Origin of the sequence: Megalodesulfovibrio gigas DSM 1382 = ATCC 19364 (assembly GCF_000468495.1) — a bacterium.
Lineage (GTDB): Bacteria > Desulfobacterota > Desulfovibrionia > Desulfovibrionales > Desulfovibrionaceae > Megalodesulfovibrio > Megalodesulfovibrio gigas.
In genome coordinates this window covers 147,291-204,961 of record NC_022444.1, presented here as the reverse complement: position 1 = coordinate 204,961, position 57,671 = coordinate 147,291, and the positions used below count along the sequence as shown (strand labels likewise).

Annotated in this window: 49 protein-coding genes (2 of these 49 cut by a window edge); 28 read left to right on the top strand and 21 right to left on the bottom strand. The window is 65.4% G+C overall.

The window, feature by feature from the left end:
• Positions 1-450, top strand: the 3' portion of a protein-coding gene (locus DGI_RS00875; protein WP_021758713.1) for a LamG domain-containing protein. It extends 282 nt beyond the left edge of the window; the window shows 450 of its 732 coding nt (coding positions 283-732); its start codon lies off the left edge, out of view; it ends in the stop codon at positions 448-450.
• A gap of 57 nt (positions 451-507) precedes the next feature.
• The gene (locus DGI_RS00870; RefSeq protein ID WP_144284074.1) at positions 508-720 is read left to right on the top strand and encodes a hypothetical protein; all 213 of its coding nucleotides are present in this window, start codon (positions 508-510) and stop codon (positions 718-720) included.
• Positions 721-918: 198 nt separating this feature from the next.
• Here the strand turns inward: DGI_RS00870 and DGI_RS00865 are convergent, their stop codons facing one another.
• From DGI_RS00865 to DGI_RS00855, 3 genes are read right to left on the bottom strand one after another with little or no spacing between them, the layout of a single operon-like run.
• Positions 919-1,392 carry a hypothetical protein gene (locus DGI_RS00865; RefSeq protein ID WP_144284073.1) on the bottom strand — a complete coding sequence of 158 codons (474 nt, stop codon included), beginning with the start codon at positions 1,390-1,392 and terminating at the stop codon, positions 919-921.
• A gap of 49 nt (positions 1,393-1,441) precedes the next feature.
• The gene (locus DGI_RS00860) at positions 1,442-4,579 is read right to left on the bottom strand and encodes an efflux RND transporter permease subunit (RefSeq protein WP_021758711.1); all 3,138 of its coding nucleotides are present in this window, start codon (positions 4,577-4,579) and stop codon (positions 1,442-1,444) included.
• A gap of 9 nt (positions 4,580-4,588) precedes the next feature.
• Positions 4,589-5,620 (bottom strand): efflux RND transporter periplasmic adaptor subunit, encoded by a 1,032-nt coding sequence (locus DGI_RS00855; protein WP_051286672.1) that lies wholly within the window; start codon positions 5,618-5,620, stop codon positions 4,589-4,591.
• A 627-nt stretch (positions 5,621-6,247) separates the two neighbouring features.
• Here DGI_RS00855 and DGI_RS00850 point away from each other — a divergent pair.
• A complete protein-coding gene (locus DGI_RS00850) occupies positions 6,248-7,750 on the top strand; it encodes a TolC family protein (RefSeq protein WP_158407268.1) in 1,503 nt (500 codons plus the stop codon).
• Positions 7,751-7,944: 194 nt separating this feature from the next.
• Here DGI_RS00850 and DGI_RS00845 read toward each other — a convergent pair whose 3' ends face one another.
• The 4 genes from DGI_RS00845 to DGI_RS00830 all read right to left on the bottom strand — a co-directional run bounded on the left by DGI_RS00845 (position 7,945) and on the right by DGI_RS00830 (position 13,954).
• Entirely contained in the window at positions 7,945-8,340 is a 396-nt protein-coding gene (locus DGI_RS00845; RefSeq protein ID WP_021758708.1) for a hypothetical protein, read from the bottom strand.
• Positions 8,341-8,675: 335 nt separating this feature from the next.
• Positions 8,676-10,127: a pyruvate kinase gene (gene pyk, locus DGI_RS00840; protein ID WP_021758706.1), complete on the bottom strand. Its 1,452-nt coding sequence runs from the start codon at positions 10,125-10,127 to the stop codon at positions 8,676-8,678.
• Positions 10,128-10,341: 214 nt separating this feature from the next.
• Positions 10,342-12,465, bottom strand: coding sequence for a putative bifunctional diguanylate cyclase/phosphodiesterase (locus DGI_RS00835; protein ID WP_051286307.1), 2,124 nt, complete (start codon positions 12,463-12,465; stop codon positions 10,342-10,344).
• Positions 12,466-12,724: 259 nt separating this feature from the next.
• A complete protein-coding gene (locus DGI_RS00830; RefSeq protein ID WP_027192896.1) occupies positions 12,725-13,954 on the bottom strand; it encodes an SGNH/GDSL hydrolase family protein in 1,230 nt (409 codons plus the stop codon).
• 259 nt (positions 13,955-14,213) lie between these two features.
• Here DGI_RS00830 and DGI_RS00825 point away from each other — a divergent pair, with 259 nt between their 5' ends.
• The 5 genes from DGI_RS00825 to DGI_RS16725 all read left to right on the top strand — a co-directional run bounded on the left by DGI_RS00825 (position 14,214) and on the right by DGI_RS16725 (position 21,837).
• Complete coding sequence (locus DGI_RS00825) at positions 14,214-15,662, top strand: circularly permuted type 2 ATP-grasp protein (protein ID WP_021758703.1); 1,449 nt, start codon at positions 14,214-14,216, stop codon at positions 15,660-15,662.
• Positions 15,663-15,668: 6 nt separating this feature from the next.
• Positions 15,669-16,766: an alpha-E domain-containing protein gene (locus DGI_RS00820; RefSeq protein ID WP_021758702.1), complete on the top strand. Its 1,098-nt coding sequence runs from the start codon at positions 15,669-15,671 to the stop codon at positions 16,764-16,766.
• Positions 16,767-16,769: 3 nt separating this feature from the next.
• Entirely contained in the window at positions 16,770-17,684 is a 915-nt protein-coding gene (locus tag DGI_RS00815; RefSeq protein ID WP_021758701.1) for a transglutaminase family protein, read from the top strand.
• A gap of 240 nt (positions 17,685-17,924) precedes the next feature.
• Positions 17,925-18,803: a hypothetical protein gene (locus DGI_RS00810; RefSeq protein ID WP_144284072.1), complete on the top strand. Its 879-nt coding sequence runs from the start codon at positions 17,925-17,927 to the stop codon at positions 18,801-18,803.
• 319 nt (positions 18,804-19,122) lie between these two features.
• Complete coding sequence (locus tag DGI_RS16725) at positions 19,123-21,837, top strand: ATP-binding protein (RefSeq protein WP_021758699.1); 2,715 nt, start codon at positions 19,123-19,125, stop codon at positions 21,835-21,837.
• On the opposite strand, the gene DGI_RS00800 is transcribed toward DGI_RS16725, so the two are convergent.
• From DGI_RS00800 to DGI_RS00790, 3 genes are read right to left on the bottom strand one after another with little or no spacing between them, the layout of a single operon-like run.
• Positions 21,791-25,255 (bottom strand): ATP-binding cassette domain-containing protein, encoded by a 3,465-nt coding sequence (locus DGI_RS00800; protein WP_027192894.1) that lies wholly within the window; start codon positions 25,253-25,255, stop codon positions 21,791-21,793. The genes DGI_RS16725 and DGI_RS00800 overlap by 47 nt on opposite strands.
• 21 nt (positions 25,256-25,276) lie before the next feature.
• Positions 25,277-25,762, bottom strand: coding sequence for a hypothetical protein (locus DGI_RS00795; RefSeq protein WP_021758697.1), 486 nt, complete (start codon positions 25,760-25,762; stop codon positions 25,277-25,279).
• The gene (locus DGI_RS00790; protein ID WP_021758696.1) at positions 25,759-26,598 is read right to left on the bottom strand and encodes a hypothetical protein; all 840 of its coding nucleotides are present in this window, start codon (positions 26,596-26,598) and stop codon (positions 25,759-25,761) included. The genes DGI_RS00795 and DGI_RS00790 overlap by 4 nt, the downstream gene beginning before the upstream one ends.
• Before the next feature lie 205 nt (positions 26,599-26,803).
• Between DGI_RS00790 and DGI_RS16720 the strand changes: the two genes are divergently transcribed.
• The 4 genes from DGI_RS16720 (at position 26,804) to DGI_RS00770 (ending at position 29,711) form a co-directional block, all read left to right on the top strand.
• Entirely contained in the window at positions 26,804-27,484 is a 681-nt protein-coding gene (locus DGI_RS16720) for a DUF6651 domain-containing protein (protein WP_051286305.1), read from the top strand.
• 36 nt (positions 27,485-27,520) lie between these two features.
• Positions 27,521-28,675, top strand: a complete 1,155-nt coding sequence (locus DGI_RS00780) for a P22 phage major capsid protein family protein (RefSeq protein WP_021758694.1) — start codon at positions 27,521-27,523, stop codon at positions 28,673-28,675.
• Positions 28,676-28,785: 110 nt separating this feature from the next.
• Complete coding sequence (locus DGI_RS00775; protein WP_021758693.1) at positions 28,786-29,241, top strand: hypothetical protein; 456 nt, start codon at positions 28,786-28,788, stop codon at positions 29,239-29,241.
• A gap of 11 nt (positions 29,242-29,252) precedes the next feature.
• Positions 29,253-29,711 carry a hypothetical protein gene (locus DGI_RS00770; RefSeq protein WP_021758692.1) on the top strand — a complete coding sequence of 153 codons (459 nt, stop codon included), beginning with the start codon at positions 29,253-29,255 and terminating at the stop codon, positions 29,709-29,711.
• Between the two features lie 52 nt (positions 29,712-29,763).
• Here DGI_RS00770 and DGI_RS00765 read toward each other — a convergent pair whose 3' ends face one another.
• The gene (locus DGI_RS00765) at positions 29,764-30,240 is read right to left on the bottom strand and encodes a hypothetical protein (protein WP_021758691.1); all 477 of its coding nucleotides are present in this window, start codon (positions 30,238-30,240) and stop codon (positions 29,764-29,766) included.
• Positions 30,241-30,429: 189 nt separating this feature from the next.
• Here DGI_RS00765 and DGI_RS00760 point away from each other — a divergent pair, with 189 nt between their 5' ends.
• From DGI_RS00760 to DGI_RS00700, 13 genes are all read left to right on the top strand, one after another.
• Positions 30,430-30,819, top strand: coding sequence for a hypothetical protein (locus DGI_RS00760; protein ID WP_041725530.1), 390 nt, complete (start codon positions 30,430-30,432; stop codon positions 30,817-30,819).
• Positions 30,816-32,246, top strand: a complete 1,431-nt coding sequence (locus DGI_RS00755; protein ID WP_027192892.1) for a hypothetical protein — start codon at positions 30,816-30,818, stop codon at positions 32,244-32,246. The genes DGI_RS00760 and DGI_RS00755 overlap by 4 nt, the downstream gene beginning before the upstream one ends.
• A 9-nt stretch (positions 32,247-32,255) precedes the next feature.
• A complete protein-coding gene (locus DGI_RS00750; protein WP_021758688.1) occupies positions 32,256-34,061 on the top strand; it encodes a serine/threonine-protein kinase in 1,806 nt (601 codons plus the stop codon).
• Positions 34,049-34,315, top strand: coding sequence for a hypothetical protein (locus tag DGI_RS00745; RefSeq protein WP_021758687.1), 267 nt, complete (start codon positions 34,049-34,051; stop codon positions 34,313-34,315). The genes DGI_RS00750 and DGI_RS00745 overlap by 13 nt, the downstream gene beginning before the upstream one ends.
• Positions 34,308-34,850, top strand: coding sequence for a hypothetical protein (locus DGI_RS00740; RefSeq protein ID WP_021758686.1), 543 nt, complete (start codon positions 34,308-34,310; stop codon positions 34,848-34,850). Before DGI_RS00745 ends, DGI_RS00740 begins: the two co-directional genes overlap by 8 nt.
• A complete protein-coding gene (locus DGI_RS00735) occupies positions 34,847-35,659 on the top strand; it encodes a peptidase associated/transthyretin-like domain-containing protein (RefSeq protein WP_021758685.1) in 813 nt (270 codons plus the stop codon). Before DGI_RS00740 ends, DGI_RS00735 begins: the two co-directional genes overlap by 4 nt.
• 35 nt (positions 35,660-35,694) lie before the next feature.
• Complete coding sequence (locus tag DGI_RS00730; protein WP_034607045.1) at positions 35,695-38,013, top strand: hypothetical protein; 2,319 nt, start codon at positions 35,695-35,697, stop codon at positions 38,011-38,013.
• The gene (locus DGI_RS00725; protein WP_021758683.1) at positions 38,010-38,642 is read left to right on the top strand and encodes a hypothetical protein; all 633 of its coding nucleotides are present in this window, start codon (positions 38,010-38,012) and stop codon (positions 38,640-38,642) included. The genes DGI_RS00730 and DGI_RS00725 overlap by 4 nt, the downstream gene beginning before the upstream one ends.
• Positions 38,643-38,850: 208 nt before the next feature.
• On the top strand, positions 38,851-40,767 hold the full coding sequence (locus DGI_RS00720) for a hypothetical protein (RefSeq protein WP_021758681.1): 1,917 nt from the start codon (positions 38,851-38,853) through the stop codon (positions 40,765-40,767).
• Between the two features lie 112 nt (positions 40,768-40,879).
• Positions 40,880-41,437 carry a hypothetical protein gene (locus DGI_RS00715; RefSeq protein ID WP_021758679.1) on the top strand — a complete coding sequence of 186 codons (558 nt, stop codon included), beginning with the start codon at positions 40,880-40,882 and terminating at the stop codon, positions 41,435-41,437.
• Positions 41,438-41,543: 106 nt separating this feature from the next.
• Positions 41,544-42,362, top strand: a complete 819-nt coding sequence (locus DGI_RS00710; RefSeq protein WP_021758677.1) for a hypothetical protein — start codon at positions 41,544-41,546, stop codon at positions 42,360-42,362.
• Positions 42,359-44,095 (top strand): hypothetical protein, encoded by a 1,737-nt coding sequence (locus DGI_RS00705; RefSeq protein ID WP_021758675.1) that lies wholly within the window; start codon positions 42,359-42,361, stop codon positions 44,093-44,095. The genes DGI_RS00710 and DGI_RS00705 overlap by 4 nt, the downstream gene beginning before the upstream one ends.
• A 24-nt stretch (positions 44,096-44,119) precedes the next feature.
• A complete protein-coding gene (locus DGI_RS00700) occupies positions 44,120-44,494 on the top strand; it encodes a hypothetical protein (RefSeq protein WP_021758673.1) in 375 nt (124 codons plus the stop codon).
• A gap of 200 nt (positions 44,495-44,694) precedes the next feature.
• Here the strand turns inward: DGI_RS00700 and DGI_RS19120 are convergent, their stop codons facing one another.
• The gene (locus DGI_RS19120) at positions 44,695-45,120 is read right to left on the bottom strand and encodes a hypothetical protein (protein WP_235619910.1); all 426 of its coding nucleotides are present in this window, start codon (positions 45,118-45,120) and stop codon (positions 44,695-44,697) included.
• 84 nt (positions 45,121-45,204) lie between these two features.
• On the opposite strand from DGI_RS19120, the gene DGI_RS19115 reads away from it, so the two are divergent.
• The 3 genes from DGI_RS19115 (at position 45,205) to DGI_RS00685 (ending at position 47,737) form a co-directional block, all read left to right on the top strand.
• Positions 45,205-45,852: a hypothetical protein gene (locus tag DGI_RS19115; RefSeq protein WP_235619909.1), complete on the top strand. Its 648-nt coding sequence runs from the start codon at positions 45,205-45,207 to the stop codon at positions 45,850-45,852.
• Positions 45,849-46,187 carry a hypothetical protein gene (locus DGI_RS18610; protein WP_021758667.1) on the top strand — a complete coding sequence of 113 codons (339 nt, stop codon included), beginning with the start codon at positions 45,849-45,851 and terminating at the stop codon, positions 46,185-46,187. The genes DGI_RS19115 and DGI_RS18610 overlap by 4 nt, the downstream gene beginning before the upstream one ends.
• A 515-nt stretch (positions 46,188-46,702) precedes the next feature.
• A complete protein-coding gene (locus DGI_RS00685) occupies positions 46,703-47,737 on the top strand; it encodes a hypothetical protein (RefSeq protein WP_027192890.1) in 1,035 nt (344 codons plus the stop codon).
• Positions 47,738-47,878: 141 nt separating this feature from the next.
• Here the strand turns inward: DGI_RS00685 and serB are convergent, their stop codons facing one another.
• The 9 genes from serB to DGI_RS00640 form a co-directional block, all read right to left on the bottom strand.
• The gene (serB, locus tag DGI_RS00680) at positions 47,879-49,099 is read right to left on the bottom strand and encodes a phosphoserine phosphatase SerB (RefSeq protein WP_021758663.1); all 1,221 of its coding nucleotides are present in this window, start codon (positions 49,097-49,099) and stop codon (positions 47,879-47,881) included.
• A 32-nt stretch (positions 49,100-49,131) separates the two neighbouring features.
• Positions 49,132-49,542 (bottom strand): hypothetical protein, encoded by a 411-nt coding sequence (locus DGI_RS19105; protein ID WP_021758661.1) that lies wholly within the window; start codon positions 49,540-49,542, stop codon positions 49,132-49,134.
• Positions 49,543-49,685: 143 nt separating this feature from the next.
• The gene (locus DGI_RS00670; protein WP_021758659.1) at positions 49,686-50,099 is read right to left on the bottom strand and encodes a cytochrome c3 family protein; all 414 of its coding nucleotides are present in this window, start codon (positions 50,097-50,099) and stop codon (positions 49,686-49,688) included.
• A 263-nt stretch (positions 50,100-50,362) separates the two neighbouring features.
• A complete protein-coding gene (locus tag DGI_RS16710; protein WP_051286301.1) occupies positions 50,363-52,381 on the bottom strand; it encodes a HAMP domain-containing histidine kinase in 2,019 nt (672 codons plus the stop codon).
• A gap of 210 nt (positions 52,382-52,591) precedes the next feature.
• Positions 52,592-52,849 carry a hypothetical protein gene (locus tag DGI_RS00660; RefSeq protein ID WP_021758655.1) on the bottom strand — a complete coding sequence of 86 codons (258 nt, stop codon included), beginning with the start codon at positions 52,847-52,849 and terminating at the stop codon, positions 52,592-52,594.
• 117 nt (positions 52,850-52,966) lie between these two features.
• On the bottom strand, positions 52,967-54,733 hold the full coding sequence (locus tag DGI_RS00655; protein WP_021758653.1) for a YeiH family protein: 1,767 nt from the start codon (positions 54,731-54,733) through the stop codon (positions 52,967-52,969).
• Between the two features lie 263 nt (positions 54,734-54,996).
• Positions 54,997-55,791, bottom strand: coding sequence for a class I SAM-dependent methyltransferase (locus DGI_RS00650; RefSeq protein WP_021758651.1), 795 nt, complete (start codon positions 55,789-55,791; stop codon positions 54,997-54,999).
• Between the two features lie 367 nt (positions 55,792-56,158).
• The gene (locus DGI_RS00645; RefSeq protein WP_021758648.1) at positions 56,159-57,463 is read right to left on the bottom strand and encodes an FAD-dependent oxidoreductase; all 1,305 of its coding nucleotides are present in this window, start codon (positions 57,461-57,463) and stop codon (positions 56,159-56,161) included.
• A 12-nt stretch (positions 57,464-57,475) separates the two neighbouring features.
• A protein-coding gene (locus DGI_RS00640; protein WP_021758647.1) for an NAD(P)/FAD-dependent oxidoreductase crosses the window boundary here: on the bottom strand, positions 57,476-57,671 show its 3' end. Its footprint extends 1,214 nt past the window's final position; only the last 196 of its 1,410 coding nucleotides appear in the window; its start codon lies off the right edge, out of view — the gene reads right to left on this strand; the stop codon is at positions 57,476-57,478.

The following is a 57,671-nucleotide window of genomic DNA, read 5'->3' as shown; positions in this document are numbered from 1 at the left end:
GCGGTGGCGGCCTGGATCCATCCGCGCCAGCTGCGGGGGTATCGCGCCATTGTGGAAAAATTTGCGGCAGACAACAACCAGCGCGGCTTCCGTCTGGCTGTCAAGGACGGCAAGCTGCGGTTCTGGTGGTCGTCCACGGGCATGGTGGAGGACCCGGCCGAGTACGATTCCGTGGAAAGCGATGGCATCCTGACGCCAGGGGCCTGGACGCATGTCGCCGTGAGCTTCAGCCACGGGTCGGTTCGCTTTTTCATCAACGGCGAGCCGGATGTCCGCTCCAGCAGCAATGTGCGGTCCATCGCGCCGGGGGTCGCGCCCCTGGGCATCGGCGGCAATCCCGCCACCACGGGCTTTTTGTTCGACGGGCTCATTGACGAGGTGACGCTCTGGGATCGGCCCCTGGGCAAGGACGAGGTCGCTGCCTTGTACGCAGCAGGAGGGTGCGAGTAGATGCGCTTCATGACGCGGACACGGCTGCGGTGGCTGACCAAACGGCGATCTCTCCGAATGGTCCACGGGGGCCATGGAGGCAATGAAGGGCACGGCGGCCACGAGGGGCAGGGACGGGAACCGGAAGGCGCGCGCGCAGGGCAGTGCAGCATTGTCGTCAAGGCGCCGGCATGGTTGTGCCCGAACCAGCCCGGCATGGGCAGGCCCATGCCGCCGGTGCGAAAGCAGCGGTCCATTGCCGGCGTCCGGGTGCGCCGGTTCGTCAAGTAGCGGCTGCGTCCGCCATTTGAACCAGGCCTGAAACAGGCCGTGCCGACAGGCGCGGCTGCGTGTGCTAGAGCACGTTGTTTTTGAAAAGAGCTCTCGGGGGAAAACCTTTCTCAAGAAAGGNGGGAGAGCGCGAGAAGGGAGAGTCTTTTGCAAAAAGGTTTCCTCCCTCGCAATGTCCTTTTTCAAAAGTAGAATGCTCTATTTGTACAACTGAATCACCTTGCTGCCGGGATCGGTTCGCGGCGCGCGCTCCAGGAAGGTGCGGCAGGGCCGGTGCGGCAGGGCGAATTGCGAATTGCACGCCGGGCAAACCAGCAGATCCGGCGTTTCCTGCAGGCGGTGCAACTGGCCGTCCCGGTCGAAGCAGGTCTGACAGAAGGGACCCTGGCGCACGGTGCCGGTCTTGAGCCAGTAGCTCATGCCGTCGAACTCCACATTTCTGGCCAGGTACAGGATGTCTTCAAACTCCCGAAGCTGTACCTTGAGCTGCTCGTTCTCGTCGGCCATTTCAATGAACCGGCTTTGCAGCTCGGCCAGCAGCGATCTGGCTTCCTCAAATCGGTTTTCTACAAACAAGTCGTACACTTGCTTGAACAGGTAGTAGTCCAGCATGGTCCGCGCTCCTTGCCGGTAAGACAGCCGGGGCATGCAGGCCGGGGCAGGGCATTGCATGCCAGTTCCTGTGCTGCTTATCGGGCAAGGGCGCGAAAATCTTTAGCTGTCAGGCGGACAATCCCCCTCCCGCGCCGGGTGCGCCCGGTTTGCCTTTCTCCATCCACAAGAAGAACATGAGCAGTGCCGGCACCATGAACACGGTGAATACCGTGGCGCAGGCCAGCCCGCCCAGCACCACCGCACCCAGGCCGCGATACAGCTCCGAGCCGGGGCCGGGCATGACGGCCAGGGGCAGCATGCCGAACACGGAGGTGGCGGCGGTCATGTAAATGGGGCGCAGGCGGGTGCGCACGCTTTCCAGCACGGCGTCGCGCGGGGGCATGCCTGCTTCGCGCATGAAGTTCAGGGACTGGTGCACCACCAGGATGGCGTTGTTGACCACCACCCCCACGAGGATGACGAAGCCCAGCATGGTGACGATATCCAGGGGCTGCGGCGCCAGGAAGTTCACCAGCCTGAGCCCCAGGAATCCGCCGCCCGTGGCCAAGGGCACGGTGAGCATGATGACGAAGGGATAGATGAAGTTGTCGAACAGCGCAGCCATGAGCAGGTACGTGATGATGAGCGCCAGCAGGAAGTTCCACTGCATGGAGGCGCCGGCTTCGGCCAGCTTGTCCGCCGCGCCGCTCAGGCGGTGCGTCACGCCCTTGAGCAGGCCTTTTTCCTTCAGGCCGGGGATGATGCCCTGCTGGATGGTTTCCATGGCCTGCTGCAGGGGCACCTCTGGCGGCGGGGTCACCTGCAGGCTCATGGTTCGCTGACGCTCCAGGTGGCGGATCTGGTTGATGCCCGAACTTTCCACCATGGTGGCCAGGGAAGAGACCGGCACCACCTGGCCTTGCCGGGTGGCCAGCAGGCTGGTGTAGAGCGCCTCGGGGGTGTCTACGTCTTGCTGTGAGGCCTTGAGGGTGAGATCGATCTTTTTTTCCCCTTCCCGCTTGAATTCCCCCACCTTGCGGCCGTCCATAAGCACGTCGACGGCGTGGCCGAGTTCCGTGGCCGTGAGGCCGGCGGCGCGCAGGCGGTCGCGCAGGGGTTCCAGGGAGACTTCCGGGTACAGCAGTTCCAGGGAGGGCTGCGGCCGCACCTGGGATCCGGGAATGGCCTGCATGATGGCGCCATAGCCCGCGCCGGCGGCCATCACCAGGGCGTCCAGGTTGTTGCCGGAGAAGTCCACGTCAATGGTACGGCCCGTGCCGATGCGGCTTTCGAAGATGCCTGCCTGCAGGCTCACGCCGTACATGCCGGGGATGGAGCGGATGACGCCGTTCAGGAACGGGATGAGGGCCGGGGCGTTGGTCTCCTGGGTGGAGATGACGCCGAAGAGGCTGATTTGCGGCGCCCCCACATAAAAAAGAGTCGCCACGCCCGGCAGGCCTTCGTAGGAGTCCTTTTTGAACCGTGGGTTGATCTTGGTCCAGATCTGATGGCCGATGTCCATGCGCTCGGACACGGACAGCCCCGGCGGCGGGATGAGCAGGTTGATGAGCAGGTTGCGGTTGCCCTGGGGCAGGTATTCCAGCTTGGGGAAGTACACCACCGTGATGGCGATGGACGTGCCGGCCAGCAGGGCGATGGTGACCAGCCGGGTGAACCAGTTGGCGATGGACAGCCCCACCACGGCCATGAAGATATTGGTGATGCCTTCTCCAAGGCGGCTGATGACTCCCGACGAGATCGACGGCCCACGGGTGCCGACCAGGGCGAACAGCCGCGAGGAAAACATGGGGATGACCGTCAAGGACACGATGATGGACAGGGACACCGAGGCCACGATGGCGATGGTGATGTCCTTGAACAACTGCCCGGCCTCGTTTTCCATGAAGATCACAGGCAGGAACACCGCCACGGTGGTCAGGGTGGAGGCCAGCACCGCGCCCCACACCTCGGAGGCGCCGTCGTAGGCGGCCTGGAATGCCGGTTTGCCCATGGCCCGGTGGCGCACGATGTTTTCCAGCACCACGATGGCGTTGTCCACCAGCATGCCGGAGGCGAAGGAAATCCCGGCCAGGCTCACCACGTTCAGCGTGCGGCCCAGCAACTGCATGACAAGGAACGTGCCGATGACGGACACGGGAATGGCCAGCCCCACCACCACCGTGGCGCTTATGGAACGCAGGAACACCAGCAGCACCAGCACGGCCAGTACGCTGCCGATGAGGATGTTCTGCTTCACCAGATCAATGGCCCCGCGGATGTAGGGCCGTTGGTCGTAGCTCCAATCCCAGAACAGGCCGCGTTCCTTGAGCGGCCCTTCGTTCAATTCCTTGACCACAACCTCCATGGCGTCGGTAACGGCCAGGACGTTGGCTGCCGGCTCGGGCTTGATGCCGCAGACGATGCCGTTGGTGCCGTCGTGCAGCATGGCCACGGTGGGCTTCTCGTAGCCGATGCGCACCTCGGCCACGTCCGCAATGGAGATGCGGCGCTGGCCGGTGGAGGTGATGACGACGCCCTCAATCTCCTTGGGGGACTGGTACTGCGCCGTGGTGCGGATGCGGAAATCCCGGCGGCCCACTTCCAGATTGCCGGCAGAGACGTTGATGTTCTCCACCCTCAGGACGTTGATGATGTCCTCAATGGTCAGTTGATGCGCCGCCAGCCGCACCGGGTCCACCACCACATGCATTTCCCGCTCAGTGCCGCCAAAAACGAAGAGGTCGGCCACGCCGGGCACGCGTTCCAGGTACTGCCGCACTTCCTCTTCAAAGTAGGTGCGGTAGGTATCTATGTGGGTGGTGTTTTCGGGCAGGGTCTTGAGCACCATCCAGATGATGGGCGAGGTGGCCGCGCCCGTGGCGCTGATGACCGGCCGGTCCACATTGTCCGGATACTGCGGCACTTCGTTGAGCTTGTTGGAGACGCGGAGCAGGGCGCTATCAATGTCCGTGCCCAGGCGGAACCGGAGGGTGATTTCGCCCTGGCCGTTGAAGGAATCGCTCTCCATGGTCATCAGGCCGGGGATGCCCTTGAGGACTTTTTCCTGCTCTTCGATGATTTCGCGTTCCACCTCGTACGGCGTGGCGCCGGTCCAGGTGGTGGTGACGGTAATTTCCGGCTCAATGACCGTGGGCGAAAGCTGGATGGGCATCTTGCCCAAGGCGATAACGCCGAACAGCACCGCGAGGATGACGCCGACGAAGACGGACACGGGCCGCTGGATGGAAGTACGGATGAGTTCCATGCGACGTCCTTATTGCGGGGCGGATGCGGGCACAATGTCCAGGGGCTGGCCGGGGCGCAGGCGTTCGTTGCCTTTGATCACCACGTCCACGCCGTCATGTAGCACGCCGCCGTTTTCCAGGGCGCGCACGGCGGCCTGTCTGCCTTTGTAGGCCAGCACGTCCACGGGCACGGGGGCGGCGGCGCCCTGGGCGTTCACCCATAGCACATGCCGGCCCTGGGTGAGTATCACGGCGTCCCGCGGTACGAGCACGGCGTCCACCTGGTCGCCGGAGGGCACGTCCACCAGGGCCTCCATGCCTTGCACCAGGGGCATGGGCGGGCCGCCCACATCCGCAACATGCAGCTTGAGGGGGAAGGTGCGGGTGGCCACGTTGCCGGCAGGGATGATGGCTATGACCGTTCCGGCGCGTTCGCGGCCGCCCGCGGTCATGCGCAATTCGCCGCCCATGGGCACAAAGGCCAGCATCCGGGCAGGCAGTTCCACCAGCACTTCCACATAGTCGTCACGGGCGATGGTGGCGATGGCTGTGCCCGGGGAGAGCCATTCTCCCCGGCCCGCATGACGCTCCAGGACCACGCCGTCAAACGGGGCCGTGGGCTGGGCTTTCTGCAGTTTGATTTGCAGCAGATCCGCAGAGGCTTCCAGCGATTCGGCCTCGCGCTCCAGCCGTTGCACCAGGAACCGGGCCTGGTCGTATTCCTGCATGGCCACGGTGCGGGTCTTGATGAGCTGCTCCATGCGGCCGAGTTCAATGCGGGCGATTTCCAGCTGACTGAGCAGGCGTTGGTGGCTGGCGCGGGAGCTTTCCAGTTCCTTGGCGGCGATGTCTGTGGAAAGGGCCACCAGCCGCTGCCCCTGTTTGACGCGGGAGCCGGTTTCGATGTCCAGCGTTTCCACACGCCCGCTCACCTCGGCGGCCACCTTGGCCACTTCCGGGAAATAGACTGTGCCGATAAAGGTTTGGGTGGGGTTGATCCGGCCAGCCACAGCCTTTTCCGTCACCACCTTGGCCGGCGGCGCACCGGGGGGCTGGGCCAAGGCCCACGCTGCAGTCAGGGCGAGGCATGCCAGGCATGCACAATGTAGGAACACGAAATATGGGATGCGAGGGATGCGGAACAGGTTGGGGCAACGCATGATAAAGGCCACCTTGGCGTAACTGGAATGCGGTACAATGCATGAAGCCTGCAACAGGCTGTGCCTCGCGTGAGAAAAGCAGATTCCAAGCGTCATGAATAGTTCGATAGAGGAAGTAGTGAAGTTTGACAAGGCGCAATTGCGCGGCGAAAATGTTTCAAACGCGGGAAACCTTGGACAAGATCGGTCGGCCCACGTATATCGGGCTGGGCTGCGGCGCATGCCTGGCGGCTGTTGCCGCTTTCGCCGCTTGCGAAGACGCCTTGATTTCCGGGAGATTCGGCTGCTGCGCGAGGTTCCCGCTTGCTGGAGCTGGCAAAATCGCGTATCCGAGCGTAGGAAATGAAGACGCCCCACCTTTGACGCGTCCCATCCGGGGAAGTTCTTGAGGAAGTTTTCATGGTCAGTCCAATGATGTTTCGTCGCGTTTGCGGTGCCTGTTGTTCTGGTGTGGTTTGCCTGATGTGCATTGGGGCGTGCGTGCTGCTGGGCGCGACGCCGGGCAGTGCGCAGCAGAATGCGTTGGGCATGCCCAACGATCTCAGCACCCCGTTGCAATCGTCCATGACACCGCCCGCCATCGTCATGCCGTCGGACGAGGCGCTGGGGATTGCCCCGGACGATCCCAACGCCACCTCCGTGCAGGTCACGGTCATGCCGGAGGACAACGCCACGCCTTCCGGCGCCGCCTACGATCTGCCCAAAACCGTGATCACCGCCCTGGAGCGCAATCCCAGGCTGCAGGCGGCCAAGGCATACCTGAGCGCCGCCAAACAAGGCCGCTACAGCAAGACCTCTGCCTTCATGCCCAAGCTTTCCGGCAGCTACACGTACTCCTACACCGATTGGCCCAGGGTGAAGGGCGAGGCGCCCACCCAGTCCAATACGGAGTACACCTTGGCGTTTAGCGTCAAGCAGAACCTGTTCACGGGCTGGAAGGTGCTCAATGAGTACCGCAAGGCCAAGCTGCAGGTGGAGCAGGCGGAAACAAACTACATCAACGAAGAGCTCTCCCTGCTGCTCACGGTGCAGGAAAACTTCCTGAACCTGCTGGGCGCACAGGAGAACGTGCGCAGCGCCAAGGACTCCGTGGCCCGGCTGCGCTCCCAGCTGCAGGTGACCCAGGCTTTTTATGACGTGGGCCTCAAGCCCCGGCTGGACGTGCTGCAGGCCGAGGTGGACCTCGGCAGCGCTGAGGACACGCTGCTCCAGGCCCAGAATACCGTGGACACCCAGCGCGCCCGGTTGGCCACCCTCATGGATCTGGAGCTGAACGATCCCCTGGTGTACACCGGCGAACTGCGCTACCTGCCCTTCAATCTTTCCCTGGAAGCCTGCCTGACGGAAGCCTACCGCAACCGACCGGACTTGCAGATCTATCAGCGGGCCATCGAGATCGGTCGCAAGGATTCCCACATTGCCGGTTCGGTGATGCTGCCCCAGGTGGCGGCCACCCTCGACTGGTATCAGAGCGGGTCCCATCCCGACATGCGCGGCGACACCCTGCAGGCGTCTCTCAACAAATATGACACCTATGTGTTCACCATCGGCGTGAACTGGGAAATTTTTGATTTCGGCGAAAACTACTTCAACTGGCGGCAGGCGCAGGAACTCGTCAAGCAGTTCGAGGCGGATTACGCCAACCAGTTCCTGGAAGCCACCTTTGACGTCAAGTCCCGGCATCTCTCCATTGCGGAGACGGCCAAGCGCATCAAGGTGGCCCGGCAGTCCCTGGCGGCAGCCAAGGAAAGCTACCGCATGGCCGTGGCCCGCTATCAGGCGCAGGTGGGCACCAGCACGGAAGTGCTGGACGCGCAGTCCCGTCTGTCCAATGCCGAGGCCCAGGCCACCCAGGCTGTGGTGGATAATCAGGTGGCCGTGGCCAACCTGTACGTGAGCATGGGCCGCAAGAACATCACCCTGGATGTGAGCGATCTGCCGGGGGCACCGGTTCCCATGCCCAAAACCACCGTCTCCACACCGGTTTCTGGCAAGCAGCCCGCCAAAAAGCCAGCCAAGCCTGCCTCCTGATCTGCCCAGGGGGCACTGCAATCGTCATGAAAAAGGCGGCGTCTTGCGGGACGCCGCCTTTTTTTGCAGATACACGCCGCGCGTGCATTCGTATTGGAGAATAGAGCACGTTGTTTTTGANGGTTTCCCCTCTCGCAACGTCCTTTTTCAAGAGTAAAATGCTCTAAAATGCTCTCGTGCGGTGTCGGGGGCTGTTACGGCATCGTGAAACCGGCAAAAGCGGCGCGCAGGCTGTGGTCTTTGGCCATGGCCTGGAGCAGGATGCTGCCGGCCAGCTCGGAGACGGGGCCGTCGTTGATATCGAAGAATTCCCGCAGGCTTTTCGCCTCGCAAAAGGCGATGACCGTGGAGGTCGTGCGGTCGCCTTCCTCCACCACATGGTAGGTGGAGGCCAGCAGGTATGCCCCCACGCTGGTCTTGTACAGGGCGATTTCCCACCAGTTGCGGTCGGCCTCGGCCGGGGACGCATGTTCCCAGGCCCCGCCCAGCAGGCAGCCACTGAAAAACAAATCCGGCTTTCCGTGGCGCGGCAGGCGATGGTACTGGCAGGGGGGTGCCTCGGGCGACGTGTTTTGCGCGGTGTGCTGCACGGGAGAGGCGCCGCTTGCGGCGGCGGTTCTACGTCTGGAAGCTGTTGTGGTCATAAGCCGCCTCTCCCGCGGACAACACCGTGCGCCTTGTGGAGCAAGGCGTATTTGATCACGTCATAATATTGCGCATTACTGCAATCTTGTCACACTGGGAAGCCGTTTGTCCAGTTTATTGCCACACATTAATGCACCGGTGCTGCCGAGGCCGCCGGGGCGGGTGGCGCCACCCCGGGCGGAGACGGCGCCACCGGTACGCTGGCCCGCCACGATGCCGGCGGGAATGGGAGCAGGGAATGGAAGCTGGGTACGGCTTGCGGGCGTTGCAGTGTCCTGCATTATTTGTAGTACACTTTGATTTCGTTGGTGGAGAGCACGGGGTGGCAGGGGTCCAGATCGCACACCAATGGCTGCCCCGGCGTTGGCTGGCCGGACGTGATGATGACGCTGTCGCCGGTCTTGATGAACGGGGCAGATTTGATGAACTGCTCGGCCCGGTCCATGTGGCGGGCAATGGCGGGGTCCACCTTGCGGGGCCTGAGGCCAAAGAAGAAGTTCAGAGTGCGCAGCACGCTTTCGGTGGGCGAAAGGGCATAAACCGGCTTGGCAGGACGCCGGCTGGAGATGAGCCGGGCCGTAGCGCCCGATGCCGAGTGGCAGACCAGGCAGTTGCTGTTCAGGGTGTCCGCCAGGAGGCAGGCGGAATAGGCAATGTATTTTGCCGGGTTGGATTCTTTTTTCGGCGCGTAGGGGCCCTGGATGCGTTCCAGGAAATAGGCCTCCGCATGCTCAGCCACGCCATTGATGAACTTCACGGCCTCCACGGGATAGTCGCCGATGGCGGTTTCCTCGGAGAGCATCACGCAGTCTGCGCCGTCCATGATGGCGTTGGCCACGTCCGTGGCTTCGGCGCGGGTGGGGCCGGGGTTTTTGACCATGGAGAGCAGCATCTGCGTGGCCACGATGCTGGCTTTCTGGGCGTGGCGGGCGGCACGGATGATTTTTTTCTGGATGATAGGCAGTTCGGCCAGGGGGCATTCCAGGCCCAGGTCGCCGCGGGCCACCATCACGGCGTCGCTGCGTTCAAGGATGGCGTCCAGATCGTCCAGGGCGTTCTTGCGTTCCAGTTTGGAAATGATGGGCAGCCGCTTGCCGTATTTCTGCATCTCGTCAATCAGATCGTCCACATCGCGGCCGTTTTGCACAAAGGAGAGGGCAAAGGCATCCAGGCCGATGCCGATGCCTTCGCGCACGTCCTTGCGGTCTTTTTCCGTGAGGGCCGGCATGGGGTGGAACTTGCCGGGGAAGGCGATGCCCTTGTTGGAGGTGAGCATGCCGCGGTTCAAGGCCCGCATTTCGAACAGCTGATCCACCTTGCGGACTTTGGTGACGGTGAAGTTGAGCATGCCGTCGGAGAGGGACACAGGCATGCCGACTTCCAGTCCCTGGAGCAGCTCGGGCATGTCCAGGCTGATGAACACATGCTCGCCGGCCTGTTCCCGGAAGGGCGGCAGGCCAAGGACCACGGTTTCGCCCTGGTTCATCTGCAGGGGGGAGCCTGTGACCTCGCCGATGCGGATTTTCGGGCCGCACAAATCGCCCATGGCGGTGAGGGGAATGCCGAGATCTTCTTCCAACTGCCGGATGATCTTCACTGCCGGCACAAAGGCCTCGGCACCGGCGTGGGAGAAGTTCAGCCGAAAGATGCGGACGCCGTGTTCCACCATGTCGCGCATTTTTTCATAGTCGGTGGATTTGGGACCCAGGGTGGCGACAATGCGGGTGTGCATGGGCAAATTGGACATGAGTCTCCCTCGCTGTGTGGGTGCGAGTCCGCAGGGGGACGGCACTGGCTGGTCGTACCATGCGGACAGGGTGGAATTGAGCCAATTGCGTCACAGGGGCATGACATTCGGATGATCGTGGCACAGATTCATCAGAAAGACCATGCCCATGACCATGGGCAGCATGCGGACGCGTGTGAACGGCGTGCGGCAGGGGATGTCAATCGGCGGCAGCCAGGGCAAGGGGCGTCACCACGGGGTGTTCCTGGTCCAGGCCGGCCAGGAAGGCGCGCATCTCGTCGTCGGGCATGGGGCGGGCGTAGAAATAGCCCTGGGCGTATTCGCAGTTGAGTTCCTGCAGGGTGCGGCGCTGGCTGGCGTCTTCCACACCTTCGGCCACCACTTCCATGCCCAGGGTGTGGGCCAGGTTGATGATGGCCCGCACAATCTCCATGTTTTCCTGGGAGACGTGCATGAGCCGGATGAAGCTCAGGTCTATCTTGAGGTTGTCCAGGGGGAAGCGCTGCAGGTAGCTCATGGAGGAGTAGCCGGTGCCGAAGTCGTCTATGGAAAGGGCGATGCCCATTTCCTTGATGCGGCTGAGCTTTTCCGCGGAGGATTCGGCGTCTTCCATGATGGCGGTTTCGGTGATCTCCAGCTTGAGCCGTTCGGGGGGCATGCCTGTTTTTTCCAGCACGGTGCGGATGGAATCCAGGAAGCCGAACTGCGAGAATTGCCGGCCGGAAATGTTCACGCTCATGAGGGTGTTGCGCACCGCCGGCCACTGTTCGGCCCAGGCCACCCAGGCCGCGCAGGCCTTGTGCAGCACCATGGAGCCGAGGTCGATGATGGCTCCGGTCTCCTCGGCCAGGGCGATGAACGCCCCGGGCGGCATGAGGCCGCGGGTGGGGTGCCGCCAGCGCACCAGGGCTTCAAAGCCCACCAGCTCGCTGGTGTGCAGGTGGACGAAGGGCTGAAACACGAGAAAAAATTCGTCTCCCTGCACGCCGCGGCGCATCTCCTGCTCCATGGTCATGAGCATCACGGCCTGGTCCAGCATCTTGTTGGTGAAGACCTTGAAGCAGTCGCGCCCTTGCTCCTTGGCGGCGTGCAGGGCGATGTTGGCGTTGCGCAGGAGCATTTCGGCAGGCAGGTTGTCCATGGGCGAGAGCACCACACCCATGGAGGCGGTGATGCGCAGTTCCGAGTCGTTCACCACCAGAGGTTCGCTGATGAGTTGGCGGATGCGTTTGACGATCTGCACGGCTCCGCGGGGGGAGACCAGCTCCTCCAGCAGGATGGCGTATTCGTCCCCGCCAAAGCGCGACACCGTGTCCAGGGTGCGGATGCTGTCCAGGATGCGACGGGTGACTTCCACCAGCACCTTGTCGCCGGCGGTGTGGCCCAGGGAGTCGTTGATGGTCTTGAAACGGTCCAGATCCAGAAAGCACAGGGCGAAGAAGTAGTCGCTGCGGCGGGAGGCGCGCAGCCGGGCGTGCTCCAGGCGGTCCAGAAAAAGGGCGCGGTTCGGCAGGCCGGTGAGCTGGTCGTGCAGGGTCTGGCGGCGCAGCTCCAGTTCCATCTGCTTGCGGGCGGTGATGTCCTGGGCGGACGTGCGCAGGCCAAGCAGGCTGCCGTCCCGGGCATGCACGGGGCAGTTGGTTTGCGAAATCCATACCTGCCGGCCATTCTTGCGCCGCAGGCGATAGTCCAGGTGCAGGATGTCCCCCCGGGTGGCGGAAGTGGCGGAGGCATGCATGAAATCCTTCCAGGCCTGCAAGTCCTCTTCCTCCACAATACCTTGAATAAAAAGGGGATCATCAAGAAACTGCTGTGCCTCGTACCCGGTGATTCGTTCGCAGGAAGGGCTGACGTGGGCATAGGCGCCGTGGGGCAGAATCCAGCATTCCCAGCTGCAGGCGTGGTCCGCAATGACGTGCAGCCGGGCGGCGGTGTCGTCCAGGGTCCGGCGCAGGACGGTGCGTTCCGTGAGATCCTGCAGGGAGACGAGCCAGCCCGGCTGGCCGTGCCAGGTCAGCTGGCTGCGGTGGGCCTCCACCTCCAGGGGAGGCAGCCCCGGCCGGGAAAGGACGAGCGCCACGGGGGCGTCGGTTTCCGGCAGGGCGAAGGATCGCGACTGGAGGGCTTTCGCCGATTCGCCAAGCAGGGCCAGGGCGGCAGGGTTGGCCTGCTGGATGCGGCCGGCGGCATTGAGGAGCAGCAGGGGCTGGGGCAGTTCCTGAAACAGGGCTTCAACGGCCAGAGGGGACGCCGGGGCGTCGTTGCGCTCTGTCTGTTGCGTGGCGGGCGGTTCCAGCGTGGTTCCGGGCGTGGTCCCGGGCATGGTCCCGGACGGGTGCGCTGGCGGGAGGTCTTCGTCACTTGTTGGAAGGGGCGCGAGGGGAGCAGGGGCCGCAGAGTCCGCAGGGGACGGGCGGCCGCGGATCAGTCGCCATCCCCCCAGAGCCAGAGTGGCGCCGAGCAGCACAAGGAGCAGGTCGGACAAGAGTGGCGGCATACACCCGTTTCCGTGGAGCAGAGGATCCCAAAAGCGCAGAATGCCTCTTTTTTGCGCAGGCGGCAAGCGTTGTTCGCGCTCCTGATCAGTTGGCAGCCGGCGCGGCCGGTTCGGCCAGCTCCTTGGTCATCACCTTGGCGATAAAGGCTTCCATCAGCGCATAGCCCTGCAGATTCGTGTGGCAGCAGGTATCGGTATAAATGGTTTCCTCCACCTCGTCGAATACCCGGGTCATGTCGAAGATGCGCAAGCCGGCGGCGCGCAAGGCATCGATTTCAGCAAAGAACATCGCATAGCCGCGGGGGATGCTGCGCACCATGATGGATTGTTGGTCCAGGGCGGCAGCGCGTTCCTCTTCGGTCAGGACCCGGTCTGTTTTGAAATACTGGTTGGGCTGGATGAACTCGAACACCTCCACGCCGGCCAGCCGGGCGGCCTGGAGCATGGCCAGACTGCAGAACCGCCAGGTCTGAACGCTGCGTTCCAGGGCGTCGTCGTCATCCATCGCGGTGTCCCCTGGCACATAGGACACCAGCCCGGTGGCGTTGTCCTGGGGGCGGGGCTGCTTGCTCAGGAGCCAGTAGCGGGCGCGGGCGCGCTTGGCCAGCATGGCATACAGCAGGTGCCCGGAGGCCAGGGTGCTTTGCTCGGCGGTGGCCTGCCAGCGGGCGGCCTGGTTTTTGACCTCCACCTGTCGGCAGGCGGTTGCGTCCACGGCCTCACTGGTGGTGCACTGGCGCACCAGGTCGCTGAACACGGGCGACATGGGCATGGAACTGTCCATGCCGTGCAAGAAATTTACGGTGTTGAAGCCGATCTCGTTCACCCCATCCACCAGAATGATGGCGTCAAGCTTCATGCCGTTGGCCAGGTAGTAGTTGAGGACATTCAACTGCTGCGGCTGTTTGTAGCCGGAATGGGCAAAGTTGACGATGCGTACGCGCCTGCCGGCATAGCGGGGCAGGGCCTGCAGGGCATCGCGCAGGACATTGGTCTGCGTCTGGGTGACATATAGCCCCTGCGCCACGGACCCACCGAAAATGCCGATCAGGGCTTCCTGGTCGTTGGCTGTTGCGTTGGCCGTGCCGGGCACGGGCGGGAAATCTGCCAGCCAGGAGTAATAGCCGAAGTAGGGATGCAGTTTGGTGTCCTGGATGGTCCATTGCTGGCTGCCGGCGATCTGATGCGGCGGCGTGGCGTAATGGAAGCGCCCCTGCGTGGCGGCGATGAACACGAGACTCCCGGCTTCAATGCACAGGGCAGTGATGGCAACGAGGATACAGCAGTGCAGCAATGTTTTGCGCAAGGTGCTCATCAGGATCGGTCCTTTGCACGGGAGGTGTGGTGCAACGCATGACACGGCACCGGGAGCTGAGTCGGGACATGAGATGCCAAGAGTATATTGGGGTAATCAATACACAGCGGCTCAGGATCGTGTCAACCGGACCACGCGCCGCGACTGTGCGCCGGCAAAGAGCCAAGTTGACGCAATTGGACAAATGTTGCAAACAGAAGACATAATGACTGTTCCGCACGTATCTGTTTATTCAAATTTGTAAAGAGTGAGGGCGCGCGTGGACTTTCAACAGTACAACACCGACGGCTATTACGACGAGCTGTTCGCCGCTGACGGCACGCCCAGGCCCGGCGCCCGACGGCTGGCCGAGTTCCTGGAGCGGCTGCCCCCTGGCGAACTGCGGCGGCGGCAGGCGGCAGCCGAGCAGGCTTTGTACGATCTGGGCATCACCTTCACCGTGTATGGCCATTCTGACGGGTCTGAAAAAATTTTCCCCTTCGACGTCATTCCCCGTGTGGTCTCGGCTGCGGACTGGGACATGCTGGAGCGTGGCCTGGCCCAGCGCATCGCCGCCCTGAATCTTTTTTTGCAAGACATCTACAACGAGCAGAAGATTCTCAAGGATGGCGTGGTGCCGCGGGATCTGGTGGAGTCTGCCACGGATTATCATCAGGCCTGCCGGGGCTTCACGCCGCCCAAGGGCATCTGGTGCCACATTACCGGGACCGACCTCGTCCGCGGCGGCGACGGCCAGTATTACGTGCTGGAGGACAACCTGCGCTGTCCGTCCGGCGTGTCCTACGTGCTGGCCAACCGGCACCTGATGAAGCGGACCTTCCCGGAGATCTTCCCGGCCCTTAAGGTGCGGCCGGTGGACGCCTATCCCGTGCAGCTGCTGGATATGCTCCACCACATCGCCCCGGCCGGAGTGGATGAACCCCTGGGCGCGCTGCTGACGCCCGGCGCGTTCAATTCCGCCTATTTCGAGCATTCCTTCCTGGCCCAGCAAACCGGCCTGGAGCTTGCCGAGGGCCGCGACATGGTGGTGCGTGACGGCTACGTGCACCTGCGCACCACGCGCGGGCTCAAGCGGGTGCATGTGATTTACCGGCGCATCAACGATGATTTTCTGGATCCCAAGGCCTTCCGCCCGGAATCGCTGCTGGGCGTGCCGGGCATCATGGAGGCTTACCGCGCCGGCCGCGTGAGCTTGGCCAACGCCCCGGGCACGGGCGTGGCGGATGACAAGGTCATCTATGCCTTTGCGCCAAAGATCATCAAATACTACCTGGGGGAGGATGCCATCGTCCCCAATGTGGAGACCTTCCTGTGCTGGCAGCAGGTGCACCGACAGCATGTGCTGGCCAACCTGGAGACCATGGTGGTCAAGGCGGCCAACGAGTCCGGCGGCTACGGCATGCTGGTGGGACCGGCCTCCACCAAGGCCGAGCGCGAGGAGTTCGCCCGCCGCATCCAGGCAAACCCCCGCAATTACATCGCCCAGCCCACCATCCAGCTGTCGCGGGTGCCGGTCATCGACGGGGATTGCTTCGAGGGGCGGCATGTGGATCTGCGGCCGTACATCATTTACGGTGATCGCATCAACGTCCTGCCCGGGGGGCTCACCCGTGTGGCCCTGCGCAAGGGGTCGCTGGTGGTGAATTCCTCCCAGGGCGGGGGCAGCAAAGACACCTGGGTCTTGTCCGAAGACCCTGCGGAGGCGTAGCCAGCCATGCTCAGCCGAGTCGCCGAGTCCATCTACTGGATGAGTCGCAACCTGGAGCGCGCCGAGCACATCGCGCGGTTCATCGAGGTCAACTGGCATCTTTCCCTGGATCTGCCCGTGGCGGACATGCACTCCGAGCAGGCCGAGAACGATTGCGCCGGGGGCCGCGGCAGCCAGTGGCGGCCGCTGGTGATGATTACCGGAGATCAGGAGCGGTTCGACGAACACTATCCCTGCTCCAGCCGCGAGCATGTGATCCAGTTTCTGGCGTTTGACGAGGAATATCCCAACTCCATCCGCAACTGCCTGCGCTATGCCCGGGAAAACGCCCGCACCGTGCGCGACGCCTTGCCGCCGGAGATGTGGGAGCAGCTGAACACCATCTACCATCAGGTGGAGGACGTGGCCCGGACGCCCGAGACCGTGTTTAGCAATCCATACTACTTTTGCGAAACGCTGAAGATGAAGTGTCTGCTCCTGAGCGGGCTGGCCGAATCCGGCATGCGTCGCGGCGAGGGCTGGCATTTCTTCAACCTGGGCCGCATGCTGGAACGGGCGGACAAGACCTCGCGCATCCTGGATGTCAAATACTTCATCCTCCTGCCGGATCTGGCGTACGTGGGCAGCGCCCTGGACGACATCCAGTGGGGGGCGCTCTTGCGCTCGGCGTCGGCCTTCGAGGAATACCGGCATCATTACGGCCGCATCCGGCCGCGGTGGGTGGCGGAATTCCTGCTGCTGGACCGCTGCTTCCCGCGTTCGGCCCTGTACTGCCTGCGGGAGGCCTTGCGCTCCCTGCAACTGGTGAGCGGCGCGGCCGAGCCCTGCGCCCCGGAGGCCGGCCGCATGACCGAGCCGGAACGCATCCTGGGCCGGCTGGTGGCGGATTTGACCTATACCACCATGGAGGGGCTGTTCAAAAAGGGCCTGCATCAGTCCATCGACGACCTGCAGACCGAGGTGAACCGCGTGCACGGCTCGCTGACCCGGCGCTTTTTCGCCATCCCCAGCGAAGAAGACGATGACGCCGTGAAGCCGGACGAGGATGAGGCCGAATCCGGGGTCGGGGTCACCACGCAGACCCAGACCCAGAGCGGGGCCTGAGGCGTGCGCCTGGCCATTGAACACCGCACCGTGTACCGCTTTTCCGGGCCGGTGTTCCTGGAACCGCACACCGTGCGGCTGACGCCGCGGGGAGACCCGGCCCAGCGGCTGGAGGCCTTCTCCCTGGGTGTCCTGCCAGCGGCCCAGGCCATGTCGCATCATCTGGATGCCCTGGGCAATGCCGTGCACCGGTGCTGGTTTCTGGACATGACGGCGATGCTGGAGATTCACACCACCTGCGTGGTGGAGACCCTGCGGGCCAACCCCTTCGATTTCCTGCCAGAGTCGCCAGACCAGCCAGGCCAGCCGGCTGACTCCTCCGCTACGCAGGCCCTGGCCCCGGCCCTGGTGCGGGCGTTCCGGGAGCCGGAGGATGTGGCGGCGGTCTCCATGCTGGCGAGGGAGGCGGGAGGGCAGGCCGCCCAAGACGCCCTAGGGTTCTGTACCCGATTGTGCGGGCTGCTTCACCAGCGCATCGAAACCGTGACCCGCCGGGAGTCGGGCGTGCTGGGGCCGGCGGCGGTGCTCGCCGCGGGAGGCGCCGCCTGCCGAGACATGGCCCTGGTGTTCATGGACTGCTGCCGGACGCAAGGGCTGCCGGCGCGGTTCGTTTCCGGCTATCAGCACCCGGCCATCGACACAGACGCCGATGGCGCCGACAGCGAGCGCGACCTGCATGCCTGGGCCGAGGTCTACGTCCCCGGCGGCGGCTGGCGGGGGTTCGATCCCACGCACGGACTGCTGGTGGCGGATCGCCATGTGGCCGTGGCGGCGGCTCCCTGCTGGGAAGACACCATGCCCGTCACGGGCAGCTTCCGTGGCACTGGAGCCGCGGCGGTGCTGGAGCATGCGGTGGAGATTCGCGAGCTGGAGCCTGCCGCAGGCACCGAGCCCGGGGGGACACTTTTTACACGATAAAAACAGTTCCCCAACCCCCCATTCCTTCCGCAACACATGGTGCGCACTGCGCATTGGCCCGCCACGGACTCCCGGCTGCGCCTGCGGTTTGCCATTGACACCACCTGCGCTTGGCTTCAGAATCGGCATGGCGGGAAATGTGTTGCCAGCCGTTGTCAACCAGCCTCCGGGGGGAGTCATATGCGTGCGACTTCAGGTAAACGGTTCCATAATGTGCTCTGTTTTCGGATGCTTGTGTGCTTGCATACGCTGTTGCTGCTGGGGGGCATGTTCCTGGCGGCGCACGCCGGGGGCATCGTCGCCGATCATCGCGCGGTGCAGGAATACTCCCGCATCCCGCCCGTCTGGCTTGCCAAGGCCAAGGCCCTGGCCATCCACTACGGGCACACGTCCCACGGCAGCCAGATCATGTCCGGCCTGGGGGTGCTCCAGACCATCAACGCCACCTACGCCATCGAGGTCCGTAGCGCCTGGGACAACCCGGACTGGCCCCCGCCCGTGCCGTCCACGGCGTTGCGCATCTTTGACGGACAACCCGAATTTGGGGAGCAGCCGGCCGACGACTACGTGACGCCGGAACTCTACTGGGCAAGCGCCGATGGACTGGCCAGAACCCGGTATGTGGCCGGCCTGGGCCGGTATAACGCCTCCATGTGGGCGTTTTGCGGCCAGATGTCGGAATACGGTTCGGCGGAAATCAATACCTACCTGCAGGCGTTGAACACGCTGGAAGGCGAATTCCCGTCCATGCGCTTCATCTATCAGACTGGTCACACCGATGGCGGCTCCGCCCAGTGGACGAGCAACGTCGAACAGGTGCGCCAGTACGTCCGCGAGCACAACAAGGTGCTGTTCGATTTTGCGGACATCGAAATGCACGACCCGGCCGGCGTGGCCCACCCGACCATGACCGATGCCTGCGAGTGGTGCGAAGACTGGTGCACAGCCCATCCCGAGGACTGCGATTTTGAAATTGACGACTGCGCCCACACTCACAAGCTGCAGTGCATCCAAAAGGCCAAGGCCATGTGGTGGCTGGCTGCCCGTCTTGCCGGCTGGCCAGGGGCGGGGGCTGTGGCGGTGCCTGCCATCACCACGCTGATGATGCAAACGCCCTGAGGGCCTCCCGGGAATACCCCCGCGCTGCGTATTTTCCCGCACAGGAAATACAGAAATCGGTTGCAGCAAGTCCGTCATGAGGCCTATGCTGGAACAAACTGAGACCGGTGCCGTGTTGTGTGCATGTACGGTCGGCCGCACCCGGTGCGAACGGGTGCGAGCGGGTGCGAACGGATGCCATGGGGGGGAATATGGCGGACGATCATTGCGCCACGCCAGTAAAGCGGGCTGCCCGGGCCATTGGGTGCAGTGCTGCGTCGTTCCTGGGCGAACCGCTGTTGCATTGCGGCGGGCATGACGGGTTCATGGAGGCAGGCCCATGCTGATCGGCCTCCCGGGATCGGTCCGGCTCAACCTGATGCTGGTGGTGCTGGCTGGGGTCTTCCCCGTGCTGGCTGTGGTTCTTGGCTCGGGCCTGGAACTCCGGCGGCACGAGATTGAGGAGGCCGGCCTGACCACTCTGCGTCTGGCGGAATACTATGCCCATCAGCAGGAAGGGGAAACCGCCCGCATTCGGACCGTCCTGGCGGCCCTGGCCGAGGACCCCGCCGTGCGCGCCCTGGATGTGCCCGCCTGCACGCAGTTGTTTCGCAATGTGTTGCTTGCCAATCCCAACTACGTGAATTTTGCCCTCATGGCCGCGGACGGCGAGGCCCTGGCCTCGGCGCTTCCCTTCACCCGGCAGAACCTGTCGGACCGCAAGGAGTTCCAGGCGGTCATGACCACGGGCGGGTTTGCCGTGGGCGAATACGCCCTGGGCAAGGTCAGCAAGGTGCAGATTCTGCCCTGTGCCCATCCCGTGCGCAATGCCGAGGGGGACCTGTCCGGCGTGCTCATCGCCACCTTGCGGCTGCAGGACATGGCCACGGTGTTTGACGGAGCCCGGTTGCCGCCGGATTCCTTCGTGGGCTTGGCCGACCGTGAAGGCCGGCGGCTGTATCGCTATCCTGTCCAGGGGCAGGCGACTGTCGGTCAGATGATTGCGCCGGAAGTCTGGAACCGGGTGCGCGATGCCCCCCGGCAGCTCCTGTTCACCGGAACCAGCACTGAAGGCGTGCGCCGGGTGTATGCGCTCAGGCGGGTTTCTCTTGGGGGCGATGCGCCGTATCTGAACATCTTTGTCGGCATTTCCGAGAAGTATATCCTCAGCCAGGCCGATGCTGTCACCAGGCAGTATCTCGTGTGGCTGGTGGTCTCGCTGTTGGCCTCCACGGTATTCGCCATGCTGGTGGGCAAATATGGCATTCAGGACAAGGTCTCCCGGCTGGCCCAGGTGGCGCAGCGTCTGGGCGCGGGCGAGCTCTCGGCCCGCACGGGTCTGACTGGCGGCAGCGGCTCCCTGGGGGTGCTGGCCCAGGCCGTGGACCACATGGCCCAGGCCCTGGAGCGCGACCGCGCCGACCGCGAGAACGCCGAACATGCCCTGCAGGAAAGTGAGGAGCGCTACCGGACCCTGTTCGAGCACTCCATGGATGCCATCGCAGTGCAGGAAGGGATGCCGCCGCGCATCAGCTGGGTTAACCCGGCCTTTTGCAGGCTGCTGGACTATAGCGCCGAGGAAATCTACGCCATGTCGCCGGCGCAGATGTGGGAGATGGTGCACCCGGACGACCGGGAGACCGTGCGGCAAAGCCTGCTGGCCCGGTTGTCCGGGCAGGCCGAAGAAGTGCGGTATCATTTCCGGATCCTGCGCAAGGGCGGCGAAAGCCGTTGGGTGGACGTGACCGGCCGCCGCCTGCGCCACAGCAGCAGGCCCATGAACATGTCCATCTACCGGGACGTGACCGAGGAGCACGAGACCAGAGTCCTGCTGGCCCAGGCCAAGGACGCCGCCGAACTGGCCAGCAAGGCCAAGTCCGAGTTTCTGGCAAACATGAGTCACGAGATCCGCACGCCCCTCAATGGCATTATGGGCATGCTGCAACTGCTCGACATCGACGGGCTGGACGCCGAACAGAGCGAATACGTGACCACGGCGTTGCAGTCCTGCAAGCGGCTCACGCGGCTGTTGAGCGACATTCTGGACCTCTCCCGCATCGAGGCGGGCAAGATGTCCATCGTCGTCGAATCCATGCGCATCGAAGAGGTGTTCTCGCATCTTGGGGACCTGTTTCTGGCCACCACCAGGGACGCCAAGGTGGCGCTTCGCTTCCATCTGGACCCGGCGCTGGCCCGGCCCCTGCTGGGGGACGCCATCCGGCTGCAGCAGGTCCTCATCAATCTTGTGGGCAATGCGCTCAAGTTCACCCCGGCGGGCAGTGTCACCATCGAGGCATATCCCCTGGCGGCACGGCAGCCGGGGCAGGTGCGGGCGCTTTTTTCCGTGACGGATACGGGCATCGGCATCACGCCGCAGAATAGGGGCCAGTTGTTCAAGCCGTTTGCGCAAACCACCAACGGCTTTACCCGCCAGTACCAGGGGGCCGGGCTGGGATTGGCCATCTGCAAGCGGCTGGTGGAGCTCATGGGCGGTGAGATTATGGTGGACAGCGCGCCCGGTGAGGGCACCGCCGTGCACTTCTGCATCACCTTCGACCTGCCAGACTCCGCCGACGAGACGCAGGCGGCGGCGGTTGTTCCGGCAGCAGCGCCCGAACCCGGCTCGCTGGCCGGGCTTCGCGTGCTGGTGGCTGAGGATGACCGGGTGGGGGCCATGGTCGCCGTCAAGCTGCTTGCTGCTGCCGGGGCCACGGTGGCGGTGGCGGAGGATGGGCAGCAGGCCCTGGACATCCTGCGCCGGGAACGGTTCGATGTGGTGCTGATGGATGTGCAGATGCCGGTGCTGGACGGCGTCGAGGCCACGCGGGCGATTCGCAGGGGCGAGGTCGGGGAGGAACAGGCCCGGCTGCCCATCATCGCCATGACCGCCTATGCCATGCTCGGCGACCGGGAGATGTTTCTGGATGCAGGCATGAACGGCTACATCGCCAAGCCGGCAGCCATCGAGACGTTGATCCAGGCAATACGGGACGCGCTGGCCCCGGGGGTCATCGCCTCCAGCGCAGCAGCCGGGTTGGCCGCCAACGGCCCGTGAGCAGCGCTTCGCGCCAGTGCAGCAGGCCCAGGGATGCCAGGTGCAGGACAAGCGAGAAAAACAGCAAGACAAGCATGTTGTAGATGGGGGTGGGAATCTGCCGCTCCGCCAGTCCTGGCAGCCAAGCCAGGAGGCCGGGCACGGGTTTGGCCCGCACGAAGAGGGGCTGGGCGGCGTCGGCCCGTCCGTCGGCGTCCAGGTCCTTGCGGCGCTGCTCGCCGAGGCTCACGGCGTCATGAATGTTCTTGTTGCCATGGCGATGTTTGCGGGACTGGCGGAAACTGTCCAGATCCTGCTGCATCTGGGCTTCGTGGGCTGCGTACCAGGCTTCGCCCCGAGTCTGGATGAGGGTCTCTCGCTTGTACTTGAAGGCTTTGAAGGCTGCAGCCATGGCGTCATGGGTGGTGTCGTAGCTGTTGCGGGTCTCCTGCAGCACCACCAGGCCTTCGTAGGCCCAGCGCGAGGGCATGATCTGGCAGATCTCCGGGATGGGCGAACTGTCGGAAAAGCGCAGATCCCGGTTCATGCGCTCGTATTCGATGAGCGCACCGCCCAGGATGATTTGCGGGATGAGGGCCAGGGGCGCGGTATTGAGCGCTGCCCGTGAAGAGAGCTTGGGCACCGAGGAGATGCACAGCCCCAGGGACACGCCGCACAGGGACAGGCAGGTGAGGGCGACCACGTACTCCCAGTACAGCTCGCGCACTTCGAGCATCAGAAAGCTCGACAGCACGAACAGCACGTTCTGCAGCACGGCAAAGCACATCAGCACCAGCAGCTTGGCCGTCAGGTACAGGCGCCGCGGAATGTGCAGCATGCGCTCGCGCAAAAAAAGCGCGCCGTCGCCGATGACCTCGTCCACGCTGTTGGTCAGGGACAGGAACAGGGTGGAGATGACGGCCACAAAGAGGAAAGAGGGAAAGAGGTCGTTGGTGTACAGGGAATACTCGGCGCCCGGGGTGTACTTCATGATGAAGCCGGCCCCCAGGGCCAGCAGCGGGGCGGCCAGGAAGGTGATGCCCAGGTTGGCGCGGTCGCGCATTTTGTGGCGGAAGGTGCGGCCGGCCAGGGTGAGAAACTGGGTCCAGCGTTCGGCGCTGCTGGGTACCCGGGCGGGGGGCAGCTCGTGCTGCATGGGCAGCTGCACACTGCGCACCCAGGAGCTGACCACCGTGCGCCGGAAGCGGCGCTTCCAGTACAGGGGGGAGTATTTACGTTCGCCCAGCAGCGCGCCGTCAATGTCCCGCAGGCTTTCCTCCATGACCTGCAGCAGACTTTCCGGCTGCACGCGCTTGCAGTGGGGGCATTCCACCTCGCCCAGCAGGCCTTCTTCCAGGGGCACATCGTGATGCTGGAAGTATTCCAGCGCCCGGGAAGGCGGGCCAAAGAAAGCCAGCCGGCCGCCGTGGTCCAGGATGCAGGCCTTGTCGAAGCTCTTGTAGATGCGTGAGCTTGGCTGATGGATGACGGCCACCACGATCTTGCCGGACAGGGCGATATCCGCCAGCAATTCCATGATATTGTCCGAATCCGAGGAGGACAGGCCCGAGGTGGGCTCGTCCAGAAAATACACCGCCGCGCCGGCCAGCAGCTCCAGGCCGATGTGCAGGCGCTTGCGTTCGCCGCCGGAAAGCATGGCGTCTTCCAGGGCTCCCACGCGCTGGTGTTTTTTGTCCCGCAGCCGGATGGAGGCCAGCACGGCATCCAGGCGGGCTTCCACTTCGGGCCGGGGGAGTTCGGGGAATCGCAGCCGGGCGTGGTAGTACAGGTTCTCCCACACCGTGAGGTTGGGCAGGAGCAAGTCTTCCTGGGGCACGTAGCCGATGTAGTCCCGCAGGCGGGGGAACTGGCGGTGGAGGTCGAAGCTGTCCAGCTTCACGGTGCCTGAATCCGGGGTGAGCAGGCCGCACAGGGCCTTGAGCAGGGTGGACTTGCCGCAGCCGCTGGGGCCCATGATGCACGCCATTTCCCCATAGTCCACCGAAAAACTGATCTCATCCAGGGCGGGGTCGCCGTCGCCGAAGCGGTAGGTCACCCGGTCCGCCACCAGATGGCGGAAGCTGAAGAGCCGGGTGCGCACGGTGCGGCCGTTTGCCTGGGGGGTGAGGAAGGCATTGTGGATGAAAAGCGTCTGCCCGGGGGCCAGGTGCAGGCTGCCGGCCCGGGCGTGACCGTTCACGTAGGCCTGATAGGGGCAGGTGAGGGGCACGAAGCGCCAGCCGTGGGCTTCCTTTCTGAGGCGGGCGGTCCATTTGTCTGGCAGGGCGTCCTGGATGAAGATGTCGCCCTTGATGTCGTTGGTCACCACCAGGCCGGGTTCCTCCTGGTCCTGGTCCTGGGCGTCTTCCGGCAGGGCCACTTCCTGGTTGCCGCTGACGGAATAGAAGAGTTCGCGCGGGTCCAGGCGGAAGCCGTTGCAGTGGACCACGTCGTTGAGGGTCAGATGCCGCCAGGTGTGCACGGGCTGGCCGTTGCGGGTGATGACGCCCTGTTCGGCATTGAGCACGGAGAGGATGATGTGGGAGCCGTGGATGTCCACCCGGGCCAGGGCGTTTTCCGGCCGCTCGGGGGTGATGCGCAGCTCCACGCCGCGCTGGGCCAGGTACAGGGAGGCTTCCAGCGGGCGGACCTTGTTGCGGAAGTGCAGCAACAGGTCGTGGTAGCGCAGGGAGTGGTCCTCAATGTGCAGGCCCACGTGCTGGGAGATGCGGGTGGAGAAGTTGTGCCGCAGGTTGATGCCTTCGGCCGTGACCTTGTACAGGTCATTTTTTTTGTGGATGCAGTAGGTTGTCTGGATCTTGTACACCACTAGATCCAGGCCCGGGAAGGGCAGGTACACATCTGCGGTTTCCGGGTCGCCGGTGATGTTCAGGGCCAGGATGTTGGACCGGGCCAGGACCCGCGCCGGGGCTTCGGCCAGGCCGAAGTGGTGTTCGATGAAGGCCAGATCCCGGTTTTCGATGCGCAGCAGGGCGGCAATGGACCGCACGGCCCGCAGGGGCAGTTCCTGGGTGCGGTCCGAGGCCAGAAAGCCGTACAGGGTGAGCAGGCAGAAGATCTTTTCCGGATAGTCCAGGCGCTGGTTCAGGCGCTGGGCAAAGGCCTCGGTGGTCTCGCGGGGGGATGCGCCTTCGGCGGCAGCCTGTTCCCGGCGGCGTTCCTCAAAGCGGGCCAGGAAAAAGGCGGTGACGTCGCGCGGGAAAAACGTCTCGAAAAAGCCGACAATGAAGGCCCGCTCCTGGGCGGTGACGGCGCTGGCCGGCCCCTGCGGCCCGGCGATGAAGGCGAACAGCCGCAGCACCTCCATGGCCAGGCTGTTTTCCAGGGCCTGCCGGGTGGCGGCATCCGGCAAAACATGGGCGGAAGCAAGCGCGGGTGCGGCGCCGGAGCTGGAAACGGGGAGGGGCGTGGAGGTCATGCAGTCCCCGCGAGCGGGCGGCTACTTGTACCCGGAGACGAGGAACCACTCGGCGCCGTAGTCGTTGCAGTCCATCACGGTCACTTTCAGATGGTAGGCCCCGCTCCACTCGATGAGATATTGCAAGGTGGCGGTGTTGCCCTGGCGGGTGTCTGCGGTCACCAGCTGCCATTGCTCGTCATAGAGCCGAAGGTCGATGGCGTGCAGGTCCGGGTCGCCGGCGGCGTAGAAATAATACTCCACCCCGGCGGAGAGCTGGGTGGAATAATAGAAGGACTGGCCCTTGAAAAGCCGGCCGTTCTGCAACTCGCGCATCTGGAAGCCGTCCTCATTGAGGGAGCGGACGACTGCGAAGGCGTAGCGCAGCATGTCTTCGTTGTGGGGGCGGCCCTGGATGGAGACGGGCGTATCCATGATCGCAGCAGGCTGGGCGCAGGGCAGGGAGACTGCGATCAGGACCAGAATCGCAGTCAGCAAGCAGGACACCGCCAGACGGGCCGGGCTCATGAGGACCCCCCGAGGGTCGAGTTGCCGCCGCCAGCGCCGCTTTCAATGCTGCTGACGAGGAGTTCACTGATGGCAGCCAGGCGGCGGATGTTTTCCTGTGGGATGGGCATGCGGTAGCCCACATTCAGGCAGGCTTCCATGGCGTCCAGCTGGCCGAGGATGGCCGCCACCGCCGGGGCGTTGCGGGTCTGGGGGGGCAGGGCATTCAGGCGGGCGCGGAAGTATCGCAGCAGCTTGGGCTGGTAGAGCAGGGTGGAGGCGCGCTCGGAATAGTGCTCTTCCAGGGTCTTGGCCGTAGCCCGCAAGCCTTCCAGCCAACCGCCCGTGGAGACGAGCAGGGCGGTGTCCTTGTCGCCCATGCGCTCCATTTCGTGCAGCACGTCGTCGCGCAGGGCGTCCAACTGGCCGTGCAGCTCCTCCCACTGGCCGTTGCGGGCCAGATCCTCAAAGGATTTTCCCTTGTTGAGGATGGTTTCCGCCACCAGCAGCTCTTCGGCCAGGGTCATGATGGCCGAGATCATCTTGCCGAGCTTGTCGTGGTTCCGGGCCTGGATGGCCAGAAAGCCATCCGCGGCGCGAATGCCCAGGTTCAGGGCGCGCAGGGCGTTGTCGGCGTAGTCGTACCGGGGATTGAAGCTGGCCATGGCTGTCCAGTCCACGGGGCCGGCTTTTTCCAGGGCCAGGAAGACTTCGGCCGGGGAGGGCAGCAGATAGTTTTCCCCAAAGGCCTGCTTTTCCAGCTCACTCAGGGGTTGGGCCAGGGTCGCGGATGCCGGCGGCGGGCTGCCGCAGAGCAGAACGGCGCACAGGGCCAGGGCAGACAGACGATGCACCATGTGGCGGACTCCATGCCGCAAGGTTGCCCGGTGGCCAGGATGGGTCGGGCATGTGATGCTTTTACGGCATCCGGCTGCATCTGGCAATGCGCGGCACGGCCAGGGTCGGCATGGGGGGAAGGGTTTCCGTCCTGCGCAAGGGGGAGGGCGCGGATATGGTGGATGCAGACGTGTTCGCAACCTTGCTCAAGGAGGCATCATCCCCATGCACGAGTTTTCCCCTGCACCGCAGACGGCCCCGGATCTGGCGGCCTTGCTGGCCCGTCTGGAGCAGCTGGAGCAGCGGTTGGCTGCTGCCGCGCCTATCCCGGCAGTCTCGGCAACCCCGCCCCCGGCAATTCCGGCAGCCCCGGCGGCTGCGCCCGCCCCCGGGGTGCCTGCCGAGTCCCTGCCGTCCCCCGCCCAGCCCGTCCAGCCAGCCCAGGCCATTCAGGCCGGCCGCATCAAGGAACTGGAAGCCGCCCTGGCCGCCCGCGACGAGCAGCTCAAAACCCTGCTCGTCTCCAACGTCATCCTCAACTCGGTGTTTCTGCGTGAAAAAACGGTGTTGCCGCCGTCCATCGCCATGGAGGTCTTCGGCCGCATCTTCACCGTGGAAGAGGTGGACGGCGTGGCCACGGCCGTGGCCCATGCCCCGGACGGCTCGGCCATCATGTCCCGGGAAGACCCCGCCCGTCTGGCCGGCCCCGAGGAGGCCCTGGAGCTGTACATCATGCAGTACTACCCCGAGCGCGACGCCATCCTGCGGGCCAGCCATGCCGGCTCCGGTGCGGCCGGCAACGCCGAGCGCCAGTCCCGCGCCGGGATGATCATCCCCCGCAACGACGCCAAGGCCTTCGCCGCCAATCTCGAAGCCATCGCCCGCGGCGAAGTCAACGTCCGCTAACCGCCTGCATCCCTTTTTCCGCAAGGAGATTTCCGAATGCCCACCGATCTTTCCGCCATCACTCCCAAACTTCTGGCCCAGGGCGTCATCACCCTGCGGCAGCACTCCGTGATGCCCCGGCTGGTGAATGCCGATTTCGGCGTGGAAGCAGCCCGCAAGGGCGCCGTCATCGACGTGCCCGTGCCCACGGCCATGAGCAGCGCCGCCGTGGAGCCCGCCGCCACCGCCCCCGCCCTGGACGGCCTGGCCGCCGCCAGTGTGCCCATCGCCATGGATCAGTGGCGGGAAGCCCCGTTCTATCTGACGGACAAAGACATGCTCTCCGTGATGGATGGGGCCATCCCCATGCAGGCTGCGGAAGCCATCAAGGCTTTGGCCAACTACGTGGATGCCTACCTGCTGGGTCTGTACGGCGGGGTGTCCCAGGCCGTGGGCACGGCCGGCACCACGCCCTTCGGCACGGATCTCGCGGCCATCACCGCGGCCCGCAAGGTGCTCTCCTCGGCCAGCGCCCCCAAGACCGACCGCCGCTTCGTCATGGATCCCGACGCCGAAGCCAATGCGCTGATGCTGCGCGCCTTCCAGGACGCCTCCTTTGCCGGCTCGGCCGAAACCATCCAGGAGGGCGACATCACCCGCAAGCTGGGCTTCGACTGGTTCATGGATCAGAACGTGCCCCTGCACGTGGCCGGCAGTGTGGGCGGCACCGCGGGCACTCCCACGGTGCTCAAGGCCGGTGCTGCGGCGGCTGCAGGCGCCACCTCCCTGACCGTGACCTGTGGCGCGACCAATGCCCTGTCCCTGAAGGCAGGGGACCTGCTGACCATTGAGCACGATGACGCCACCTATGCCGTGGCCGACGCCGTGACCATCGCCGCCGGCGCCGACGGCGTGGTGCGCCTGACTGCCGGGCTCAAACAGGCCACTGCGGGCGGGGAGACGCTGGCCGTGCTGGGCAACCACGCCGTGAACCTGGCCTTCCACCGGGATGCCATCGCCTTTGCCAACCGCCCGTTGGTGGATGCCGCCGAGGGGCTGGGGTCCATGATCCAGTCCGTCACCGATCCCGTCAGCGGCCTGTCCCTGCGGCTGGAGGTCTCCCGCGAATACAAGCGCACCCGCTGGAGTTACGACATCCTCTTCGGCGCGGCCCTGGTGCGGCCGGAACTGGCCTGCCGCGTGCTGGGGTAGGGCTGGGTACCGTTGAACAACGCTCGGGGGAAAATCGTTCTGGAGAAAGGTTTTTCCCCGAAGCGCATTCAGCCGCATGAGGACTGGCGCAACGCCACAGGGAGGCATGCATGACGACAACCTTTGCCACGGATGCGGATATCGAGCTGGCCTTTGCCGCCGCGCCGTCCCTGCTTGTTCCGGGAGAACCGGGCTGCCATCGGCAGCGGGAACGGGCCACGGCCCTGCTGCTGGAGGATCTTGCCCGCCGCTGGCACCGCCAGGAGGCAGCCCGACGGGGGGTGAACTGGCGGCGGCACCCCCTGGATCCTGCCCGATTGCAACCCGCACAGCTGACGCGATGCTGCGTGCTCAAGACGCTGGAGCTGCTCTTCGATGCCGCCCGGGCCGCCTCGCCGGAGCCCGACGGCTTCGAGCGCAACGCCGCCCGTTGCCGTGAGGACTACGAAGCCGAGCTGCTCCGCGTGCTGCAGGAAGGTGTCCGTTACGATTGGAACGCCTCCGGGGCCGTGGATGCCGGGGATGATGTGCGGCCGCGCCGTCCGGTGCGGCTGGTGCGCAGTTGAAAGGAGGGAGGATGGACGTCGGCATTCGCATCATCCGCAGCCTTGAGGAGGCCCTTGCCGGCCTGCAGGATCTGCACGGGCAGGGGCAGGTGCGCGGGGCGCTGCATGTGGAAGGCATCACTGCCGAGGCGCTGGCGGGCATCCCGGCCACGCAACTCCCCTGTGGGTTGCTGGCCGTGGGCCTGCCCCGACGCCGGGGGAGCTGGCAGACGGGCACCGGCACCCGCGTGCTCTGGACCATGGCCGTGAGTGTGGGGGTGGCCGTGCTGCTGCCGGTCCGCGGGGGACAGCTGGAAACCCTGGCTGCCTGGGGCCGGCGGCTGGAATCCCTGCTGGAGCAGGACGCGCCCTGGACGCGGCTGGCCGTGGAAATTCACCGCACCGCACCGCCCGGCAGCCTGTGCCAGGGAGGCGCAGGCCTGGCCGGCTGCGTGCATCAGCCGTTGGACATCAGCTACGTGACGCAATAACCGCCGCCCGCCCCGGTGTCGCTTCAGGCAACATCGGGGCGGGTGGCATCACTTACCGGCGGCGGGGTTTCGCGCTGGATCGCAATTGCGATCTGGATTGCGATTTGATGTGCGATCCGGTTTGCGATCCGACTTGGGACGCCACCAGAAAGCCCATGGCTGCCATGCCCCAGACCAGATTGTAGAACACCGTCATGAACGGCGCGCCCGTGCCGGCTCCCAGGCCGTACAGTCCCAGTCCCATGTCCGGGAACACCTTGACCAGCATGAAGGCTGCCGGCGCCAGGGAGAGCAGCGCCGCCTTGGGCCACGGCCGTTTCTCCCAGAATGGCAGCAGGAACAGCAGTCCCCACGCCCCGCCAAACGCCAGTCGCGGCCACAGCCAAGCCCAGCTCAGGGCCGGCGCCATGGCGAAATCCAGCGCCTGATTGACGCCCAGCCTGCCCAGTCCCCACACAGCCACGCTGTTCACCAGCCCGCCCACCGCGCCGGAAATGGCGCAGGCCAGGGCGCGAAGAAAAAGTTGCATCACGTCCAAATGCTCCTTGCAGAAGGTGCGCGTCGGGCATGGCAGACGCTGCGATGCCGTCGTGCTTGTAGCGCGGCCGGCCCGCGCTGCCAAGCGGGTTGCGCGTGGGTGGAAACGCTTCCGACTTACGGCAGGTGCAGGCCGCGCGCTAGTCTCTTTTTTGAGACAAGCACTGCAAGGAGAATCCTCGTGTCCATATACCTAGACGATGTGCTGCTTCCGGATCTGCGCTGGGAGCCTGCGGCCGGCCCGGGGCCGGTGCGGGTGGAGCGTCTGCAGACCCTGGGTGGTCGGCCCCTGCTGCTGGAGGACGCCGTGCCCCTGCGCGCCTGGGATCTTGTCGGCGACGAGGACCGCGGCTGGATTGCCCGCGGTTGTCTGGACCATCTGCTGACCATGGCCGCCCTGCCCGGCGCGGTCTACCGCCTGGCGGCGGGCGAGCGGCCGGCCGTGGCCGTGCGGTTCCGGCACGAGGACGGGCCGGCCGTGGTCGCCGAGCCGGTGTTCCTTTCCTGTCCTGCTTCCCCTGACGATCCTGTCAAGAACCTGCGCCTGAAGCTGATGGAGGTGACGGCGTGAGCATCCAGATCGAAGACATGGTATTCCGCAAGGCCCGCCGCATGACTGATACGGGCCTCAACGGCGGCCCCAAGGGGCGGGAGCTGGTGGTGCCCGGTGCGCGGCACAATCTCTTCCCGCGGGTGACGCGCACCGAACGCGAGGCCGGCATCATCCGCCATCGCAAGCAGTATTTCGTCAACGAAAATCCCGAAAGCGAGCCCGCCTGGGGCGTGGTGCTCTTTCTGGAGCATCCTTCCATGGGCGAGGACAGCTTCGCCATTGCCCTGGGCACCCAGCAGGACACCCAGCAGCAACTGCTGGCCCGCGCCCCGGCCTGGATGGGGGTGGGCCGCCTGGCCACGGAACTGACGGGCGGGGAAACCGCTGTGCAACTGGTGATGGAGGATGCGGACACCGTGTTTGAAAACGGCGGGTTGCTGCATCTTTCCAACCGGTTTCTGGTGCAGCAGACCGTGCACGAGGCCGTGCGGCCGGGGGATGCCGTGCTGCTGGACAACGGCACATGGCGCAGCGTGGACCGCCTGGACACGGGCGGGGAGATTCTGCACCCGTATGGTCTGTATCTTGGCGGTGATACCGTGCTCACCGTCACCCCGTCCAGCCGGGAAGAGTGGTTGCGCATCGCCGACCGCCTGCACGAAGGCGAGGTGCTGACCACGGGCAATGGCCTGAGCTACGCCCTCACCCTGACCTCCCTGGCCCATGCGGCGGACGGCGTGTGTCGTGTGGACGGCAAAACCCCTGTGCTCACGGCGGTGTGCGGCGGGCAGGTCCAGACGGTGACCGTCAACCGCGACGGCCAGTGCAGCGGCTATTGCACGGCCGGTGCGTTGCAGATGGATACCGGCGTCTGGAGTACTCCCGTGTCCTGGAACACGCCGCCGGATGCCGGCACGGCCGTGACCATCAGCTACCGGGAACGGGCCTACCGCAGCACCGGCAGCGCCGTCACGGTGTTGTTGAATGAGCAGGTGACGGGCGCATACGGCACGGCCAACACCGTTGGCGCGGGATGCCTGGAGATGGATTCGCTGCAGGCCTCGGCAGACGGGTGGATCATGTCCAGCACCGCCGGCACGTACGATCACGCCGGGCATCCGCCCGTGCTGCCCCATGACGGCGTGGAGGAAGACAGCTGGACCCTGACCTTCACCTCGGCCACCAGCTTCCTGTGTGCCGGACTTCAGGAAGGCGACGTGGGCGCCGGCAGCGTGGCCTCCCCCTTCTCCCCCGTGAACGCCAGCGCCGGAGTCCCGTATTTTGTGCTGGATCCTGCGGGATTCGCCGGGATCTTCGCCGCCGGAGACACCATTGCCTTCTCCACCCATCCCGCCGCCGTGCCGGTGTGGATGCGCCAGACCGTGCCCGCCGGCGCGCCGGAAATCTCCCACAACCTCATGGTTCTCGGCTGGTACTGCGAGTAGGGCGGCACTATGACCATTCTGTTGTGTTTCTCCGATCAACGCGACCTCGCCGGGGTCCATTCGTGGCCGGTGCCCCTGGGGCAGGCTGGCGATCATCCCGTGGCGGTCGGCGGCGGCTGGCGGCGGCAGATGCACCTGGCAGGGGATCTGTCCGGTGGCCGGCGGCGTTGCCTGGCCCTGCCCGGGACGCTGTCCCGCGGCGGCGCGGCCCGGCGGGGCGAATGTGCCATGCTGCAGGCCATTGTGGCCGGGGGCGGTCGCGGCCAGTTGGGGATCACGCAGGCCCTGACCGCCGGAAGCGCCGGGCGTCTTGCGCTGCGCACCAGCATGGACGCCGCCCCCCTGCAGGGCAGGACGGCTGTCGAGACGATGTCGCCTGCGGTCCGGGGGCGGCTGGCCTGTCCTGCCGTCTGCCTGCCGCCACTGGTGGCGCAATCGCCGTCCCGCCGCGTGCTGCTGGACGGGGAGGACATCTCCCATCGCCTCCGGGCCTGCACCATCAGGCAGGATCGGGAGGATCCGCACCTGCGCCTGACCCTTGCCGGGGTGGATGCCGCCCTGGCGGAGCGCCTGGACAGGATCCGCGAGGCCGCCGCGCCCGTGCTGGTGGTGGAGGCGCTGGGCCGGGCGTGGCGCTTCGTGGTCACTGCGGTGGCGCGGGAAGATCACCTGGCCACGGTGCAGGCTGCGTCTGCCGGCATCCTGCTGGATGCGCCGCATGCCGGGGCCGTCTCCCTGGAGACGGGGGCCGGACCGCGCAGCGCCAGGGAGGCGGCGACGGCCGTGCTCGCGCCCGCGTCCCTCTGTTGGGAGATGGAAGACTTCCCCCTGCCGGCCTGGACATCGCTGCACGATACGCCGGTGACCCTGGCGGCGCGGATTGCCTCGGCAGCCGGCGGCGTGCTGCGGAGTACGGCGGAAGGGGGATTCCGCATCCGGCCCCGGCATCCCCACGGCCCCGCTATCCTGCCCCTGGCCCGGGCAACGTTGCAGGTCCGGGCGGAGGAAACCCTGCTGGGCCTCACTGTGACGGACGATCCCGGCCAGCCCTGGGGCGCGGTGCATGTGCTGGGCGCTGCGGGCGAGGCCGCCACGCCCCTGGTGGAGCTGGAACACGTGGGCGGGGCCGAAGCCGTGGTTCGCGTGTACTGGCGGATCACCGGCCCGGACGTGCTGCGGCTGGCGCCCTGGGTCTCGGCCGGGCGGGTGCAGCGCCTCGGGCCGGCCGTGGAAGCGATGGCCGAGCGCGTGTCCTTTGTGGCCGGGCAGGCCACGGCCTCGCGGCCGGTGCTCCGGCTGTTGCAGTCGCCGGCCTGGGTGGGCAGCCACGGCGGCGCGGTGCAGGCCGGTGGGCGCAGCGAGATGCTGCAGGCCGCTGCCGGCGTCCATGGTCTGGCCGACATCCGGTATCTGACGGCCTTTGACCGCTATCTGCTGCGCGAGGTGGATCAGGCCGAGGCGCTCTTCGTCATGGGCGTGGCCCCGGCAGGCGCGGTGGCCGTGACGGTGCGCAGCTCCCTGCGGCCGGATCCGACCGTGCATCCCGTCCATCCGGATGTGCTGGAGGAACCCCTGGCCGGCTCGCGGCGGGCGGCCGTGCTGGCTGCAGAGGCCGTGTTGCTGGGGACCTGCCTGCCCCGGCGCATGGTGACGGCCCGCATTCCCTGCGATCCGACCGTGGAAGACGGCATGCTCGTTCGGGTGCAGTCGGCCGGGGCTGGCGTGGACGGGCATTTTTCCCTCGTCGGATGGTCCCTGCACTGCGAAGGGGCCTCCTGCATCCATACCCTGGAGGGTGTGTCATGGCGAATGTAGCAGGGGCAACAACGCCGGGAACGCGCGTGACGGCCACGGCGGCCGCGGCGCGGCGCGGGGTGGTCACGGCCCGGCTGGGGGCAGGGCGCGTGCTGGTGCAGGCGGGAGACGCCAGCATCCAGGCCACGGCCGATGCCGCCCTGGAGCCGGGGCAGGCCGTGCTGCTGCTGGACTGGCCGGGCGGGGTGGCGGCGCTGCCCCTGGCCGGCGCGGGCATGGCGGAACGTGAGGAGGTGATCTGCAATCATGGCTGATCTGTTCGCCAATGCCTGGGTGCGGCTGGCCTTTGCCGCCACCGTGGACCATGCCGATGCCTGTCTGTACCTTGAACTGGACGACGCCATGCATCGTCGTCTGTACGGCGAGGCGCGCAGCGCCTTCCGCTTCGGCGAGTCCGTCTATCTGCGCATTCATGCCTGGCCGGCGTCCATGCGGCTGACCTTCGCCCTCAGCGACGGCGTGCTGGCCGTCTCCAGCGGCGGGGAAGAGACGCGCACGGAAACGATCTGCCTTGCCGGTTCGGCCCGGGCGTCCCTGAATCTGCCGGCGGTGGACGATTCCCTGACGGTGCAGCGCTGGCTGGGCAGGAGCCTGCCCGGGGCGCTGCAGTGCGCCGGGACTCTGGTGACGGCTCCGGGCGTGGTGGAAGATGCGCCCGTGGCGGCCGTGGCCGAGGTGCGCTACCGCACGGCCTGGATTGGCCGGCGCTTCGTGTTGCCCTGGCGGGACGCCTCCGCCTGGACCGTCTGCCTGGCCGTGCGCGGCGAGGTGGAGGAGGGCAGCCTGTGAGCGGCATTCTTTCCCAGACAACACAGCTGCAGCTTGCGGCAGATGTCGCGGCCCCTCGCATCGCCCTGGTGGCGGAGGCGGATTTTTCCAGCACGGGCATCTTCCGCTGCTATGCGGATTGCGACGCCGTGGTGCTGGCCAGCCTGGCCGAGCCGTTGCGTCTGCTGGGCCGCAACATCCCCGAGGATGTGACGGAGTATCTGGACTTTGCCCTGACGGCGCGGGCGGCGTTGTCGTCTCCCGTGGTCGGGCCGCCTGCGGCATCCTGGGTGGGCAAGGACTGCGGCGAAATCGCCGTGCGCGGGGGCGAGGTCGTGGTTCCGGGGCCGGTGCTGGGCGTGGCGAAGGTGGTCTACCGGACGCAGTATTCACGCTGGCGGTTGCCGGCGTCGGCGTTGTCCCTGCCCCGCGTGCTGGTGCTGGCCATGTGTCGCGAGGCCCTGGCCAGCCTGGGCTTCACCCCGGAAACCGTCCGCAACCCTGAACGCGGGGCGTCCTTGGCCATACCGGCGGACTGGAGCCCGGCCTTTGCCGGCGTGCAGCTGACGTATTCCAACCCGACGGACGAGTCCGCCGCCGCTGCGGCGCAGCCCACGCGCTACGTGCTCACCGTGGTGGACCATTGCACCGGCGATCCCGTGCCCGGGGCCATGGTCTCCACCACCTACGGCCGCGGGCAGGCTGACGAAAACGGGCAGGTGGAGATTGGTCCCATTCCTTCCGGCGCACGGGTGGAGCTGTATGTCACGGCCCCGGGCTATCAGGATACCCGCCTGGATTCCCTTAACAACGATCACTTCATCGCGTGAACGCCATGCCACAACTCAGCATATTCTGTTGCCCCTTGCACGGCGCCACCTCCGGCCTTCGCGTGCACTCCCGCGGCGAATGCCTGGAGCCCGGGCCGGGGCTGGAAACGTCAGGGGCGCAGGTCTTCGTCCACCTGCAGGCTGCCAGATCCTCCCGCGGCAAGGTGGAGGTCCGTCTGCTGCCCGAATACGAAAACGAATACTGCGACGCCGGCACGCCCTCCCTGCGCTTCGGCCGGGCAGTGCGTCGTTCCCCCACCGGCGTGGAGGAGGCCATGCTGGACGATCTGGCCCTGATCCTCAAACATCCGAAGCATTGCCGCTGGCTGGCCACCACGGCCCAGGCGCATGGCCCGCAGACGGGGGAGCCGCGGCGCATCGGCCCCATTGTGGTCCCGGAAGTGCCCGGAGGCAATGCCCGTTCCCGGCCCGTTCTGCCGGCGGCCAACGGGCGCTCCATGGTGTTCGTCGAGACGCCCCAGGCCGTGCCGGGGGATCTGCTGTCCCTGGTGTGGGACTTTGCCGGCCCGGGGGTGGCGGTTTCCCGCGTGCACGCCGGCGGCTGGATGGAAACGCCCTGCCTGCGCGGCGGGAGGGTGGTGGAGACGGCCGGCGAGGAAGGCGAGGAAGACCGCCGGCTGCTGGTGCAGGGGCATGGCGGCTGGGCCGTGTGCGCGGCCTCGGATCATGTGCCGTATCAGGTTGGGGACTGGGTGTTCTACAGCCACGTGGGCAGCCTGTGCCGGCGTTGCGAGTGGTGGGAATCGTACATGACCGTGGACGTGAACACCGCCAGCGGCGGCAGCCACACGCGGCCCGACGAAGAGCCCCGGCCGGTCCTGGAAGCCGGCATGACACCGCAGGCGGTGATCCTGCCCCTTGTCTGCGGCGGCTTTGCGTCCGAATCGCCGGTGTTTGAGCCCTACGCCCCCCCGGCCGTACGCCGCGGCGAGCTGGGGGATTTGCTGGATTTCTGCCTGCGGCGGGGCGTGGTCATCGAAGCACAGGCCAACGGCACGCTGGACGTGGAAATGGAATGGGGCCGGGAGGGCAACCTGCCCGTGCATTACCATTGCCCCAATGCCGTCAGCGTGGCCGGCGGCCACACGGCCTTTCAGCCTGACGACGCCGTGCTGGTGGTCTCCACCCGCGGCCTGCAACTGGCCCATGCGGTGCTTGGCTTTGCGGACAAGCGTCCCCGGCCCTGCGCCGAATACATCCTCATCGCCGTGGGCATCCCGGAGCATGGCGGCCGCGAATTCTGTCTGGTCTGGGACGCCCAGACCGGCCGGCCGGCGCAGGACCTGCCCGACGGCCACGGCGGGACGCTCTCGCCCGATGTCTTTCCCTGCACCCGCGACGTCCTGCAGCCCTGGCTGGACCAGAGCCGGCCGGTGCCCATCCAGGACCAGATGCACAACCTCCTGGGGGCCGAGCGCCTGGGCTTCCGGGACACCGTTTCCGAACGCATCGACTGCCGGCCCTCGCCCGGCCGCCAGTGTGAGCCCCTGACCTGCGATCCGCCCGGCGAATGTCCGACCTATCCCGCGGCCCTGGATGGCGAACCCCTCGGCGTCCGTTGCGGCGTCTGCCTGGTGGAGGATGCGCGGGCCAACGCCCACGCCGGCCAGGACATCGCCAGCCACCGCCGGGAAATCACGCACGTGTTTGCGGATGAGGAAGGCCACCTCCACGACGTGCGCCTCTGGCGGGAGGAACACCCCTTCCTCTGTTGCGAACGCCAGGCCGCCGCGCCGCATCCGGCCACGTCCCTGCGCTGCGTCTGGGGGGACTTTACGGACGTCCTCCAGGTGTCGCGCGAATACACCGCCTGGCGCGAGGTGTGGTTCGTCACGGATCTGACCGAAAACACCATGGAATTCAGCGAGACGGTGACGGATCGCATCGCCTTTCCCGGCATCTTCCACCGGTCGGCCTTTGCCTGGACCGACGTCAGCCATGCCCGGCGGCCCGTGGTCCAGGATTCGGGGCAGCACAGCGACAGCACGCGCGAATGGATCTGGAACGACCGTACCGTGGTCGTGAACGGCTTTGGCCTGCGCACGCATCGTTCCTGGCTCTTCGCCTATGCCGTGGTCACGCGGTGCTGGTGGCTTGAGCCATATGTCACCGAAGGCGTCAAGCATCTCCACCCCGGCTTTGACATCGTGGTGGCCGCCGGCAGCGGCAGTACCCTGGAATATCCCCTCTCGGACTCGCCGTTCACGCTGCCCACGGACACGAGCCTGGAAGCCGCCCTGACGGCCTTGCTCCAGGCCGCCTTTGACGACGCCACCTTTACCGCCTCGAGCATCCATTCCGAATTCGCATTTTCCTGGGAGGTGCGCGCATGAGTGAACGCGGTGCCATAACGCTTGCCGTGCCTGCCGAAGAGGCCGCCGCCGTGCTGGCCATGCGCGGGGCCATGCAGCCGGATCACCTGGACCGCGCCCGGGGCATTGTGCTGCTGGACCGGACATCCCGGCCCGTGGATGCGGCCGCCGTGGTGCGCGATTGGGTGTCCGAGGATGACCCCGCGTCCCTGGCTGCGCCGTCTGATGCCCTGCTGGCCTCCCGGTTGCGCGTGGGCTTGGCCCGGCGGCTGGCTCTGGACGTGCGGCACCTGATGGCCGGCGGTTCGGCCATCATCACGCCCCTGGTGCTGCCCCCGGACGGGGCGCAGGTGGTGGCGGTGCTGGATCCCAAAACTGCCACGGCCACGGTTCGGGAATCGTCCATCGGCGGGGCCTGGCGCTGCGCCCGGCTGGTCTGGGAACTGGTCGGCGTGGCGTGTGTGGCCGTGCATGTGGCGGGTCTCGATGACGGACCGGCCGGCAATGCCGTGCAGGTGTTGGGAGGCGTGGCCGCACCGCAGGGGGCCGTGTCCCTGGGTGGCCCGCTGCTGCAGCGCTGGTCGCCCGTCCCGGAAACCAACCCCAACACCGGGCAGGACGTGCCAGCCTGGGCACTGGAAGAGGTGTAGACATGGAGTGCCCGATTGTTGTCGTCAACATGGATCTCAAACGGAGCCCCCAGGATTGTTTTTCGGATGGGGGAGTCATCCCACAAGGCAAGGGCGCGTCTGAATTTCGCCCACTGCCGACGTGCTCGGTCGTTTCGCGCGAGTCACTGTCCCGTGCTCAGTCTGAGTTGCTGCGAGTCTGGTACGCCCATGCTGAGGAGCCAGCCCCATGAGCATGCGCCGCGCAGAATCGTTTGTGGCCACCCACGGCCGGGCCATCCTGGAGCAGACCGGGGCCGGGCTGGTCATGGCCGGGACCAAAACCACCAACGGCCGCAACACTGGCGAACCTGCCGTGGTGGTGGCCGTGGCCAGCAAACGTCCCCTGGCAGATATTCCCCCGGCGCAGCGTGTCCCGCCGGTCATGGACGGGCTGCGTACCGACGTTATCCAGCGCTGGCGGCCGCATGCCCGGCCGCGCATCGGCAAGTTCTGTCTGTCTGAATGGCCACTCGGATGCGACCGTCCCGTTGAACGGCACCGCCCGCTGATTGGCGGCGTGTCCATGTTCCATGACCGCTGGCCCTGGGCAGCCGATGCCGTGGGCACCCTGGGGGCCATCGTCCGCGATGCCTCCCCGAATGGTGGCGGCCGGCTGGTGGGCCTGACCAACAATCACTGCCTGGGCATGGCCTACAACCCGGCCTATGGCGTGCCGTGGTTCGGGGAAAACGACGATGCGCGCGTGGTGGTGCACCAGCCTGCCGTGCCCGACACGGGCCACCCGGAACGCGACCGAATCGGCACGTCCCTGCGCCGCGTGCCCCTCAACTTTCATACCGCTACCCGGTTGGACCATCCCGAAGGCGTGCCGCTGTACACCGGCGATCCGTGGCCCTTCACCGATGCATATGTCACCTACCCGGCCGCGCCATCCAACACCGTGGACGGCGGCATTATCGCCATTGATCCAGGCATCACCGCCGCGTGGGGCATGCTGTCCATCACCGATGGGCCGCTGCCCTTTGCCGCAAAGTCCGAAGTCGTTCTCGGCATGACCGTCTACAAGGCCGGCCGCACCACCGGCCGCGTGCCGCCGTCCCTGGGCACCATCATCAGCCTGAGCGCCGCGGCAGACGTGGACTATGGCGACACCTATCGCCGCCTGCCTGGCTGGGAGCAGTACAAGCTGTGGGACCCCTTTGAAGAGGCGCTCGGGGCCATCTTCACCGGGCAGATGGTGTTCTCGTCTGCCTACGAAGGCGACGTCACCAACCTGCCCGGCGATTCCGGCAGCGTGGTGCTTGGGCTCATCGATGGACAGTTTAAAATCATTGGCCTGTTTTTCGCCGGGTCTGGTGTGGAGTTCGGGACGTTCACGCCCATCTGGACCGTGGCCCAGGCCCTGCAGATCGAGGCCTACGACGACGTGACCGCGCACCCCGCGCCATCCACCAGCGGCAACCAATGGTTTTTCGGCGTGGATTGCGAGCCGGCGGCCTCCCCGTCTGCCGCCATCGTCGAGGCGGTGCCAGATGCCGGCGCGCCCGTTGCGCCCGTGTATCCGGCGGCCGGGACGTTGACCTTGCCCGTCCGGCACCGGCCCGATTCCATGCAGGTCGTGCCTGATTTTTCCGAGCTGACCCACGGCGCGGGCGTCATCCGTCTGGGGAAGAAGGGGTATCACAACTATTGGGGTTGCTTCGTGTTCGAGGGCGCGGCCATTCCCCTGGGCACCACCGTCACATCAGCCGTTTTGGAACTGACCATTTCCCCGGACGTGCTGCACGACCGCCGGTTGTTCAACCCTGCCGGGAGCACGGTGCAACTGACGTTGCGGGCCGGCATGCAGCGCGATGCGTTCCGCCCCCGTGACTACACGGAATGGAACACCTACCGCCGCACGGATGCGTCTGTTGGCTGGACCATCGCCGCGGACACGCCGGCCCCTGGGGACGTGCTGACCTCTCCGGACCTGTCCGCCGTGCTGCAGGAGGTCCTGAGCCGCGAAGATTGGGTCCCCGGCGGCGGGCTCATGATTCGGATCACGGATGAAACGTCCGGTTGGGCATCGCTGCTGGTCTGCGGTCTTGGGCCTGATGCTGACCCGGCCCACGCCCCGCGCCTGCGCGTGGAATGGGAATGAGAAGAGGCAGAGGAAGATTTCTTTCAGGGGGGCACTGCCCCCCTGGACCCCCGTATAGGGGGTCTGGGGGACGGTAGTCCCCCAGAAAACTCTTTTCCCCCTGGAGTATTCCATGGAAACAGGCACCCGGATTCGCAGCGCCGTCAGCGGCGGCGACGTCATCGCCACCCGCACGGCGGTACAGCCCACGGCCACGGGCGATGCCCGCGTGGTGCAGTTGGTAGACTTTGCCTCGCGGCAGTTGGCGGACTGGCAGCGCGTGTTGCGCAGCGCCGTGGAAGCGGCGGATGCGGCGGCCCTCGATGCCGTCAGTCTGGCGCAGGTGGAGGCCGGCACCGCCACGGCCTGGTTTGACGATTCGCTCATCTTCGTGGGCGATTGTGACCGGCTGGTGGTGACGGCCACCCACAGCGCCGCCGATGGCGTGGCCGTGGTGACGCCCGTGATCCTCCACTATGACGGCCTGGAATGGGTCACGCCGGTGGGGCTGCTGGAGTCCAAAGCCTGCGATGCCACCACCCTGCGGGATGCCAGCGGCAAATATCTGGCCCCGCTCCTGGCATGGGACACCTGCGGCGCGCATGCCCTGGCGCTGCACGTGACCAGCATTGGCGGTACAGGCAATGCCCTCACCCTTGCCGGCGGCGCGCTGGCTGAAGTGGAGGCCTAAGCAGAGAACGGCTTTTTCAGGGGGGCAGTGCCCCCCTGGCCCCCCGGATAGGGGGTCTGGGGGACGGTAGTCCCCCAGGAAGAAATCCTTTTCCCTTGGAGCAAATGTGCAGCAGCGCATTGAATTGGCGCATCCGTGGGACGCCGGGCAAACAGAACAGCCGCAGGGCGCGGTGTTCCCGTGGTGCCTGCCGGGCGAGGCGGAGTGCAGCGGGGTGGCCGGGTTCTACGCCGGGTTCCACCTGTGGTGGTGCTTCCGCGGGCTGGCGGTGCCGCAGGGCGCGGAACTGACCAGCGCCACGGTGCAGGGCCTGGGAGCCGTGGGCACCGGACGACTGCGGGCGCACGTCCCGGCGGATGGGTTGGCCGATGCAGACCCGCCCGGCAGCATGAGCGCCCTGGCCACGGTGCTGGATGCGCTGGGCACGGCAGCGGTGGCCGTGGCCGCCATGACGCAGGACCAGCGGGACGCCGTGGCCGCGTTCTGGGAGTCCCTTGGCGGGCTGGTCCATGATCCCGAGACGCCGGAGGGCATGGCGGAAATCATGAGTGAAGTGGCCCTGCGGCACGAAAACTACACGGCCCACCTCGATACGGGCAGCTTTCTTGACCCGGCCACTGATGACATGCTGCAAGCCTTCGGGCCATGGGCCACGGATTGGCCGTACAATTGGGCCGGCTGGACACCGGCGGGCGGCTGGGATTTTGACGTGCCGGACCTGGACGCAGGCGACCCGCTCCCGGACGTGGCCGCCCTGGTACAAGAGCTGGTGGACGCGCCGGACTGGCGGCCCGGCAACGCCGTGTTGCTGGTGATGAGCCCAGCGGAGGGCGCGGCAACTGACGCCATGGTGCGCGCGAATCGTGTAGACGGGCAGGCCGTGGCCCTGGACCTGGAATGGACGGAAGCAGGGGGTGGCGCATGAGCCTGATGGACATGCAGTGGCGGCAGTGCCTGGACCCGTATCCCGAGGGGGACGGCCAGACGTACTTTCCGGTGCGGGATGAAGCCACGGTGCGCGTGGTTATCCCTGGCGCGCGCATCCGGCGCAGCGGCAACGTGGTCCGCCTGGGCTTGCTGCCCATTCCGCGGGGGCTGGTCAATGCCGCATCGGCCTACGGGTACATTGTGGGCCGGGTGGTCGTCGGGCACCAGTCCGAGGCCGTGGACGCAGAGCCGTGGGACTTCGACGGCAACCAGGTGGCCTTGACCTTCGGGGGCGATCCCTGCGCCGTGGTCCGGGCAGGTGACGCGCCCGTGTCTGACCCCGTGCCCTTCGAGCTGGTGGCCGGCCGTGACCTGGTGGTGAGCGTGATCCTCTCCGGCCACGGCGTCAGCTCCCAGTATTGGCCCTGCGTCGGCACCATTGAAGACACCGGGGCGCGCTTGTTCATGGCCGCCGGCCGGGCTGCATGCGAGGCCACGGCACCGCGGGAGGTGGTGGAATTCTTCAATGACCTGGGCAACGCCGCCTGCATCCCCTTCGTGGCTACCCTGGAGACGCCGGCAGACGCCACCCTGAATATGCTGCCCCTGGCCACGAACGCAGGGCCGGCAGTCTGGGACAGCATCGAGACGCCCCCGGCAGACGCGGTGTTGCGCTGGCGCATCCCGGCCGCGGCGCTGGCGCTGCCCCCTGGTGGAGTTTCACAAGTGCGGCTGGCGCTGCAACCAGGGAGCGAGGCGTGGGACGTGACCGCGGCACAGATCGGCCCGGCGGCGTCTTCCGGCTGGGACTTCGCGGGCGATTCCGCAACCGTCACCTTTTCCGGGCAGGCTGGCGTCACGGTTGCGCCGGGTGCCCTGGCCAGGTCTGACGCCGTGCCCCTGAACCTGCTGCCCAGCGCCGCACCAGATATACTCGTGTCCCTGACCGTCCCGGCGGGCGCGGTCCTGCCCAGGCATGCACGGGTATTGGCAGACGGCGGCACCGTGCTCCCCTGGACATACGCCATGAATGGCAGTCCGTTCATGCCCGGCGACGGCACGCCCTTCGCCCTGGCTGGGCTGGAGGGATCGGGCACGGCAGAGACGCCGCCGCATCCCGTCTATGAGGTGCTTGGCGGCAACGTCGGCTCCATCTACTACAACAACCCCATGCAGTTGCCGGCCGGGGCGCACGTGCGCATCCTGCTGCCGCGGCAGGCGGTGCCGGGCATCGTGTCCACCCCGCCGGCATCCGCCACACAGGCACGGGTGGTGCTCTTCTGGCACGACATGCCCTGGACCTCAGGGATCCCCGACGCCGCCGGCAATGTCCGGTGCTGGACACTGGCCGGCCTGCGCCTGGGCTTTGCGGCCCATGGCCCGGACCTGCCCCTGTACCAGTTCGAGGCCGCGCCCGTGGCTATCCCGTTCCCGGGCCGGGGCTACCCGTTGGCCGTGGATGGCCCGCTTGTCTCGGACTGGTTCGACCTGCCCAGGGCCTGGACGCCGGCTGATCGGTTCTTGCTGTCCCTGGAGCTGGCGCAGCCCCTGGACGTCTGGCAGTTGGCCGGCGGCTGGCAGGCGGTGTGGAGCATCTGGACCGGGACGGCGGGCAGTACGCTGGCACCACCGGCCGGGGGTACGCCCGCGCCGCAGTGGCCCAACACCACCCCCTTGCCCTTCATGCGCGTCGGGCAACAGCCCTTCGTGCGGATGGTGGAGGTGCGATAATGAATAATTCCCCTGGAGGGCATCATGCGTGAGCAATTCTTGATGGGATCGGCGGATCGGCCGGTGTACCGGGGCGATGGGCGGCGGTGGGCCATCGAGGTGCAGGCGGGTTCCCCGGCCGTGCCGGTGGACCTGACCGGCGCGCGGCTGGTGTTCACCGTGGCGGCCGGGCCGGTGGCGGCTGGCAGTACACCCCTGCTGCAGGTGCAGGTGACGGAACACGAAGACGCCACGGCCGGGAAAACCGTGGTGGCGCTGACGTCGGAGCAGACGGCGGCGCTGCCCGTGGGCACCTGGGGCTGTGAGCTGCGGGCGGTCTGGGAGCACGGCACCGGCCCGCGGGTGTGGGCCATGGGCCGGCTGGTGGTGGCCGATGCGCTGTCGGGGGTGGAGGTATGAGCGACTGCATTATTCTGGTGACAGACCCCGCGCCCGTGGCCGTGCAGGTGGTGGAGGACGAGATCAACCTGCGCTTGGGGGATGTCGTGCAGGTGGGCGACGTGGGATCGGGTGGCGTGCTTGGCCCTGAAGGCCCGGCAGGCCCGGCAGGCCCGGCTGGTCCGCAAGGTCCACAGGGTCCGCAAGGCGAGCAGGGACCGTCAGGACTGCAAGGCGAAACCGGCCAACAAGGACCACAAGGACCACAAGGACCACAAGGCCCGGCCGGTGCTGTTGGTCCGGCTGGTCCCGTTGGTCCGGCTGGTGCTGATGGTCAGGACGGTCAGGACGGGTCTGCCGGGGCGGCAGGAGCTCCGGGACCACAGGGTCCGCAGGGCGAGATGGGGCCACAGGGGCCACAAGGACCGAAGGGTGACACGGGCGACACTGGCCCGCAAGGAGTCCAAGGCCCGGCCGGTGCTGTTGGTCCGGCTGGTCCGCAGGGTCAGCAGGGGCCGCAAGGTGAACCAGGCACGCCCGGCCCATCGGATCACGGCGCGCTCTCCGGCCTTTCCGATGACGACCACCCCCACTACCTGACCCAGGCGCGCGGCGATGCCCGATTCAGCCAGCTCGGCCACACCCACGATGCAAGCGCCCTCGCCGCCGGGACGCTGCCAGATGGGCGGCTGGCAGCAAATATCCCGCGCATGCTCACGGCGAATACGACCGTGAATTTCACGCTGGGCATGACCTCCACTGAAATGCAGACGCTCATCAATGCCCAGCCCAAAAACCTGAATGGATACGTGCTAACATTCCAGATTGCAGACGGTGAACATACTCTGACCGCAGGGCTACGGTTCAACGGGTTCTCAAACGGCATTTTGGTGATCCAGGGCAATGCAACAGATTACAGCCTGGGGCAAACAAAGTCAGCCTCGCTGACATTTACAGACAGCGCGACTCTTTCTGATGGCTCGTGCATCAATTGCAATACAAGTTTAATGGTGATCTTGTATTATTTGCACGTGCGTGCGCTGAAGGCGGCAAAGATTTTTAACGTCATCCGCGCACTGTCTGCGCAAATTTCTGGGTGCTCTGTTGAGTGCTACGACACGTCAGCCGCATCGCTGGGGGTGGACTTGACGTACGTTGCAGCAGGGCAGGTGTCAAATACGTACTACAAGTCAGGCAATTATGGGCTCCGTGTTGTGAATGGAGGGCCGATACAATCAAGCAACGGCGCATCCGACGCGACCACCAGACCAAACTACGGGATATACTCATCTGGTGGGATCATCCTCAAGAGCGGCACACAGCCTGCCGGGGCCATCGGCGATGGCACGTTAGTGACTAATGGAGGACAAATCCTGTGATTGCTATCATCAATCTCATCACAGAAACTGTTGTTGACCTGCTCCCAGATGGCAGTATTGTCGGCGAGCATCCAGATTTTGCGTCTGTGGACTGCCAAGCCGAGACGCTGGAAGATGCCCAGGCACAGGCGGCCGGACTCGTCGCGCAGCACCAGGCCGCTGCCGACCGCGCCCTGTGCCTGGCCGACCTGACCGACCTGGCGATGCTGACCATCGATCCACTGCGTGCGGTGGTCCTCGGCACGGCAACGCAGATCGACCGGGACCGGCTGGAGAGCCTGGAGGCCGTGGCTAAAGCAGTCAGGAAGGAGATGTACCATTTTGTCGCGTCGTGACGTGGGGGCGCGACAAAATGGTAGGATTTTGCGATGGGGATTTCGCGTCGATCTGAAAAAAGCTTTTGTTGCAATATGTTGCGAATATGGCATGCATTTGGCTATGCATGCTTCAGCGCTGCGTGAACGATTCTCCTCCACACACTCCTTGGTTGTCAGGTGTTTCCCGTCGGTCGCAGCCATCGCGGCCGGCGGGGAGCCCTGAGCTCACGGCCCGCAGCACCCTGCACCACGCGTTCTGTCTCAGGAGGTGCGCCATGTACGTCACGGTTGCCCTGATTTTTCTTGCCCTCAGCCTGCTGGCGCATTGGCGCATGGGGCTGGCGACCCACCCACGGCCGTGGGAGGCCGAGCTTGGCCCGGGCATGGTGCCGGTTGTCGCGGCGCCTCCTGGTGAGCCAAGGTGCTGATGCGGATCTTTTTTCTCTTTTCATGCGGCGGCTCCCCGCGCGCGCACCACGGGCGGTCAAATCCGTGCTAGTCTCCTGCACAACACACCATTGCGGGAGGCACCCATGTGGCCGTTGTTCTCAAGTTTCGCAGAATCGTTGACCCTTGCCGGCTGGCGGCGGGGCCTGGAACGTCGTCGCGTCTGGGCCATGGTGGAAGATCTATTCCGCACCGGGCCGCAGGAATTGCGTCTGGCCAGGGGCTGGACAGTGCGTCTGGCCCTGGCCTGCCAAGTGGCCAGCGAGCGCGTGGCCGCCGTTACGGCCGGGCTGGGGGCCGTGCATGTGTTCGCGCGCAGCCAATGGCAGACGGACGCGGCGGTGAATGCCGTCTTCGCCACCCCAGACGCCATGGACGCGTTTCTGCGATCGCCCGAGGCCGGCCTGTGCCGGTTTTTCGAAACCCAGCCAGTCAGGGAAGTCTTCTTTGCCCTCACGGCCTCCCCGGATCGCCGCGCTGGCTTTGGCGCGCGCATGCATGGCGAGGTGCTGCTCAGGGACGAGCGCATCGAAACCCTCACCTTTCGGGAGCATCGGCTGCTGGAATTGCATGGCGATCCGGAGTCCACCCGGTCCGGGCTGTGTCGCGCCGGGTTGCGCTACCTCGTCTCGTCGGCGCTGCATCACGTGATCCAGGAAAAGATGCATCGCAAGGACCTGGCAGAGACGCGCGCCGTGCTGGCGACCAAACACAAGGCGTTGTCCTTACAGCTCAAGGCCATGCATGGACTCATGGGCGAGACGAAGGAAAGCCGGGCCACGCTGGAGGAGCTGGGCAGGCTCGTGGCCGAACTGGATCACGACCTGGAACAGGCGGACGTCACCCTCGGCCATCCCGAGGACATGCTGCGGGAAGTGGATGGATTTTTGCGCGTGCCGCGTCGGTTCCTGGGGGTGCGACAGGTGCAGGTGCGTGTGACCAGGGATGGCGAGGTGCTGCCCCCCGAGACTGCCGTTGCTTCCTCGACTGCCGAGGTGGCCGGGATTGGGGATGAAGGCTGGCGGCTGGAATTTACGGAATTCGACCCCACCGATGGCCGCCCGCCCCGGGCGGTGTTGCTGGGTGCGGCGCTGCGGGAAGATGTGATGGGGAGGGCCTGAGTTTCCGGGGGCACTGCATTTGCGGCAAGCCCCCTTTGGTTCCGTGGTGGCATCCGCGACGCGCTTGCGCGTCGCGGATGCCACCACGGAACAGGGGTCCAGGGGGATTATCCCCCTGGTTTCCATCTCTTATATGTCTTCCTACGCCGTCGGTGCGTCCTGGTCGCGCAGGCCCAGGAGGTAGAGGATGGAGTCCAGGCCCAGGGTGCTGATGGCCTGGCGGGCGCCTTCCTTGACCTTGGGTTTGGCGTGGAAGGCGATGCCCAGGCCGGCCAGGTTGAGCATGGGCAGGTCGTTGGCGCCGTCGCCCACGGCCACCACCTGCTGCAGGCTGATCTTTTCCTGCGCGGCGATGGTCTTGAGCAGAAACGCCTTGCGCTCGGCGTCCACAATCTCGCCCACCACCTCGCCGGTGAGCTGGCCGTCCCTGATTTCCAGCTCGTTGGCGAACACGTAATCCACTCCGAGCATTTCCTTGAGATGATTGCCGAAGTAGGTGAAGCCGCCGGAGATGATGGCGATGGTGTAGCCCAGGGACTTGAGGGTGGCGATGAGCCGTTCCGCGCCTTCATTCAGGGGGATGCGTGCTGCCACTTCGGGCAGGCAGGCCTCGGGCAGGCCTTTGAGCAGGGAAAGCCGTTTGCGCAGGGAGGCCTTGAAGTCCAGCTCGCCGCGCATGGCAGCGGCGGTGATGGCGGCCACCTCTTCGGCCTTGCCGGCTTCGCGGGCCAGCTCGTCGATGAGTTCTCCGGCCACCAGGGTGGAATCCATATCAAAGGCCACCAGCCGGCGGTTGCGGCGGAAGGCGTTGTCTTCCTGAAAGGCGATGTCCACGCCCAGACCGCCGGCCACGGCCAGAAATTCCCGCTTGAGGGCGGCAGGATCCGCCGGCGCACCGCTGACCTTGAGTTCCACGCAGGCCCGGGCCGGCTGGTTGGCGGCTGCGTGAAGGCTGGCAGGGTGGGACAGGCGGGTGACGACCTCGATGTTGAGCCCGTGTCGGGTGAGGATCTCTGCCAGGGCCTGCACCTGGGCGGCCACGATGCGCCGGCCCAGGAGCGTGACGATGTGCCGGCGGCGGCCCTGGGTGTCGGCCCATTGGGCGTAATGCTCCTTGCTGATGGGAGTCAGCTTGCAGCTTACGCCCAGCTCGTGGGTCTTGAAGAGGATGTCCTTGAGCACGGGCGCATGCTCGGCCTCGGGCGGGATGCGGATGAGCATGCCGAGGTTCAGGGAGTCGTAGATCACGGATTGGCCCACGTCCAGAATCTCCACGTCGTTCTGGGCCATGGCCTCGCACAGCCCGGCCAGCAGGCCGGGCCGGTCTTCGCCGGAAATGCGGATGAGGACGATGTCTTGCACGGGCGTCTGCTTTTTTGAGGAAAGAGGCGTGATTACGCAGCGTCCTGCGCGGCCTGGGCCTTCTTTTTGTTCACCGGCGGGGTGTTGGCGGCGGCGAATTCGGTCAGGTCGTCCAGGATTTCCTGCACCGCGGCGGCCGGCACGTCTTCCGCCACCAAGAGCAGGGGCAGTTCCTGGCGGAAGTGCGCGGCCCAGGGCTTGTGGCACAATTCTTCCCATACGCCCCAGCTGCCATAGCTGATGACGCCGCCCTGGGTCATGAGGGAAAGGGCGAAGGCGTCGCACGTGGCGGGGTCTGGCAGTTCCATGGGGGAATCGTCGTACAGGGGGCGGGTCTGGACGGAGAGGAGGAACCAGTCGCCGATGCGGATGTCGTCATAGCGACGGGCGACAGGGTCGTCTGAATCAAGCGTGACAAGCAAGGTGCGGAAATCGGCAGCCATGGGCGTCTCCTGGGTGGTGATGTCGGGCTGGTGATACCGGGATCGCGGGCGGCGGTCAAATGCGTGGCCGGCAGAATCGTGCGATCCTGCCGGCCGTTGCCGTCGAATAAGGAAGGCGTGGGGCATGCCCCGGGGGTGTCAGGCTAGCTGGGATGGCAGGCAGAGCCCTTGCAGCCGGTGAGCTTCTTCTTGAGTTCCTTGTCGTCGCCAGCCTTGTCCTTGTGACAGGAGATGCAGGTGGGCTTGGCGCCGCCCTTGGCGTCGTGAACCACTTTGTACCAGGAGTTCACGGACTTGTCGGCCTTGTCCAGAATGTTGTGGCAGCCGTCGGTGGTGCAGCCGGCATACTGCTTGTCGCCGGGCTGGTGGTGGCAGTCATCGCACTTCACGTCTTTGTGCGTGGAGTGGTTGAAGACCACGGTGAGGTTCTTTTCGCCGCCAGCGATGAAGTCAATCTTGGCGCCGTCGGCAGGGACGTCCACGGCATGCAGGGAGGGCAGGGCCACCGTGCACGCAAGGCAGGCGGCGGCCAGGGAGGCCAGCACAGTCCGTTTCATGGGTCTCGACTCCTTCTGTATATGGTGCTGCAACAAGGGTCGGCAGCAGATGATCTGCCGTCCGGCCCGGGGGTTTTCTGGTGCGTGCAGGCGCGCAGGCCGGCACGGAGCACTGCAATCGGCCGGGAGCATTGCGCAAACCAATTGTCGCAACCGGGAGCCTGCTGTGAAAAAACTGTTCTACTACCTAGCACGCCGGCCGGCCATGCTGTCAAGGCCGCATGTTGGAAAAATACCCTTCAGTTGGCGGGGGCCACCCTGAATCAGGGCCAGACAGGCAGGATGGCCTGGGCCAGCACGCCGGGGCCGTCTTCCACATTGTGCAGGGAAAACTCGCCCCCGTGCGCTTCCACAATGGCCCGGCTGATGGAAAGCCCCAGCCCGGTGCCCTGCTCCTTGGGTTTGGTGGTGAAGAACGGCAGTGTCACCTTGGGGAGTAATTCCGCGGGAATGCCCGTGCCTGTATCCTCCACTTGCAGGGCCACGCGGCGGTCCTCGCGCAGGGTGGCGCGCACGGTGCAGCGCAGCTCGGCGCCCGGGGTGCGGCGCTGGCGTTCCGTGAGGGCGTGCAGGGCATTGGAGAGCAGGTTCAGGAGCACCTGTTGCAATTCCCGGGGTCTGCCGCGCACCACGGGCAGTCCCGGCGACAGCTCCACATCCACCAGCACGCCGGACCGCTCCAGGCGATAGCGGGTCAGGGAGAGGCTGTCTTCGATGAGTTCCGCCAGGTTGACGGGGGCAAAGGCCTCTTCATCCACCCTGGAATAGGCAAGCAGGCTGCGCACGATGCCGGCCACGCGCTCGGCCTGGCGGATGATGCTTGCCAGCATGGGACGGGCAGGGTCGGCGGCATCGTCCAGCAGCAGTTGGGCGTAATTGATGATGCCATTGATCGGATTGTTGATTTCATGCGCCACTCCGGCGGCCAGCTCGCCGATGCTGGCCAGTTGTCCGGCTCGCACGGTTTCCGCCTCCAGCCGTTTGCGATCCGTGATGTCTGTGGCGATGGAGCAGACGGCCCAGATGCGGCCACGTTCGTTGCGCATGGGGAAGGCGGTGGTCATCAGGGTGGCGAAGCCGTCGCCCCTGGGGATGGTTTCTTCCACAGTGCGGGGCGTGCCCGAGGCCTGCACGGCGTCGTGCGTCTTGCGGATGGCGGCGGCCACTTCCGGCGGGAACAGGCTTTCCAGTCGCGGGTCGGGCAGGTCTTCGGGGGACGGGGAGGCCGGCAGGCCATACAGCTCCGAAAATCGCGCGTTGCACAGATGCACCCGATGGTGGACATCCACCAGAAAAATGGCCGTCGGGGAATTGTCCAGCACGCCCTGCAACTGGCAGTTGCTCTCGCGCAGGGCGGCCTCGGTCCCCTGGCGGATGGCGACCTCCTGGGTCAACTGGCTGTTGAGATCCTCCAGCTCCTGCGTGCGCGCCAGCACGCGCTGTTCCAGGGTCTCGTTGCTGCGGCGCAGGGCGTCTTCCACCTGGCGGCGCTGCACAATTTCCTCCTGCAGGCGGGTGACGGTCTCTTCCAGGGATTGCGCCATGGTGTTGAGTCCGCGTTGCAGAGCGCCCAATTGATCGTTTTTCAGGGGGCCTTCCACCCTGGTGCCCAGTTCTCCGGCCTCCAGCCGGCGCAGGGCCTGGGCCGTGGCGTAAATGGGCAAAAACAGCTGCCTGTGGAAGATGATCAGCAGCAGGCCCGAGGTAATGAAGACACCAAGGGCGCTGCCGTACAGGAACAGCAGCCGCAGCTGGCGCTTTTCCGTCTGGCCGTTGATGATGCGGACCTTGAAGAACGCATACAGGAACGGGGTGTGGTCCATGGCTGCGTACAACGGCGCAAGGCAATAGACCCGGCGCTCCTCGCCTTGTCCCACGGCGTGGATGGTCACGCCCTGGCGGGCTTCCTGGAGCCAGGCCGGGTCCACACCGGGCAACTCCTGAAAATGCTGGCCGCTGTAGCTGGCGGGCATGGCGTTGAAGATGTAGCCGTCCGGCCCCAGCACCATGGCCATGACGGGCTCCTCTCCCAGCAGGGGACCCAGGTAGGCGGGATTGGTCAGGCTTTCGTGACTCAGCAGGCCGCGGCCCATGAGCGCGCTGACGCTGCTGACGCGCTGCAGGAATGCGTCGTCCTGGCTGCGGCCCAGGTAATCGTGCTGCCAGTGGGCCACCAGGGCAAAAATGAGCAGCTCCACCAGGAGCACGGTAACGCCGAGTCTTGCGCCCAGGCCGCGGTGCAGCGGGATGCGCTTCGGCGCAGGCGGCACGGACGAGGGCAAGGGCGACACCGTTGCAATTCCCCAGGGTTGACGAAAATGCCGGCAGTGCGCGGCGGGCGCAGCCATGCGCCAGGGCGTGTGGAACGTCTGTGCATGATAGTAGGAAGATTGTCCAAGATCTGTCAAACCCCGGCGCCTGCCAGCTTCCGCCGCCCCCCGGCATCATCGCAAGGACGGCGTCCCAGGACGCCGGGGGAGGGCGGCGCAGGGTTATTGCGGTCCCACGGGACGGTAATTGATGCTGGCCCGGGCGTTCTGCTCGGCCCAGGCGGTTTCGGGGATGTCCGTATAATAGATTTGGTTGGCCCGCATGCCGGAGCTGTCGATGAAGTCCGCCAGGGCCTGGGCCTCCGGGATTTGCCGGCGTGCCCAGGGACCGACGACGAACATGAAGGCGGCAATGGCCAGGAGACAGCCGCAGAGCTTGAGCCAGCCAAGCAGCCCGCCGCGGGAGGGTGTCTGTTCCATGACCGCTTCTTCCTTTGTGTCAGAGGGTGTCTGGAGTTGATGGGAGAGGGGGGGCGGGGAAAGACCCTTTCTGCAGAAAGAATCTTCCCCCGAGGGCTGTTCTCAACAACAAACGCCCTAAATGCTGGCGGTGATTTCCGGGAACACCAGATAGAACATCACCCAGGCCATGAGCAGCGTCAGGCACAGGTTGAAGGTCTGCCCACAGACGTACAGGATCACTGGCTTGCCGCCCTTGAAGTAGTGACCCAGCTCGCGGAAGTTCGTGGCCAGACCGATGGAGACAAAGGCCAGGCAGAATGCCCAGCCGCGCACCTTGCTGGTGAAGCTGCGCAGCACGCCGTGGTCGATGGTGGCGTTGGCCACATCATGGCCCAGGGCGGAGAAGATCAGCGAGAAGATCACGGACGCAGAGATAAAGCCCAGCACGAACTTGGGAAAACGGTGCCAGATTTCCCAGAGGCTCACACGCTGGCCGGCCACGCAGTCTACCCTGGTGCACCAGTACACGGCCACGCCGAAGGCCGTGACGCCGATGAGCACGTTCTGGATCATCTTGATGGTGGCGGCAGTGTACAGGGCCTGTTCAGACAGGAACGCCCCGGCCGCAGCCACGGCGCCGGTGGAGTCGATGGTGCCGCCCATCCAGGCCCCGCCCAGAATGTACGGCATGCCCGTGGCCTTGATGATCATGGGCATGACCACCATCATGATGGCTGTGAACACCAGCGAGATGCCCACGGAAAGCGTCAGCTCTTCCTTCTTGGCCCGGCAGGCGGAGGCCGTGGCAATGGCCGCGGACACGCCGCACACGCTCATGTCTGCGGAAATGACGATGTTGAGCGTCTTGGAGGGCATCTTCACCACTTTCTGGCCGAAGATGTACGTGGCCACCAGGACAATGGGCGTGACCACCCAGGCCACAAAAATGCCGGGAATGCCGATGGCCACGATCTTGTTGAAGAGCACTTCCGCACCCAGCAGCACCAGACCGGTCTTGATGTAGTACTCCGTCTGCACTGCCGGCATCACCCACTTGGGAGTGCCCACGGTGTTGGAGATGATCAGCCCCATGAGCACAGCCCAGGCGGCGAATTCGATGCCGTAATGCTTCACCGTGGCCTGACCGGCCAGCAGGTAGGCAAAGGCGGCGACGACGAAGATGAAGACAAAGCCCGGCAGGAATTTGGGCGGGCTCACCCCCATGAAGGCCATGCCAATGGCGAAGAAGATGCCCAGGGCAATGCACAGCCCGATAAGGTTGGGAATACGGTTGTACGCCTTGGCCGTAGTCTTGCTCTTGGCGCTGGAGGCCACCTTCTGGGCCTTGCGCCAGTTGTCGATGCTGACCTTGGCCGCGTTGTTGAGGGAGGCATTCTTGAACTGCGCAGCGGCAGCAGCCTCCTGGGCGGTCTTGGCTGCGGTCAGCATTTCTGCTTCCTTGGCCTTGGCTTCCTCGAATACAGGCATGGCCTTGGCATTCTTGGCATCCGCCACGTCCTTGGACTGCACCAGGCTGTCCAGGGGGTTCGTGGTCCAGCCGGCAGGGGTGGCCAGGAAGGACGAAATGGATTTGGCAAAGGAGAGATCGGACGACTTGACCTTGCCCTTGGCATCGTTGGCCTGGTGCCATTCAATGGTCTTGAACGGCGCGCGCTGGGCCTCCGCAGCCATGACGGCGTTGTTCTTGTCGAACGCCTCCTGCATGTTCTCCGGCGTGGTGCTCCGGAACAGGATCAACCCTGCGGCCAGCAGGGAGAATGCGAGCCAGATGGCCCAATAGTCTTCCTTTTTCCACAGATCGGACAAGCTGGATTTGCCCTTGTCGATGACAATATCGGCATCTGCGGCTGAACTGGGAGTGCGTGGTTGATTTTCGGCCATGTCGTTCCTCCAATGCAGATAGGGATATGGGGGGTGTTTATAGTTGCATACGCAACAGGGTGGCGGGCGTAAAAATCGCCAACGCTCGTTGCACGAAAGCAAAAAACCGCAGGATATTCAATGAAAAAAATGTTAGGTGATAAAGATAAATACCCAAATAGTATGGAGGGTATTTCAGGGGCGTGCGCACCGGGCGCGCAGCAACCAAGCACGGGTGTGCACCTTCGGCGTTTGGATGAGGGTGCACGACGTGCGGGTGCTGGCTACTTTCGCGCGATATACCGATGCGTCACGGCCAGAAGCTCTTCGTCGTCGTAGCGGTTTCCGAGAAGGCGGCGGATGTCGGGCGTCAAATGGGAGGCATCGTCGAGGTCCAGCCGATTGACCACGAGCTGCATGGGCAGGGCGGCGCACACGTGCAGATACTCCCGGGCAGGGCGCATATTGAAGAATGCGGGGTTGAGCATGTATTCCACGTGGTGCCGGATATGCTCTCGCTCGTGCGGCATTTCGTCCGGACAGGTTTCCAGGTACCACTGGATTATTTCTTCCTTGGACAGGCACAAGTGAATCCAGGGAAAATTCTGGAAAAGATTGGCTTTGTGGTGGCCATACCGCGAATGCCACAGCGGGGCGGCCACGGAAAAGAGCACGCCTCCGGGCGTGGTGACACGACACATCTCCTGAAATGCCGCGGCGATGTTCGGCACATGCTCCATGGTGGCAAAGCTGTAGACAAGATCGAACATATCATCTGGAAAACAGGACATGCATTCTGCACTGATGCGATGATACTGCACCGCCGGATGCTGGAAGTCCTGTCCAATGGATTCCACCACGTCCAGGCCGTGCACTTCGCGCGCACCTGCTTCGACAAAATACGTGCAATCGTGTCCGGTGTTGCATCCAACCACCAGCACGTTCTTACGGCGGACTGGCTGGATCGACAGTGCTTCGCGTGCGGCAAGGGCATTGTAGTAGTGCCCGTTGGTCTGGCTGGGCGCAGGGCGGCCCAGCAGGCGCTGCAGGACGGCAGAGAGCGTGTGGCGAAGCCGCATGGGTGCCTCGGGCCGCCGGCGTGCCTGGCGGCAGGGTGAATAATTGTAGGATACTGTAAGATAAGGTTAAGATGCCACTCCTTGTATCATATCCCTGCAATCTGGCAAGGGCGGGACAGGGCAACCTGCCGGGTTGTGTGAAGATGTGATAGGAGCCTGGGCTCACCAGAAAAAGTCTTTTGGAAAGAGGGTGCGAGGGAGGAACCTTCCTTCAGAAAGGTTCTTCCCCCAGACCTCCCCTCCCCAAAAACTTCTGTTATAATTACAAAATATGATCAGATTTTTGGAAGGGGAGAGCGCGAGAGGGGAGAACCTTTTGTAAAAAGGCTTCCCCTCTCGCAAAATCATTTCTCAAAACTAAAATGCTCTAGAACGGCCCGTCGTCGGGGTGCTCCAGCGTCACTGTCAGCCGGGTGCCGCCCCGCAGCACGGGGAGCATGGCCGGCGGTGGCTCCAGCACTTCCAACCGGCCGGGGATGGCCTGGGGGAGGAAGCGATCCGCCACTTTGCGACCGTCGCTGCGCAGGGCCAGCACGCCGGTGCAAGGTTTTTCGAAATCCACGTAGAACTTGGGGGATTGCTCACCTTTTTCAAACACATGACGCTGCGGCCACACGTATTTGAGGGGCGGGGAGATGTGCACCGGCACGCCGGGGGCCTGATCCAATGCGCCGGCGATGTCCTGGGCAATGAGCGTGGCGGCTGTTTCCCCCTGTTTGGAGCAGACCCAGGAGCTTTTGGCCAGGCCCAGCAGGTTGCCGCAGGCGTACACCGGGGTGGGGGACTCGTCTTCATAGACGCGATGAAACTGATCCGTGGCCGGGCCGCAGGAGCCGGCGTCCACGTCCAGAAACCCACCGGCCAGATACGGAGCCTCGGGTTTGAAGCGGCCGGTCAGCAGCACGCCGTCACAGACCTGCAGGGTGCGCCGGCCTTGGTGCTCCAGCACCACGGCTTCCACCTTCTGCCGGCCGATAATGCGTTCCACCCGCGTATCCGGCTGGAAGGTCATGCCGTATTTTTTGCACAGGCCCTTGAGGACCATGGCCGGCGCGGCCGGTCCGGGCCATTCGTCCACCAGGATGGGCGGTTCCATGCCGGCCTTGTGCATGGTGACGATGGACGCCAGGGACACCCACTCCGACCCCAGCATCACCGGCCGGGAAAAGGGCAGCACCTTGGTCAGGGCCATGTGCCGGAGCAGCGCCCCAGAGGTCATGACGCCCAACGGGCGCGAGCCGGCCAGTTTTCTGGAAAACCGGGAGGACTCCCAGGCGCCGCTGGCCAGCAGGACCCGCCGGGCCTTGACGGTGAAGGACCCTTGCGGTCCCACGGCCTGGATGACGGCGTGGTCCGTCCCGTCCCGCGTAATGGAGAGGGCCTGCACCCCGCCCAGAATCTCCGTGCGCTTGGCGCCGGCCAGCATCTTCTTGGCGTAGGTCGGGCCCTGCATGGGCCGCTTGTACTCGCGCCAGCCGAAGGAATAATTGTCGATGTGCTGGGGCGCGCCGCCGGGCTCCACTTCCTTTTCCAGGACCACCACTTCCAGCTCGGCCACGCGGGAGAGCTGGGCCGCGGCCGCCAGGCCCGAGACGCCGCCGCCGATGATGGCGACATCGAATTCATACCGCGAAGGCTTGGACGGAAAACGGATGCGTTTTTTTTTCGCCATGATCTCCGTCCTTTATGCCTTCTTGCGCGGGGTTTTTTCCAGCGATGCATAGGGCGGCTTGACCCGCAGGGGCGGCTTGGCCAGGCCGGCCAGCATGGTGGTGACATGGGCGCAGCCGTCTCCCTGGCACAGGCCCATGCCGGCCCGGGTGCGGCGCTTGAGACCGTGCAGATCTCCCGGGGGCAGGGGCGAGGCGAAGGTGGCCTCG

Coding starts and splice junctions, on each gene's coding strand:
- DGI_RS00870 (WP_144284074.1), top strand. CDS start 508: ATGGTCCACGGGGGCCATGGAGGCAATGAAGGGCACGGCGGCCACGAG.
- DGI_RS00865 (WP_144284073.1), bottom strand. CDS start 1,392: ATGCAATGCCCTGCCCCGGCCTGCATGCCCCGGCTGTCTTACCGGCAA.
- DGI_RS00860 (WP_021758711.1), bottom strand. CDS start 4,579: ATGGAACTCATCCGTACTTCCATCCAGCGGCCCGTGTCCGTCTTCGTC.
- DGI_RS00850 (WP_158407268.1), top strand. CDS start 6,248: ATGCCCAACGATCTCAGCACCCCGTTGCAATCGTCCATGACACCGCCC.
- pyk (WP_021758706.1), bottom strand. CDS start 10,127: ATGCACACCCGCATTGTCGCCACCCTGGGTCCCAAATCCACCGACTAT.
- DGI_RS00835 (WP_051286307.1), bottom strand. CDS start 12,465: ATGCCCGGGACCACGCCCGGAACCACGCTGGAACCGCCCGCCACGCAA.
- DGI_RS00830 (WP_027192896.1), bottom strand. CDS start 13,954: ATGAGCACCTTGCGCAAAACATTGCTGCACTGCTGTATCCTCGTTGCC.
- DGI_RS00820 (WP_021758702.1), top strand. CDS start 15,669: ATGCTCAGCCGAGTCGCCGAGTCCATCTACTGGATGAGTCGCAACCTG.
- DGI_RS16725 (WP_021758699.1), top strand. CDS start 19,123: ATGCTGATCGGCCTCCCGGGATCGGTCCGGCTCAACCTGATGCTGGTG.
- DGI_RS00800 (WP_027192894.1), bottom strand. CDS start 25,255: ATGACCTCCACGCCCCTCCCCGTTTCCAGCTCCGGCGCCGCACCCGCG.
- DGI_RS00795 (WP_021758697.1), bottom strand. CDS start 25,762: ATGAGCCCGGCCCGTCTGGCGGTGTCCTGCTTGCTGACTGCGATTCTG.
- DGI_RS00790 (WP_021758696.1), bottom strand. CDS start 26,598: ATGGTGCATCGTCTGTCTGCCCTGGCCCTGTGCGCCGTTCTGCTCTGC.
- DGI_RS16720 (WP_051286305.1), top strand. CDS start 26,804: ATGCACGAGTTTTCCCCTGCACCGCAGACGGCCCCGGATCTGGCGGCC.
- DGI_RS00780 (WP_021758694.1), top strand. CDS start 27,521: ATGCCCACCGATCTTTCCGCCATCACTCCCAAACTTCTGGCCCAGGGC.
- DGI_RS00775 (WP_021758693.1), top strand. CDS start 28,786: ATGACGACAACCTTTGCCACGGATGCGGATATCGAGCTGGCCTTTGCC.
- DGI_RS00770 (WP_021758692.1), top strand. CDS start 29,253: ATGGACGTCGGCATTCGCATCATCCGCAGCCTTGAGGAGGCCCTTGCC.
- DGI_RS00765 (WP_021758691.1), bottom strand. CDS start 30,240: ATGCAACTTTTTCTTCGCGCCCTGGCCTGCGCCATTTCCGGCGCGGTG.
- DGI_RS00750 (WP_021758688.1), top strand. CDS start 32,256: ATGACCATTCTGTTGTGTTTCTCCGATCAACGCGACCTCGCCGGGGTC.
- DGI_RS00745 (WP_021758687.1), top strand. CDS start 34,049: ATGGCGAATGTAGCAGGGGCAACAACGCCGGGAACGCGCGTGACGGCC.
- DGI_RS00740 (WP_021758686.1), top strand. CDS start 34,308: ATGGCTGATCTGTTCGCCAATGCCTGGGTGCGGCTGGCCTTTGCCGCC.
- DGI_RS00725 (WP_021758683.1), top strand. CDS start 38,010: ATGAGTGAACGCGGTGCCATAACGCTTGCCGTGCCTGCCGAAGAGGCC.
- DGI_RS00720 (WP_021758681.1), top strand. CDS start 38,851: ATGAGCATGCGCCGCGCAGAATCGTTTGTGGCCACCCACGGCCGGGCC.
- DGI_RS00715 (WP_021758679.1), top strand. CDS start 40,880: ATGGAAACAGGCACCCGGATTCGCAGCGCCGTCAGCGGCGGCGACGTC.
- DGI_RS00705 (WP_021758675.1), top strand. CDS start 42,359: ATGAGCCTGATGGACATGCAGTGGCGGCAGTGCCTGGACCCGTATCCC.
- DGI_RS00700 (WP_021758673.1), top strand. CDS start 44,120: ATGCGTGAGCAATTCTTGATGGGATCGGCGGATCGGCCGGTGTACCGG.
- DGI_RS00685 (WP_027192890.1), top strand. CDS start 46,703: ATGTGGCCGTTGTTCTCAAGTTTCGCAGAATCGTTGACCCTTGCCGGC.
- DGI_RS19105 (WP_021758661.1), bottom strand. CDS start 49,542: ATGGCTGCCGATTTCCGCACCTTGCTTGTCACGCTTGATTCAGACGAC.
- DGI_RS00670 (WP_021758659.1), bottom strand. CDS start 50,099: ATGAAACGGACTGTGCTGGCCTCCCTGGCCGCCGCCTGCCTTGCGTGC.
- DGI_RS00660 (WP_021758655.1), bottom strand. CDS start 52,849: ATGGAACAGACACCCTCCCGCGGCGGGCTGCTTGGCTGGCTCAAGCTC.
- DGI_RS00655 (WP_021758653.1), bottom strand. CDS start 54,733: ATGGCCGAAAATCAACCACGCACTCCCAGTTCAGCCGCAGATGCCGAT.
- DGI_RS00650 (WP_021758651.1), bottom strand. CDS start 55,791: ATGCGGCTTCGCCACACGCTCTCTGCCGTCCTGCAGCGCCTGCTGGGC.
- DGI_RS00645 (WP_021758648.1), bottom strand. CDS start 57,463: ATGGCGAAAAAAAAACGCATCCGTTTTCCGTCCAAGCCTTCGCGGTAT.